Annotated in this window: 41 protein-coding genes; 27 read left to right on the top strand and 14 right to left on the bottom strand. The window is 66.0% G+C overall.

Going from position 1 to position 42,992, the window contains the following annotated elements; genetic code table 11:
• Together LZ005_RS20945 and LZ005_RS20940 are read left to right on the top strand one after the other, a co-directional pair.
• The coding region (locus LZ005_RS20945; RefSeq protein WP_237810459.1) for a DUF3274 domain-containing protein at nt 1-566 on the top strand (566 nt) is incomplete at its 5' end.
• A gap of 58 nt (nt 567-624) precedes the next feature.
• Nucleotides 625-1,137, top strand: a complete 513-nt coding sequence (locus LZ005_RS20940; RefSeq protein WP_237810458.1) for a PAAR domain-containing protein — start codon at nt 625-627, stop codon at nt 1,135-1,137.
• Between the two features lie 116 nt (nt 1,138-1,253).
• On the opposite strand, the gene LZ005_RS20935 is transcribed toward LZ005_RS20940, so the two are convergent.
• Entirely contained in the window at nt 1,254-1,637 is a 384-nt protein-coding gene (locus LZ005_RS20935) for a hypothetical protein (RefSeq protein ID WP_237810457.1), read from the bottom strand.
• A 14-nt stretch (nt 1,638-1,651) separates the two neighbouring features.
• On the opposite strand from LZ005_RS20935, the gene LZ005_RS20930 reads away from it, so the two are divergent.
• Complete coding sequence (locus LZ005_RS20930; RefSeq protein ID WP_237810456.1) at nt 1,652-1,915, top strand: hypothetical protein; 264 nt, start codon at nt 1,652-1,654, stop codon at nt 1,913-1,915.
• Nucleotides 1,916-1,927: 12 nt separating this feature from the next.
• Nucleotides 1,928-2,398: a hypothetical protein gene (locus LZ005_RS20925; RefSeq protein ID WP_237810455.1), complete on the top strand. Its 471-nt coding sequence runs from the start codon at nt 1,928-1,930 to the stop codon at nt 2,396-2,398.
• A gap of 28 nt (nt 2,399-2,426) precedes the next feature.
• On the opposite strand, the gene LZ005_RS20920 is transcribed toward LZ005_RS20925, so the two are convergent.
• On the bottom strand, nt 2,427-2,909 hold the full coding sequence (locus LZ005_RS20920) for a DUF3291 domain-containing protein (RefSeq protein WP_237810454.1): 483 nt from the start codon (nt 2,907-2,909) through the stop codon (nt 2,427-2,429).
• A 99-nt stretch (nt 2,910-3,008) separates the two neighbouring features.
• On the opposite strand from LZ005_RS20920, the gene LZ005_RS20915 reads away from it, so the two are divergent.
• From LZ005_RS20915 to LZ005_RS20905, 3 genes are all read left to right on the top strand, one after another.
• A complete protein-coding gene (locus tag LZ005_RS20915) occupies nt 3,009-3,986 on the top strand; it encodes an alpha/beta hydrolase (protein WP_237810453.1) in 978 nt (325 codons plus the stop codon).
• Nucleotides 3,987-4,052: 66 nt separating this feature from the next.
• On the top strand, nt 4,053-5,408 hold the full coding sequence (locus tag LZ005_RS20910; RefSeq protein ID WP_237810452.1) for a serine hydrolase: 1,356 nt from the start codon (nt 4,053-4,055) through the stop codon (nt 5,406-5,408).
• Between the two features lie 203 nt (nt 5,409-5,611).
• A complete protein-coding gene (locus LZ005_RS20905; protein ID WP_237810451.1) occupies nt 5,612-6,574 on the top strand; it encodes a hypothetical protein in 963 nt (320 codons plus the stop codon).
• 1 nt (nt 6,575) lies between these two features.
• Here LZ005_RS20905 and LZ005_RS20900 read toward each other — a convergent pair whose 3' ends face one another.
• Nucleotides 6,576-6,971 (bottom strand): VOC family protein, encoded by a 396-nt coding sequence (locus LZ005_RS20900; RefSeq protein WP_237810450.1) that lies wholly within the window; start codon nt 6,969-6,971, stop codon nt 6,576-6,578.
• 135 nt (nt 6,972-7,106) lie between these two features.
• Between LZ005_RS20900 and LZ005_RS20895 the strand changes: the two genes are divergently transcribed.
• The 3 genes from LZ005_RS20895 (at nt 7,107) to LZ005_RS20885 (ending at nt 9,923) form a co-directional block, all read left to right on the top strand.
• Entirely contained in the window at nt 7,107-7,712 is a 606-nt protein-coding gene (locus tag LZ005_RS20895; protein WP_237810449.1) for a hypothetical protein, read from the top strand.
• Nucleotides 7,713-7,803: 91 nt separating this feature from the next.
• On the top strand, nt 7,804-8,952 hold the full coding sequence (gene dgoD, locus LZ005_RS20890) for a galactonate dehydratase (RefSeq protein ID WP_237810448.1): 1,149 nt from the start codon (nt 7,804-7,806) through the stop codon (nt 8,950-8,952).
• 41 nt (nt 8,953-8,993) lie between these two features.
• Entirely contained in the window at nt 8,994-9,923 is a 930-nt protein-coding gene (locus LZ005_RS20885; RefSeq protein ID WP_237810447.1) for a LysR substrate-binding domain-containing protein, read from the top strand.
• 86 nt (nt 9,924-10,009) lie between these two features.
• On the opposite strand, the gene LZ005_RS20880 is transcribed toward LZ005_RS20885, so the two are convergent.
• On the bottom strand, nt 10,010-12,433 hold the full coding sequence (locus LZ005_RS20880) for a beta-galactosidase (RefSeq protein ID WP_237810446.1): 2,424 nt from the start codon (nt 12,431-12,433) through the stop codon (nt 10,010-10,012).
• Between the two features lie 167 nt (nt 12,434-12,600).
• On the opposite strand from LZ005_RS20880, the gene LZ005_RS20875 reads away from it, so the two are divergent.
• The 8 genes from LZ005_RS20875 (at nt 12,601) to pbpC (ending at nt 26,590) form a co-directional block, all read left to right on the top strand.
• The gene (locus LZ005_RS20875; RefSeq protein WP_237810445.1) at nt 12,601-13,497 is read left to right on the top strand and encodes a 2-dehydro-3-deoxygalactonokinase; all 897 of its coding nucleotides are present in this window, start codon (nt 12,601-12,603) and stop codon (nt 13,495-13,497) included.
• Nucleotides 13,487-14,104, top strand: coding sequence for a 2-dehydro-3-deoxy-6-phosphogalactonate aldolase (locus LZ005_RS20870; RefSeq protein WP_237810444.1), 618 nt, complete (start codon nt 13,487-13,489; stop codon nt 14,102-14,104). Before LZ005_RS20875 ends, LZ005_RS20870 begins: the two co-directional genes overlap by 11 nt.
• Entirely contained in the window at nt 14,098-14,961 is an 864-nt protein-coding gene (locus LZ005_RS20865) for an SMP-30/gluconolactonase/LRE family protein (protein WP_237810443.1), read from the top strand. The genes LZ005_RS20870 and LZ005_RS20865 overlap by 7 nt, the downstream gene beginning before the upstream one ends.
• An 80-nt stretch (nt 14,962-15,041) precedes the next feature.
• Complete coding sequence (locus LZ005_RS20860; protein ID WP_237810442.1) at nt 15,042-15,809, top strand: SDR family NAD(P)-dependent oxidoreductase; 768 nt, start codon at nt 15,042-15,044, stop codon at nt 15,807-15,809.
• A 66-nt stretch (nt 15,810-15,875) separates the two neighbouring features.
• Entirely contained in the window at nt 15,876-17,543 is a 1,668-nt protein-coding gene (locus LZ005_RS20855; RefSeq protein ID WP_237810441.1) for a sodium/solute symporter, read from the top strand.
• Nucleotides 17,544-17,625: 82 nt separating this feature from the next.
• Nucleotides 17,626-18,216 carry a hypothetical protein gene (locus LZ005_RS20850; RefSeq protein ID WP_237810440.1) on the top strand — a complete coding sequence of 197 codons (591 nt, stop codon included), beginning with the start codon at nt 17,626-17,628 and terminating at the stop codon, nt 18,214-18,216.
• Nucleotides 18,217-18,311: 95 nt separating this feature from the next.
• Nucleotides 18,312-24,296: an alpha-2-macroglobulin gene (locus LZ005_RS21720; protein ID WP_269106906.1), complete on the top strand. Its 5,985-nt coding sequence runs from the start codon at nt 18,312-18,314 to the stop codon at nt 24,294-24,296.
• Nucleotides 24,293-26,590 (top strand): penicillin-binding protein 1C, encoded by a 2,298-nt coding sequence (gene pbpC / locus LZ005_RS20835; protein WP_237810439.1) that lies wholly within the window; start codon nt 24,293-24,295, stop codon nt 26,588-26,590. The genes LZ005_RS21720 and pbpC overlap by 4 nt, the downstream gene beginning before the upstream one ends.
• Nucleotides 26,591-26,593: 3 nt before the next feature.
• On the opposite strand, the gene LZ005_RS21715 is transcribed toward pbpC, so the two are convergent.
• Nucleotides 26,594-26,728, bottom strand: a complete 135-nt coding sequence (locus LZ005_RS21715; protein ID WP_269106905.1) for a hypothetical protein — start codon at nt 26,726-26,728, stop codon at nt 26,594-26,596.
• A 31-nt stretch (nt 26,729-26,759) separates the two neighbouring features.
• Entirely contained in the window at nt 26,760-27,872 is a 1,113-nt protein-coding gene (locus LZ005_RS20830) for an HAF repeat-containing protein (RefSeq protein WP_237810438.1), read from the bottom strand.
• Between the two features lie 223 nt (nt 27,873-28,095).
• Here LZ005_RS20830 and LZ005_RS20825 point away from each other — a divergent pair, with 223 nt between their 5' ends.
• From LZ005_RS20825 to LZ005_RS20815, 3 genes are read left to right on the top strand one after another with little or no spacing between them, the layout of a single operon-like run.
• Nucleotides 28,096-29,778, top strand: coding sequence for an OmpA family protein (locus tag LZ005_RS20825; protein WP_237810437.1), 1,683 nt, complete (start codon nt 28,096-28,098; stop codon nt 29,776-29,778).
• 15 nt (nt 29,779-29,793) lie between these two features.
• On the top strand, nt 29,794-31,233 hold the full coding sequence (locus LZ005_RS20820; protein ID WP_237810436.1) for a hypothetical protein: 1,440 nt from the start codon (nt 29,794-29,796) through the stop codon (nt 31,231-31,233).
• Nucleotides 31,230-32,087, top strand: coding sequence for a hypothetical protein (locus LZ005_RS20815; RefSeq protein WP_237810435.1), 858 nt, complete (start codon nt 31,230-31,232; stop codon nt 32,085-32,087). The genes LZ005_RS20820 and LZ005_RS20815 overlap by 4 nt, the downstream gene beginning before the upstream one ends.
• Here the strand turns inward: LZ005_RS20815 and LZ005_RS20810 are convergent.
• Complete coding sequence (locus LZ005_RS20810; protein WP_237810434.1) at nt 32,084-32,671, bottom strand: ACP phosphodiesterase; 588 nt, start codon at nt 32,669-32,671, stop codon at nt 32,084-32,086. The two genes, LZ005_RS20815 and LZ005_RS20810, sit on opposite strands and share 4 nt — an antisense overlap.
• Nucleotides 32,668-32,967 carry a YciI-like protein gene (locus tag LZ005_RS20805; protein ID WP_237810433.1) on the bottom strand — a complete coding sequence of 100 codons (300 nt, stop codon included), beginning with the start codon at nt 32,965-32,967 and terminating at the stop codon, nt 32,668-32,670. The genes LZ005_RS20810 and LZ005_RS20805 overlap by 4 nt, the downstream gene beginning before the upstream one ends.
• A 122-nt stretch (nt 32,968-33,089) precedes the next feature.
• Between LZ005_RS20805 and LZ005_RS20800 the strand changes: the two genes are divergently transcribed.
• Genes LZ005_RS20800 through LZ005_RS20790 form a run of 3 tightly spaced genes read left to right on the top strand, consistent with a single transcriptional unit; the run spans nt 33,090 to nt 35,831 of the window.
• On the top strand, nt 33,090-33,857 hold the full coding sequence (locus tag LZ005_RS20800; RefSeq protein ID WP_237810432.1) for an OBAP family protein: 768 nt from the start codon (nt 33,090-33,092) through the stop codon (nt 33,855-33,857).
• Nucleotides 33,858-33,882: 25 nt separating this feature from the next.
• Nucleotides 33,883-35,055 (top strand): hypothetical protein, encoded by a 1,173-nt coding sequence (locus LZ005_RS20795; protein WP_237810431.1) that lies wholly within the window; start codon nt 33,883-33,885, stop codon nt 35,053-35,055.
• 8 nt (nt 35,056-35,063) lie between these two features.
• A complete protein-coding gene (locus LZ005_RS20790) occupies nt 35,064-35,831 on the top strand; it encodes a ferritin-like domain-containing protein (protein WP_237810430.1) in 768 nt (255 codons plus the stop codon).
• 181 nt (nt 35,832-36,012) lie between these two features.
• Here the strand turns inward: LZ005_RS20790 and LZ005_RS20785 are convergent, their stop codons facing one another.
• Both LZ005_RS20785 and LZ005_RS20780 read right to left on the bottom strand, forming a co-directional pair.
• Entirely contained in the window at nt 36,013-36,537 is a 525-nt protein-coding gene (locus LZ005_RS20785; RefSeq protein WP_237810429.1) for a GNAT family N-acetyltransferase, read from the bottom strand.
• On the bottom strand, nt 36,534-37,121 hold the full coding sequence (locus tag LZ005_RS20780) for a helix-turn-helix domain-containing protein (protein ID WP_237810428.1): 588 nt from the start codon (nt 37,119-37,121) through the stop codon (nt 36,534-36,536). The genes LZ005_RS20785 and LZ005_RS20780 overlap by 4 nt, the downstream gene beginning before the upstream one ends.
• Before the next feature lie 92 nt (nt 37,122-37,213).
• Between LZ005_RS20780 and LZ005_RS20775 the strand changes: the two genes are divergently transcribed.
• Together LZ005_RS20775 and LZ005_RS20770 are read left to right on the top strand one after the other, a co-directional pair.
• Nucleotides 37,214-37,660 carry an OsmC family protein gene (locus LZ005_RS20775; RefSeq protein ID WP_237810427.1) on the top strand — a complete coding sequence of 149 codons (447 nt, stop codon included), beginning with the start codon at nt 37,214-37,216 and terminating at the stop codon, nt 37,658-37,660.
• A 27-nt stretch (nt 37,661-37,687) separates the two neighbouring features.
• The gene (locus LZ005_RS20770; RefSeq protein WP_269106902.1) at nt 37,688-38,044 is read left to right on the top strand and encodes a CZB domain-containing protein; all 357 of its coding nucleotides are present in this window, start codon (nt 37,688-37,690) and stop codon (nt 38,042-38,044) included.
• A 6-nt stretch (nt 38,045-38,050) separates the two neighbouring features.
• Here LZ005_RS20770 and LZ005_RS20765 read toward each other — a convergent pair whose 3' ends face one another.
• The 4 genes from LZ005_RS20765 to LZ005_RS20750 are packed head-to-tail and all read right to left on the bottom strand — an operon-like array spanning nt 38,051 to nt 42,139.
• A complete protein-coding gene (locus LZ005_RS20765) occupies nt 38,051-38,911 on the bottom strand; it encodes a proteasome-type protease (RefSeq protein WP_237810425.1) in 861 nt (286 codons plus the stop codon).
• A 31-nt stretch (nt 38,912-38,942) separates the two neighbouring features.
• Complete coding sequence (locus tag LZ005_RS20760; RefSeq protein ID WP_237810424.1) at nt 38,943-39,746, bottom strand: transglutaminase family protein; 804 nt, start codon at nt 39,744-39,746, stop codon at nt 38,943-38,945.
• A 7-nt stretch (nt 39,747-39,753) separates the two neighbouring features.
• Entirely contained in the window at nt 39,754-40,698 is a 945-nt protein-coding gene (locus tag LZ005_RS20755) for an alpha-E domain-containing protein (protein WP_237810423.1), read from the bottom strand.
• 10 nt (nt 40,699-40,708) lie between these two features.
• A complete protein-coding gene (locus LZ005_RS20750; protein WP_237810422.1) occupies nt 40,709-42,139 on the bottom strand; it encodes a circularly permuted type 2 ATP-grasp protein in 1,431 nt (476 codons plus the stop codon).
• A gap of 192 nt (nt 42,140-42,331) precedes the next feature.
• Between LZ005_RS20750 and LZ005_RS20745 the strand changes: the two genes are divergently transcribed.
• The gene (locus tag LZ005_RS20745; RefSeq protein WP_237810421.1) at nt 42,332-42,940 is read left to right on the top strand and encodes an OmpW family protein; all 609 of its coding nucleotides are present in this window, start codon (nt 42,332-42,334) and stop codon (nt 42,938-42,940) included.
• The last annotated feature ends 52 nt before the right edge of the window (nt 42,941-42,992 follow it).

Below are 42,992 nucleotides of genomic sequence, written 5' to 3'. Positions count from 1 at the left end.
AGGTAATCCCGGACAAGGTACTCGGATTATTCGGTGTCCAGAGCACACCGAAGGAGTCCGAGGCGGTGTGGATTAATGCGCCTCTCGTCCCGGTTCCTGCACTGATCAGCGAAGACTTCGAGAAGGGTACGGCCGTGTTTGACGGCAGCGATGGAGACGCTGAACAGCAAGACGAATTCGAAACCTACCTAAAGCATAGTGCCATTCGGAAGCGGGTCGCAAACGGTGGCGTGGGAATGGACATGGGGGGAGGCGGAAACGCTGACGAACGGTCCACCGAAATCCGGAAAATTGGCAAACGCCAGGTACCAAGTACGAACCATGGGCAAATCCTGACGTTTGGGTCGCTTGGTAAGCAAGCGCATCTCGTCGAAACGGTTCTCGCGTATGACCTCACTGTCGGTCAAGGCTACGCGTTCGGTGATGCCAGGTATTGGGACTACCTTCTGAAACTCGCCGATTGGACTGTGAGCGACCCGTATTACCTGACCGGAAAAATGTCAGATCCCGGACCTTGCCCGCCTGGCCTCGACACCTCGACGGTTTGGCCGTCGGTCGGTCCCTAATCCTTTGCAAGGTTTATCCCACGGCAGTTTCCCGCTGAAGTTCAATTTGGAGGGAGAAATGCGCAGGCACACCATCACTCTTGGAGCCAAAACGACAGCGGGCGGCAAGGTCATCGTCGCCTCAAGCAAGATTTCCATCAACGGAGTCGGAGTTGCGCTCGAAGGCGACGACGTATTTTGCCCGGCTTGCAAGGCGACGGGGAAGATTCGGGCGGACGGCCCTCGCCTCCCTGAAACTTTCAATGGCGCCACCGTTGCCCTTGAAGGGGACCTCTGCATGTGCGGTTGTCTGAAGCCGCCCCGTCTTATTGCGATCCAGGCCAAGCGGTCGCAAGACCTCGACACGGAGGAAGCCGTTGGATGGGATGGCGCCGCGACGATCAGAGCGGCCGACAAGGTTCGCGAGGATGCCTCTGGCGAAAAGGGAGACCCGGATAAAAGCCTTACTTTGCAGGCGGTCTTTGTGAGCGAGAAGACAGAACGTCCGCTTGAAGGGGCTCGATACGCTTCCGCAAACGCCGTCAAGGAAAGGACGGGCACTGCGGACTCACAGGGCCGCGGCGAGGTCTAGCCGAGGCCGGCGCAGGCCAACCGCGCTATTGGCGAAGTCGATGAAGGCCCAGATCTCAAAGCAGCGGTATCGCGGGCTGGGCTTTCATCACTTCGATCAATACTTCGCTTGCAAAGTCAGCAGGTCGCCCCAGCGATGCTTTTTCCGGTTCTGAGGTCCATGCCAAAGTGGCACGTGTAGGGTTTTCGTTTGTCCGGCAGGTATCGTGTGCAGCTCAGATCGCCTTTCTCGCGAATCCGCAGGTCCGCCGATGCACCGCATGCGTCCTTCGGATCGGGCCCGATGGAGTCAAACAGGCTTTCGGCGAGCGAGCCTTGGACCATGAACGATACTCGCTTGTCTATTTTCGTCGGAGGCGCCTTTTCATCGAGCGAATTCGAATAGATGAGGTGACTGCCGTCGAATTGCGAGTACGTTCCGTCCCAAGCCTTGTGCGCGGCAAGGGCGACACCAAACAGAAAAAGTCCGATAAGTGCGAAGGCTCCGACGTCACCCGGCACCAAATAACTTTCGGGTGCTGCCGCTGGTTGTCTTCGAGCAAGGTATTCGGCCTTATTCTGGCTTGGCCCAAGAAGAGGAAAAATTCGCCTGGCTTGTCATCAACGGTCTTATTGATCCAAATCCGGATGGATGGATCGCTCCGGGGATGGTGCGGTGTATTCTTGATCTCAGCTACGGCAAGACTTATGAGTTCACTGGAAGGGGCCCAGATGCCAACCGCAAAGACGAACTTGTGGATATAAGCTCTGACTATATACCCTGCCACAGCCATCCTTAGAAAAGTCTTGTGATGAAACTTACCCACCTGTCTTTGCTTCTAATCTGGCTATTTTCCTTGCCGGCGCCGCTCGTGCATGCGCAGCAAACCATCGACATCGAGGTCAAAGAGTCTGGCTTCGATCCCAAAGCGCGTATGCGTTCCTACAGCGCTGCTTGCAAGGAAACCATTTACGAGGTGCAGGTTTCCAAGGACGATAGGAGCGTTCGTCTGATCGTGCACGGCGCCACGACAACGCAGATCGATTTGCTATCAGCGCCGCTTGGTCGAGCGCTGCTCAACGAGGCCGTGCTAGGAGAAGTGAATTTTGGGTGTGGCCCCAATTGGGTAAATATTTATATCGTGGGAGTCGAATTGCAGAAACAGGCGCCGCCCGTTGGTTTCACGTCTTTGGTACGTTACGACAAAGGCAAGGGTATCCGCTGGCAGGAAGATTCGAAAAGCGATCTGGAACGTATAAACCGTCAGCTCCTGGATTATTAGGCATGAGGCCGCGTGCCTGCACGCTGAATTAGGCGTCGAGGCTCTGAGCGGCCGCGGGCGCGGGCGCGTCCGGCGGCGGGAAGGCGCTGCGGAAGGTGAAGGCCTGCGGCGATGGTCCTTGGGCCTGCAGCAGCGCCAGGCGCTCGGCGGCTTCGGCTGCGGTGGGGTGATGGCCAGCGGGCACCCACCAGAGAACGGCGTAGGCTTCGCCCATGCGCTCGAACCACTCGCGGCGGCGACGCATGATCTCCACGTGCGCGGAACGGAAGGCGAATTCGCTCAGCGATGCCACATCGCGCCAGACGGACATGTTGATCAGCACCTCGTCGCCGAAGGGGCGGATGGCGGTGGCGTCGCCGGCTTCGTCCTTCAAGCGCCAGACGAAGCCGGGCGACTGCTCGGCCAGCGCGTTGATGCGGTCGAGGTTGCCGACAAAATCGGCCATGGTGGGCGAGTCCAGCGGCGCCTTCATGGTGGCGATGTTGAGCTGGGCGAGCTGGAAGGCGGACACGTTGGCTCCTGGGTGGAATCGGCTGGACGCATCACCTTAGCACGTGCGCGCCGTTCCGGTGGCATACTCGTCGCTCCTTCGTTTCTGCTGGCCGCCTGCATGCGCATCGCTTCTCTCTTTGCTCTGATCCTGCTGTCCCACGCCTGCGCCCGGGCGGCGGAGTGTGTGGCCCCCGCGCCCGATCCCGCCAACACCTACGACGCGGCGCACACCTACGAGAAGCTGGTGCGCCAATATCCGTTCATCCGCACCGCCAGCGACGCGCTGCCGGACAGCGTGCGCGTAGTGGCCAATCAAACCTATGCGCAGCAGGGCACGCGCTGCCTGCAGCTGGACCTTTACCTGCCCAAGGCGCAAACGCCGCGCGCGCTCGTGGTCTTCGTGCATGGCGGCGGCTGGCGCTCGGGCTTTCGTGCGGAGTTTGTGCCGATGGCGCTGCGTCTGGCGGAGCGCGGCTATGCGGCGGCGACGCTGAGCTACCGGCTCGCGGGCGAGGCGCCCTATCCGGCGGCGGTGCAGGATGTGCGCGCCGCCGTGCGCTGGCTGCGCGCGCACGCTGCGCAGTTCGCACTCGACCCGCAACGCTTTGTGCTGGCCGGTGGTTCGGCCGGGGGGCAGATCGCCAGCCTGGCCGGGGTCAGCGGCGCGTCGGCGCGCTTCGATCCGGATGCTGCGCATAGTCCGGTGTCGAGCCAGGTCCAGGCGATCATCAACATCGACGGTCTGTCCGACTTTACCGATCCGGCCGCGCTGCAGTACGAGGACGATCCGAAGAAGACGCCGTCGGCCGCTGGCGCCTGGTTTGGCGGGCGCTATGCGGAGAAGGCGGCGCTGTGGGCGGAGGCCTCGCCGATCCGCTATGTCCATGCGGGCATGCCGCCGATCCTGTTCATCACCAGCGGCCAGCCGCGCTTTTCGGTCGGGATGGCGGGGATGCGCACGCAGATGCAGGCCGTCGGTGTCGAGAGCGAGGTGCTGGCCCTGGCCGATGCGCCGCATTCGTTCTGGCTGTTCGAGCCTTGGATCACGCCGGCCACCCAGGCCATGCTGGACTTCCTGCAGAAGCGCTGGCCCTGAACGTTTATACCGACATTACAAAATTCAGACATCGGCGCGCGGGCCTGCATGCTAGGCTCGCGATCTATGAAAATCCTCCTTTCCCTCATGCTGGCGGGCCTGAGCCTGGTGGCACGCGCCGACGTGGTCGACGACTACCTGCAGGCGCAAATGGCGCGCAACCATATCCCGGGCATGGCCGTGGCGGTGGTGCGCGCGGGCCGCATTGAAAAGCTGCAGACCTATGGCATGGCCAATCTGGAGTGGCAGCAGGCGGTTACGCCCGATACGGCCTTTCAGCTCGCGTCCACCACCAAGCCGCTGACCGGTTTGCTGGTAATGCGCCTGGTCCAGGCGGGCAAGCTCGATCTGCAGGCCAGCGTGCGGCGCTACCTGCCGCAGCTGCCGGAAGCCTGGCAGGCCGTCACCATCCGCCACCTGGCCGATCATTCCTCGGGCGTGCCTGACCATCTGCAGGCGGCGAGCGTGCAGGCCTACACCGAAGCGGCGGTGAAGAAGGGGCTGGACCACGCGCCGGGCGCGCGCGCCGATTACGGCATCGGCGGTTACATGGTGCTGCGCCAGATTATCGAGCAGGTGACGGGCAAGGACTTCGCCGTGGCCCTGCGCGAATGGGTGCTTGCTCCGCTCGACATGCAGGACAGCGCCTTCGATGGCGCGCTGGTGGAAGATGGCATGCTGCGCTCGCGCCAGGTGCGCCGGCGCGCCACCGTGTATGAGTGGGACGGCGCGGACCAGGCGAATTTCGTCTTCCCCTTCGGCCGCACGGGCATCGCCGCTGGTGGTCTGTTCTCCAGCATTCGCGATCTGAGCAAAATGGCGCAGGCCCTGGATGGCGATGCCTTCCTGCCGGCCGCGCTGAAGCAGGCGATGTGGACGCCCGCGCAGCTGGGCGACGGCCGCAACAACAGCTTCGCCGTCGGCTGGGCGCTGGCGCGGCTCGATGGCCGGCCCACGGTCGGCCACTCGGGCGGCCCGGCGCTGTCGGACTTTTTGCATCTGCCGCAGGAGCGCCTGAGCGTCATCGTGCTGACCAATGCGCAGAAGATGTACCCGTATCTGGCCCAGGGTGTGGCACGCCGCCTGCTGCCGCCGGCCACGGTGGAGCGCAAGGCGCTGCCCGATACGCGGCCCGAAGTGACGGCGCGCGTGCGTCAGATCATCGAGAAGGGCATGCGCGGCGAAGTGCAGGAGGACGCCTTTGCGGCGGACGCGCGCAAGAACTTCGTGCCGCCGATGCGCAACTTCCTGTTCCCGCTGCTGCAAGCGCTCGATCCGATCGAGGAATTCATGCTCATCGAGGAGCGGCCCAACGGCCCCAATCTCACGCGCCTGTATGCGGCCCGCCACGGCAAGGACTGGATCACCTGGGACTTCGGCATCGATCCGGACGGGCATGTGCTCGGCTTCGGCCCGCGCTGAGCGTCTCTGCTCAAGTAAAACTGCGCGGGGGTTTTGCAAAAGAATCGAGGCCCGGCGAGACACAAAATTGCCTGATGGCACATTTTGTGACAAGATGATCAACGACGCCGTCAGCGGGATCTGCATGCCCGCCGGCGTTGGTGGCGCGGACCGGATCGGCACTCGGTCTGCGCCGGATGATCATCCCATCTGGAAGGAAGCTCATGTCCTCGACTCTGTGCCGAGCCGCCTTTGCCGCGGCCTGTCTCGTCTCCACTTTGCCGGCCCATGCGCAAGCCTGGTCCATCAAGTTCACCGACTCTCCCGCAGTCTGCATCAGCCAGTCGCTTGCGTGGCGCACCGATAGCGCGCGCCCGGGCAAGCTGCAGCAGGAATACCTGGCCGCGCCGCAGGCGTTCGCGCCCTACTGGAAAAAGCGAACCGGGGTGTTCAGCGACTACGAGGCGATTCCGTTCGCCGACATCAAGGCGATCGGCGCGGCCGGAGTCGATCAGGTCAACCGCGGTGTGCGCCTGTACACGGCCACGCTGGCCGATGGCGCCAAGGTGGCGGGCGACGATAATTTCCAGAGCCTCTTTCTGTGCAAAGCGGGCAGCGAGAAATTTCTGAACCGTTGCATACCGGTGCACTACGTCAAGCTCGCCTGTATCGATGAGAAAGAGGGCACGGAGGAGACGGTCTACCTGAACTTCGACCACAACGGTAATGGCGTGCGTCCGCGTGACGGGCAGGTCCGCTATCCGGCCGAGATCGCCCTCCTGAGTGCCGAACAGGCGGCGCCCGCCCTGGCCCGCTTCGAGCAGGCCAAGGCCAGCCTGCCCATGCGGCGGGTGGCGCAGGAGGCTTTGCGCAAGGAGGCCGAACGGCGCGAGGCATTGCAGCGGCAAGCAGCCCAGCAGGAGGCAAATCGCGAGCGCAAGCAGGTGATCGAGCGCTCACCGCCAGGCACGCAGATGCTGTGCGAGTCCAGTCCCGACTGGCTGGTGGCGCCAGGGCAGTCCCTCAGCACGGTGCTGTTCCGCTGCGACCTGATGCGCGAGCCCGCCACGCTGCGCGAGCTGCTCGATCACGCTTGGGAGGTCAGCGGCGAATCGCGCCAGCCGGTGCAGACCATGACAGGCGCCACCGCCTATCAGGTCTCGCTGCGCCTGAAGAAGCAGCGCTAGCTCACGGCACGGCCATGTAGACCAGCTCCCACACGTGGCCGTCCAGGTCTTCGAAGGCGTGGCCGTACATGAAGCCGTGATCCTGCGGCGGACGCGGAATGCGGCCGCCGGCGGCGACGGCCTTGGCCACCAGCGTGTCGACTTCTTCCCGGCTGTCGCAGCTGAAGCAGACCAGCACCTCGGTGCTCTGGCGCGCATCGACGATGGTCTTGCTGGTGAAGGTCTGGAAGAAGGCCTCGGTCAGCAGCATCACGTGGATGCTGCCTTCCTGGACCACCATGCAGGCCCCGTGCTCATTGGTGAACTGGGGATTGAACTGGTAGCCCAGGGCCTGGAAGAAGGCCTTGGATTTGTCCAAGTCCTTGACCGCCAGATTGATGAAGATTTGCTTGTTCATGCGGGGGCCTTTCCGGAAGGGGAGGGCGCCCATTATGCCCCGAAGCGGACCGGACACAATTGAAAAAATTGGCAGGCTCATCCTGTGAGCCTGCGGGCTGGTGAAATGCTCCCATCGACACCAAGGAGAACCGCCATGACCCAGATCGTCCCGCCGACCCCGTTCCACGCCATCGCCCGCCGCGCCGCATCCTACGAATTTTGCGCCGGTCCGGCGCGCCGCGCGGCCGTCAACATCCTGCTCGATACGGCGCGCCAGCGCGGCGTGCATATGGTGCGCATCCAGTTCCGCAGCGGCTTGCTGTGCTGCGTGCGCGTGCTCGGTCCGGCCCTGCTGTCGCGCGAAGCCGTCGCCGTCATGGCCAGTGCGCTGCAGCCCAAATACGGCTCGCCCGAGTCGACCCTCAGCTACGCCCACGTGGAGCAGGCCGCCGCGCGCGCCCTGCATAGCCTGACCGGTTTTCGCTTCACGGTCAGCATCCTGCATAACGCGCTGCTGGACGCCAGCACCGATCTGCCGTCCCAGCATATCAGCCGCTTTCTGCGTGCCGCCCCGCGCGCCGGCATCGCGCGCAGCTGCCTGGCGCCGGAGGTGATGGCCTATCTCGATACGCTGCCCCGGCGCGAGCGCCATATCGCCCACTACAACCGGCTGCTGGCCGGCACGCCGCAGGCCAGCAAGAACCGTCTGAGCCTGTTGCGGGTGCTGCCTTTTCTGCAGAAGGCCCTGAGCGCACACTGAGAATTGGCATACGAGCGGCGCAAATTCGTATATTTCGGCCGCGGGTGGGGCGGCTAGACTGGCGCCATTCGCTGTTTGTCCCCTGCCTGCCATGAAAATCACCAAAATCAGCACCTACCGCGTGCCGCCGCGCTGGATGTTCCTCAAAATCGAGACCGACGAGGGCATCGTCGGCTGGGGCGAGCCGGTGATCGAAGGGCGCGCGCGCACGGTGGAGGCGGCCGTGCACGAACTGGCCGACTACATCATCGGCCAGGATCCGCGCCGCATCAACGATCTGTGGCAGACCATGTACCGCGGTGGCTTCTACCGCGGCGGCGCCGTCTTCATGAGCGCCATCGCCGGGATCGACCAGGCCCTGTGGGACATCAAGGGCAAGGCGCTGGGCGTGCCCGTGTATGAGCTGCTCGGCGGCCTGGTGCGCGACCGCATGAAGATCTACAGCTGGGTGGGCGGCGACCGCCCGGCCGATGTCATCGCCGGCATGCACACGCTGCGCGAGATCGGCATCCACACCTTCAAGATGAACGGCACCGAGGAACTAGGCATGCTCGACACGGCTGCCAAGATCGATGCGGCGGTGGCGCGCGTGGCCGAGATTCGCGAGGCCTTTGGCACGAGAGTGGAATTCGGGATCGACTTCCACGGGCGGGTGGCGGCGCCGATGGCCAAGCCGCTGCTGCGCGCACTGGAGCCGTATCGGCCGCTGTTCGTGGAGGAGCCGGTGCTGGCCGAGCAGGCCGAGTACTACCGCCGCCTGGCCGACATGACCTCGATTCCGCTGGCCGCCGGTGAGCGCATGTACTCGCGCTTCGAATTCAAGCGCGTGTTCGAGGAGGGCGGCCTGAATATCGTCCAGCCCGACCTGTCGCATGCGGGCGGCATCACCGAATGCGTGAAGATCGCGGCCATGGCCGAGGCCTATGACATCGGCCTGGCGCCCCATTGTCCGCTCGGACCGGTGGCGCTGGCGGCCTGCCTGCAGGTGGACTTCGTCGCCTACAACGCCGTGCTGCAGGAGCAGAGCATGGGCATCCACTACAACCAGGGCGCCGAGCTGCTCGACTACCTGCACAACCGCGAAGACTTCCGCATCGTCGACGGCCATATCGCGGCCCTGCCCAAGCCGGGCCTTGGGGTCGAGGTCAACGAGGAAGCCGTGATCGCCGCCAGCGCGCGTGCCACCGACTGGCGCAATCCGGTCTGGCGCCACGCCGATGGCAGCGTGGCGGAGTGGTAGCGCGTCTTGGTTTATGATCTGGAATCTTTCCGGATTCCAAGATGACCGATCCCGCCACCAAGCGTTTCATCCGTTCCCACCTCAAGGTCAGGCACCTGAGCCTGCTGGTGGAACTCGGCCGGCACGGCTCGATCGCCCATGCGGCCGAGGCGGCCGGGCTGACCCAGCCGGCGGCGTCCAAGCTGCTCGGCGAGCTCGAATACGTGCTCGAGGTGCCGCTGTTCCAGCGCCTGCCGCGCGGGGTCGAGCCGACCGAGTACGGGCGCATCATGATCCGCCGCGCCGGCGCCGCTCTGGCCGAGATGGAGGCGGCGCACGAGGAGATCCTGCAGGGCATGGCCGGCATTGGCGGACGCGTGCGCGTGGGCGCCGTGCTCACGCCCTCGGCGCGGCTGCTGCCGGCGGCGGTGCAGCTGCTCAAGCAGCGCAATGCGCGGATTCAGGTGACGGCCACGGTGGACACCAGCAAGGCCCTGGTCGAGCAGCTGCGGGCGGGCGAGCTCGACATCGTGATCGGGCGCATTCTCGACCCCGAAGTGGCGCCCGAGCTGCAATTCGAACCGATCACCGACGAGCCGCACAGCCTGATCGTGCGGGGCGGCCATCCCTGGCTGCAGCGGCCCGAGCTCAGCGTGGCCGAGCTGGCGCGCGCCAGCTGGATATTGCCGCCGCCGGGCCTGTTGCGCGAACGCCTGCTGGCGCTGTTCCTCAGCCACGGGGTCGAGCCGCCGAGCGATGTCTTCGAGACCATGGCGCTGTCGATGATCCCCGGCTTGCTGATGAGCAGCGAGCGCGTGGTGGCCTTGCCGCCCGATCTCGTGCGCCCCTACCTGGACAGCGGCAGCCTGGCCGAGCTCCCGGTTGAGCTTGGCATCAAGACCGACGTCTACGGCATCATCACACGCCGCCAGCACCGCCTCGCCCCGGCCGGCCAGGCCATGCTGCAAGCCCTGCGCGACACCAAATCTTGAACGGGGTCAGGTCCGGCAATCGGACATGGGGGAACTTTCGCCATCGGCGAAAGTTCCCCCATGTCCGATTGCCGGACCTGACCCCGTTAGGGGATGCGCAGTTGGTAGCGCGGGAGCAGGCGGACGCTGCGCAGCTGGGCGGTCTGGCTCTGGCCGGCGAAGTCGGGACGGGCGCGGTCGGGCAGGTAGATGGGGGCGTCGGCGCGCAGTGGTAGCACGCTGAGCTCGTAGCTGCGCGCGCGGCCGCTGGCGATCGCGATCTGCCAGCGCTGGCCGTTGTAGTACCAGTCGTCGCGCAGGTGCTTGTCTTCGTACAGGCGTGCCATGTCGCCTTCGAAATCGATCTCGAGCAGGGCTTCGCCTGCGGTCGCGCCGTGCTCGATGCGCCAAGCGGCGGCGCGGCTCCAGGTCTCGGGCGTGGGCTGCAGCGCGGCTTTGGCGGGGCCGCCGATGGCGATCGGGGGCACGCTTTGCGCGCTCTGCAGCGCGCTGGTGTGGACCGGTAGGCTGCGCTCGGGCGCGCTGGCGCTGATGCGCTCGAAGATGCCGTCCGCACTGCGCGTCAGCGGCAGGCTGGCCTTGGCGCCAGCCGCCAGGGCGGGGTAGATGGCGGCGCTGAGCTGGGGCTGGCCGTGGGTTTCGAGCAGCAGCGCGCCGTGCTCGAACCAGGCGGCGGCTTCGCTCAGCACTAGGCGGCGTTGGCCCCGCAGCGTGCCGATCGTGAGCTGGCGCGCCTGCGCGGCGCTCAGCAAGAGGATGCGCACCGGGCGTTGGCCGGGACAGGTGACGGTGAGCGCGATCTCGAGGCTGGGCTGCAGGCCGTGCACGAGGGCCTGGGTGCTGTCGCTTTGCTGCTGGCCGTGCGCTGTGTGGATGCAGGCGCTGTACTCGGGCGCGAAGGCGAATTCGGGGGCGATCCCGTCCTGGCTGCTGAACACGTACAGGCTGCCGCGCTGGCCTTCGTTGAGGCGGGCGATCGGCTGGACGCTGGCGTAGCGCAGGCGCACGCCGTCGAGCTGCATCTGCACGGGCCAGATGAAGTAGCTGCCGCCGGGGATGTCGACCGGTGCGCTGGGCAGGCTCACGCTGCCCTCGGCCAGATCGACCTGGAAGCGCACGCCCTGCAGCGCGGGCAGCGGATGCTGGCGCACATGGCTGTTGAAGAACAGGTAGGCGCTGTGGCCGTCGCTGCGGGCGGCGTAGCGTGGGGTGCTCAGGTCGCGGTGGTCGCTCGGGGTCTGCGCGGGCCGGGCCACGCTCAATGGTGCGAGCCGGTCGCCGAAGTCGTTCAGAAAATAATGGAGGGGCCGCAGGTGGCCGAGCACGGGGCGCTGCTGGCCGTCGGGGCCGAGCGGGGCCTGGAAGTCGTAGTTGATGGCGGGGGTGTCGTTGTAGCCGCCGCTGCGGGTGCTCTCTTCCATGCTGGTGAGGCCGTGCATGGGATTGCGCCCGCCATGGAACATGTAGTAGCCAAGCAGGTTGAGGCCGGAGCCGAGCTGCACGGGCAGCATGGCGGCCACGTCTTCGGGCGCCAGCAGGGTGCGGCGGCGGTACATGGCGGGCAGGCCGGCGCCATACTCGGCGCCGAGGAAGGGCGTGCGCGCGCTGTCGGTTTCGGCCGTGCCCTGGCGGCCGCCCTTGGTCTGGGCGCCGAGGTCGCCGCTGACGCGGGTGCCGAAGCGGAAGGCGTAGCTCTCCTTGGGGCCGAGGGCCTTGCTGCTGGCGGCCCAGGGTTCGTCGGGATAGCTGCCGAAGACGGGTGTCACTTCGCCGCTCGGGTAGAGGGTCTGGTCCCAGCCGGTCACGGTGTAGTAGGGCACGTCGAGGCCGGCGGCGCGCACCAGGCTTTTCAGCGTACGGATGTGGCCCGCACCCTGGCCGGCGCCGCCGAGGTTGTATTCGTTTTCGAGCTGGACGCCGATCACGGGGCCGCCGTCCTTCCAGAGCAGGCCGCGCACTTGCTGGCCGATCGCGTTGAAGAAGTGCGCGACTTCGGCCAGGTAGCGCGGATCGTCGCGCCGTGTCGGCAGGCGCTCGACAATCCAGTCGGGCAGGCCGCCGTAGCGCACTTCGGCGTGGACCCAGGGGCCGACGCGCAGGAAGACCTGCAGTCCGGCCGCGTGGGCCAGCCGGACGAAGCGGCGCAGGTCGTTCTGGCCGTCCCAGTGCAGGGGCCCGGGCTGGGGCGCGTGGTGGTTCCAGATGATGTAGGTGGCCACGATGTCGACGCCAGCGGCCTTCATCTTGTGCAGTTCGGCCGCCCAGCGCGCCGGCGCCACGCGCGAGTAGTGCAGCTCGCCCATCACGGGCAGCCAGGGCTGGCCGTCGCGGCGCAGGTAGCGGCTGTTGATGCCGAGACTGTGGCCGCCGGGCGCCTGGCTGCTGCCAGTGGCGATGCCGCCTTCGAGCGGCGCGGGTGCGGGCTGGCTGGCGTCCACGCGCAGCAGGGTTTCGGCCTGCACGGCCAGGGGCAGGGCGCACAGGCCCAGCATCAGGGAACGGAGCTTCATGCGGCGAGTATAGGCAGGGCGCTGCGGCGCGCGCCAATGCCGTTTTTCGCTTTCGCTATGCGCGTGCGGCATGTGGACGCAATTTGGCATGGCGCGCGCCAAATCCGATATACCTCGCGCGCGCAGCGGCGGCGTAGGATGGCAGTCTGGATTTCCTCTTTCTTGCTATGTCTGACGTTTATCTTGGTATCGATTGGGGCACGACCAACCGGCGTGCCTATCTGATGTCCGCCAGCGGCACCTGTCTGCGCGTGCTCGAAGACGGCGGCGGCATGCAGGCCGAGCGCGGGCGCTTTGCGCAGTCGCTGGCCGAACTGCTGCAACGGCTCGATCTGGACCCGGCCACGCCGGTCATCATGTCGGGCATGGTGGGCAGCGCCCAGGGCTGGCAGGAGGTCGCCTACCTCGATCCGGGCCAGCCGCTGACGGCGCTGGCGCGCCAGCTGGTGCCGATCCAGGGCGAGGCGCGGCGCTGGATCGTGCCTGGCTTTTGTCAGCGCGCCGGCAGCATCGACGTGATGCGCGGCGAGGAGACCCAGCTACTGGGCCTGCAGCTGCGCGAGGCCTGCGACGGCTGGGTGATTTTGCCGGGCACGCACAGCAAGTGGGTGTATCTGGAAGGCGGCTATCTGGGCCGCTGGTCAACATTCATGACGGGCGAGTGGTTCTCGCTGTTCGGCCAGTACGGCACCCTGGCCGCGCTGATGGCGGCGGGCGCCGACGATGCGGCCAGCTTTGCCGATGGTCTGGCCATGGCGCGCAAGCGTGAGCCTTTGAGCCATGCGCTGTTCACCGTGCGTGCGGCGGTCGTCAGCCAGAGCCTGCCGGCGGCCAGCGCGCGTGACCTGATCAGCGGCCTGCTGATCGGCGCGGAATTCTGCGCGATGGAAGACAGCGATCTGCCGCCGGGCACCCTGCGCCTGCTTGGTTCTCCGGCCCTGACTGCGCGTTATGCCGAGGCGGCCCAAGCCTTCGGTCTGCAGGTGGCCAGTGCCGATGCCCAGGCCTGCTACCTGGCGGCCCTGCATCAGCTGTATCTGGAAGGAGTGCGTTATGCCGTTTGATCTGCCTGCGCTGCCCTTGGTGGCCATTCTGCGTGGCCTCGCACCCGAACGGGCGGCCGCGGTTGGCGCGGTGCTGTTCGAGGCTGGCTTTCGTCTGCTGGAAGTGCCGCTCAACCGCCCCGGTGCGCTGGAGGCCATCGCCACGCTGGTGCGCCTGGCCCCGCCGGACGCCATCATCGGCGGCGGCACCATGCTGTGCGAGGCCGATGTCGATGCCGTCGCCGCCGCCGGCGGGCGCCTGTTCGTGGCGCCGAATATGCAGCCGGGCGTCATCGCGCATGCGGCGCGGGCGGGCATGTTCTGCGCGCCCGGTGTGGCCACGCCCACCGAGGCCTTTGCGGCCCTGGCCGCGGGCGCGCATGCGCTCAAGCTCTTCCCCGGCGAGATGATCGGCCCGGCCGGGCTGAAGGCGATGAAGGCGGTGTTGCCGCCGTCCACGCTGCTGTGGCCCGTGGGCGGAGTGGAGCCCGCCAATATGGGCGCCTGGCGCAAGGCTGGCGCCACCGGTTTTGGCCTGGGCAGTGCGCTGTTCACGCCCGAAACCGCGCTGGACGAGCTGCGCACCCGCGCTGCCGCCTGTGTGGCGGCCTGGGAGGCTGCATGCTGAGCCTGCAGGCGCAGTGCGTGCTGCCGCTCGGCGCGACGCTCGGCGAGGGGCCGCTGTGGCAGCCGGAGTTGCAGCGCCTGCTGTTCGTCGATATCAAGGGCCAGCGCCTGCATGCCTACACGCCGGCCGATGGCGCCCACCAGACCTGGGACTTCCCCGACTATGTGTGCTGGGTCGCGCCGCGCAGTGATGGCGATGGTCTGATGCTGGGCCTGCGCCGCGCCGTGGCGCGCCTGTGGCTGGAAGCGGTGCCGCGCTGGCAGCTGCTCGATCTGCCGCTCGCGCTCGCGCCCGATGTGCGCCTGAACGACGCCAAGGTGCATCCTGACGGCAGCCTGTGGTTCGGCTCGATGAACAACCGCGATGTGCAGCGTGCCGATGGCCGTCTGTTCCAGCTGCGCGCGGGCCAGCTGCACGAACATGCGCGCGACATCCATATCTGCAATGGCCCGGCCTTCAGTCCCGATGGGCGGGTGATGTTCCATAACGATAGCCTGCGCGGCCGCACCGACCGGTTTGTGCTGCCCGACGGCGCGCCTCAGCTGTGGCGCCAGTGCGGGCCGGACGATGGCTCGCCCGACGGGATGACGGTCGACAGCGCGGGCCAGCTGTGGGTGGCCTACTGGGGCGCGGGCTGCGTGCTCTGCCATGGGCCGGATGGGGCGGTGCGGGCGCGCGTGGACTTGCCGGTGTCGCAGCCCAGCTCGGTGGCCTTTGGCGGACCGGACCTGCGTACCTTATTCATCACCTCGGCGACCGAGGGACTGGCCACGCCGGAACCGCTGGCCGGCGGCCTGTTCGCCGTGCGCGTCGAGGTGCCGGGCCTGCCGGCGGCGACGTATCACGATTTCGCATAGCGCTGCCGGGAATTGCTATCGTTCTGGAAATTGCATGCCGCGTAGAATGTTGATCAGTTAATCGATCAAGGAAGCGCCGCATGTCCACCCCTGTTGCCATCTATCCTGGCCTGGCCGGCAAGGTCGCCTTTGTCAGCGGAGGCGCGACCGGCATTGGCGCGGCCATCGTGGAAAAGCTGCACGCCCAGGGCTGCCGCGTGGCCTTCGTCGACATCGATGCGCGCAGCGCCGAACAGCTGTGCGCGCGCCTGGCCGCGCAGGGTCCGGCGCCGCTGTTCATCGCCTGCGACCTGTGCGACCTGGAGGCGCTGCAGGCGGCGATCGCCACGGTGGCGGCGCGTTGGGGCGCCATCGATGTGCTGGTGAATAACGCGGCCCACGACGAGCGTCATGCGATCGAGGCGGTGACGCCAGCCTACTTCCAGAGCCGCATCGACGTGAATCTGCGCCACTACTTCTTCGCGGCCCAGGCCGTGCTGCCCGGCATGCAGCAGAAGAGAGCCGGGTCGATCATCAACTTCAGCTCGATCAGTTACAAGATCAAGGCCGGCAACTACCCGCTTTATGCGATGTGCAAGGCCGCCGCCCATGGGCTGACGCGCAGCATGGCGCGCGATATCGGCCAGCACGGCGTGCGCGTCAACACGGTGACGCCGGGCTGGGTGATGACCGAACGTCAGCTGGCTCTGCATGTGGACGCCGCAGGCGAGGCCGAGATCGCCCGCAACCAATGCCTGCCGGGCCAACTGCTGCCCGGCGATCTGGCCGACATGGTGCTGTTCCTGGCGTCCGATGCCAGCCGCATGTGCACGGCCCAGGAATTCGTCGTCGACGCTGGCTGGACCTGATCAGCGCGCTGATTATTTCCGAGCGCCGGTGGAGACCCGGCGCCTTCCTTGATAAAAATAGAAACCATGCACACCTTTACCGCGCTCGACGCCTTCGTCTTCCTTTTCTATTTTGTGATCGTGGCCAGCTACGGCTGGTACGTGTACAAGCGCAAGCGCGGCCACGGCAGTTCCGCCTCGCATGACTATTTCCTGGCGGAGGGCTCGCTGACCTGGTGGGCGATTGGCGCCTCGGTCATCGCCTCGAATATCTCGGCCGAGCAGTTCATCGGCATGAGCGGGTCCGGCTTTACGATGGGCATGGCGGTGGCCAGCTATGAGTGGCTGGGCGCGGCCTCGCTGCTGCTGGTGGCGGTGTTCTTCATGCCGGTCTATCTGCGCAACAAGATCTACACAATGCCGCAGTTTCTGCACGAGCGCTACAACGGCACCGTGGCGATGATCATGGCCGTGTTCTGGCTGCTGCTGTATGTGGTGGTGAACCTGACCTCGATCCTGTACCTGGGCGCGCTGGCCATCAGCAGTATCGGCGGCTTTCCGATTCTGGCCTGCATGCTGGTGCTGGCGGTGTCGGCCGTGTTCATCACCCTCGGCGGGATGAAGGTGATCGGCTATACCGATGTGATCCAGGTGGCCTGTCTGGTGCTGGGCGGCCTGGTGACGACCTGGCTGGCGCTCGACATGGTGGCCGGCCTCGACGGCGGCAGCGGCGTGCTGCACGGCCTGAAGGTGCTGGGCCAGCAGGCGCCCGAGCATTTCAACATGATCTTCAAGCAGAGCGACGCCTTCTACATGGATCTGCCGGGCCTGTCCGTGCTGCTCGGTGGCATGTGGATCGTCAATCTCAATTACTGGGGCTGCAACCAGTACATCACCCAGCGCGCGCTCGGCGCGGACCTGCCGACGGCGCGCGCCGGCCTGCTGTGCGCAGCCTTCCTGAAGATGCTGATGCCGGTGATCGTGGTGCTGCCGGGCATCGCCGCGTATGTGCTGCATCAGCATGGGGCGTTTGGCGGCGCGCTGCTGCAGGGCGGCGAGCTGAATCCGGACCGCGCCTATCCGACCCTGCTGAATCTGCTGCCGGCCGGCCTCAAGGGCGTGGCCTTTGCGGCCCTGTCGGCGGCCGTGGTCGCTTCGCTGGCGGGCAAGGCCAACAGCATTGCCACCATCTTCACGCTCGACGTCTATCAGAAGGCGATCCGGCGCGATGCCAGCGAGGCGCGCCTGGTCTGGATCGGGCGCGTGTCGGTGGTGGTCGCCATGGCCCTGGCCGTGCTGATCGCGCCGATGATGGGCATCGACAAGAAAGGTGGCTTCCAGTACATCCAGGAATACACGGGCTTTGTGTCGCCTGGCATCTTTGCGATGTTTATCCTCGGCTTCTTCTGGAAGCGTACGACGGCGGGCGCCGCCCTGTTCGCCACGATTGGCGGCTTCCTGATGTCGATTCTGCTGAAGTTCCTGCCGGCCATGGTGAACCTGGCCTTCCTCGCGCCGCTCGGTTTTGCCAAGGCGAACGCGGCTGGCGTGTATGAGATGCCCTTCATCGACCGCATGGGCTTTGTGTTCCTGTTCTGCGTGGCGGGCATGGTGGCGCTCAGCCTGGCCGCACCGGCGCGCGCCGGCCGTGCCATGGTGGTGGAGGCGCAGATGTTCCGCGTGTCCGCGCGTTTCCTTGCGGGCAGCCTGATCATTGTGGGCATGCTGGTCGCCCTCTACGCCGCCTGGTGGTAAGGCGCGGCTGCGCCACCGCAAATCCTGCCGGGCCCGTCTGCGCTTCAATCCCCGCTGGTAGTCCAGCCGGGCGGGGGTAAGCATGGAGACGGAAACGAGCGAGCTCAGTGGTGAGGCCTGGGTGGCGCGCTGGCCGGGCAGCAGCGCGCTCGATGACCTGGCACCCGGCTTTCGCGCAGCAGCGCGCGCCTTTCTGGCGGCGCTGCAGGCGGCCGGCGTGCAGGTGCTGGTCAGCGCCACCTACCGCCCGCCCGAGCGGGCCTGGCTGATGCACTGGTCGTATGCGATCGTGCGCCTGCGCCAGGACCCGCGCACCGTGCCGGCCCGCGCCGGCGTGCCGATCGACTGGGTCCACCATGACGAGGCCGGCGCCTATTCGTGGGCGCGCTCGTTCATGGCGGCGCGCGCCATGGTGCGCGGCTACGACATCGTCGATCTCGATACCGCCCCCGCCATCGACAGCCGCCATACGGCCGGCTGCGCCATCGACATGAGCCTGGCCTGGCACGGCGATCTGCTGCTGCGCGATGCAGGCGGGCGTGCGGTGCGCGTGGTCGGCGCCCCGCGCGACGGCATGCATCCGCGCCTGGCCGAGGTGGGGCGCAGCTACGGCCTGATCAAGTTCAGCGGCGGCGCGGCCGACCGGCCGCACTGGTCGGACAATGGCCGCTGAGCGATTCGTCACCAAATTGCCACAGAGCTACTATTGCCATTGTTTTAAAAAGCGGCAATCATCGTGTGTCGCCAATCTCTTCTGTGGAAACCCACATGCCGCGTCTTTTTTCCGCTGTCCGGGCCGCCCTCGCTGCGTTTGTCATTCGTCTGTGGGCCGGCCTCGGCTGGCTGGGGCGACAGGTGTTCGGCCAGCTCGACTGGCAGGCGCCGGCCTGGGCCAGTTGGCTGGCGCGCGCGCTGAGCCGCACGGCGGCCCTGGCGCGCAGCTATCCGCGCCAGGCGCTGGGACTGGTGCTGGCGGCCGTGCTGGCGCTGAGCGGCGCCTGGTATGGCTGGCAGTGGTGGCAGTCGCTGCCGCGCCCGCGCGAGGTGCATGCGACAGCCAAGCCGCTTGCGCGCACCGAGATCGAGGCCGAGGACGCCGAGCAGCGCAAGCCCAAGCCGCTGGTGATCGTGTTCGACCACCCGGTGGCGCCGCTGGCGCGGGTGGGCAAGGACGTCAGCGAAGGCATCGCGCTGCGCCCGGCCCTGGCCGGCCGCTGGCACTGGGACAATGACCGCAGCCTGAGTTTCACCCCGGCCGAGGACTGGCCGATCGGCGCGACCTACAGCGTGGGCTTCGAACGCAAGAAGGCGCTGGTGCCGGAAGTGCGGCTGGCCGAAGACGAGATCCAGTTCAGCACCCCGGCCTTTGTCGGCCGTCTGGCCAACGCCCAGTTCTATCAGGACCCGCAGAATCCGACCGTGAAGAAGGCCATGTTCGAGCTGGCCTTCAGCCATCCGGTCAATCCGGCCGAACTGGAAAAGCGCATCGAACTGCGCCTGGCCGGGCAGGCCGATGGCATCCTTGGCATGGGGCGTGAAAGCACGCGCTTTACCGTCAGTTACGACCGGCTGAAGCTGCGCGCCACGGTGCTGTCCGAGAATCTGCCGATCCCCAAGGACGATACGACGCTCGACTTCGTGCTGGCCAAGGGCGTGAGCGCGGCGCGCGGCGGCAAGCCGTTTGAGGAAGAGCTGCGCAAGAACGTGGCGGTGCCGGGCCTGTACAGTCTGCGCGTGCCGGAGCTGGCGCCGCAGGTGGTCACCAATGACAAGGGCGAGCCGGAGCAGGTGCTGGTGCTGCAAACCTCGGCCAGCGTCAACGAGCGCGATATGCAGAAGGCCCTGAGCGTGTGGGTGCTGCCGCGTTTTGCCCCGGGCGTGAAGGAAGACGAGCCGCATGTCTGGCAGCCCGACGAAGTGACCGACGCGGTGCTCAAAGCCAGCCGCCGCCTGACGCCGGAACTGGTGCCGGCCGAACGCGAGGTGACCGAGACGCACAGCTTCCGCTATCAGGCCGACGTCGGCGCCTATCTGTATGCCCAGGTGGCGCCGGGGCTGAAGTCCTTTGGCGGTTACGTGCTGGGCAAGGGCGCCGCGCGGCTGATGCGCGTGCCGCCGTTCCCGTCCGAGCTGAAGATCATGAGCCAGGGCGCGCTGCTGGCCCTGAGCGGGGAGAAGAAGCTGGCCCTGCTGGTGCGCGATCTGCCGGGCGTGAAGGTGGAAATCGGGCGCGTGCTGCCGGCCCAGCTTCAGCATCTGGTGTCCCAGTCTTCGGGCAATTTCGCCAATCCTGAGTTCTACGGCCAGTTCGGGCCGGACAATCTGACCGAGCGCTTCGAGCGCAAGCTGGCCTTGCCCAAGCTGGCGCGCGGGCGCGCCCACTATCAGCCGCTCGATCTGGGCGAATATCTGAAGGGCGATGGCGCCGAGCGGCGCGGCGTGTTTCTGCTGACGGTGAGCGGCTACGATCCGAAGCAGGATGAACGCGCGGCGCGCCAGCTGGCGGCGCAGGCACGCCAACCGGGCGAAGCGCCGGCCGAGGCGCCCGAAGAAGGCGAGGGCGAAGGCGAGGGCGCTCAGGGCATGGACCGGACCGCACCGCGCGAGCGTGTCGACAAGCGCCTGGTGCTGGTGACGGACCTGGGCATCATGCTGAAAAAGTCGGCCGACGGCACGCAGGACGTGTTTGTCCAGTCGATCTACAGCGGCAAGCCGGTCGATGGGGCGACGGTGGAAGTCATCGCGCGCAATGGCGTGGTGCTGTTCTCCCAGCCGACCGACGCCAGCGGCCACGCGCGCTTTGCCCGCATCGAGGGGCTGGCGCGCGAACGGGCGCCGCTGATGATCCAGGTGCGCAAAGGCGCGGACCTGAGCTTCCTGCCGCTGAACCGCTATGACCGCAGTCTCGATATGTCGCGCTTCGATGTGGGCGGCGTGCGCAATGCGCTGGTGGCGGACCAGCTGACGGCCTATCTGTTCAGCGACCGTGGCATCTACCGGCCGGGCGACACCTTCCATATCGGGATGATCGTCAAACCGGCCACCTGGTCGACCAATCTGGCCGGGCTGCCGCTGGAGCTGGAGGTGCTCGACGCGCGCGGCCTGACCGTCAAGCGCGAGAAGGTGAAGCTGACGCCGGGCGGTTTCCTCGAGACGGAATACACCACGCAGGAGAGCGCGCCCACGGGCAGCTACAGCATCAATCTGTATCTGGTGAAGGATGGCCATGCCGGCGCGCAGATCGGCAGCACCAGCGTCAAGGTACAGGAATTCCAGCCGGACCGCATCAAGGTGGCGGCGCGCCTGTCGCAGGAGGCGGGCGAGGGCTGGGTCCATCCGAAAGAGCTGAAGGCCCTGGTCAGCGCGCAGAACCTGTTCGGCACCCCGGCCGAAGGGCGGCGCGTGTCGGCCGAGCTGAATCTGAGCCCGGCCTTCCCGGCCTTCCGGCGCTACCCGGACTTCAAGTTCTATGATCCGCAGCGCGCCAAGGAAGGCTATACCGACAAGCTGGGCGACCAGACCACCAACGAGAAGGGCGAGGCCGAGTTCACGCTGGGGCTGGAAAAATATGCGAAGGCGACTTACCGCCTGCACTTGGTGGCGCGCGTGTTCGAGGCCGGTGGCGGGCGTTCGGTGGCGGGCGAAGCGGCGGCGCTGGTGTCGGAGCTGCCGTATCTGGTGGGCTTCCATGCCGATGGCGCGCTCGATTATGTGAGCCGCGGCGCGCAGCGCAATGTGAGCCTCATCGCCATCAATCCGCGCGCTGAAAAAATGGCGCTGGCGGGTATGAATCTGGTGCTGGTCGAGCGCAAATATGTCTCGGTCCTCACGCGCCAGTACAACGGAACCTACAAGTACGAATCGCGCAAGAAGGAAGTGACGCTGAAAGAAGCGCCGCTGGCGATTGCGGCCGGCGGCAGCACGCTGCGTCTGGCCACGGAGACGCCGGGGAACTTCTCGTATGTGATCCGCGATGCGCAGGGCGTGGAGTTCAACCGCATCGACTACACGGTGGCCGGGGCGGCGAATCTGTCGCGCAGCCTGGAACGCGACGCCGAACTGCAGCTCACGCTGAACAAGAAGGACTACCAGCCGGGCGAGGAGATCGAGATCAGCATCCGCGCGCCCTACACCGGGGCGGGCCTGATCACGATCGAGCGTGACAAGGTGTTCACCCACCAGTGGTTCAAGGCCGACACCCTGGCCTCGGTGCAGCGCATCCGCCTGCCCAAGGATTTCGAGGGCAATGGCTATGTGAGCGTGCACTTCATCCGCGACCCGGGGTCGGACGAGATTTTCATGAGCCCCTTGAGCTATGGCGCGGTGCCGTTTGCCACCAGCCTGTCGGCGCGCACCAACAAGCTCAGTCTGAGCACGCCGGACCTGGTGAAGCCGGGCCAGGTGCTGAAGATGAGACTGAGCGCGGCCCAGCCGACGCGCGCCGTGCTGTTTGCGGTCGACGAGGGGATTTTGCAGGTGGCGCGCTACAAGCTGCCCGATCCGCTGAGCCTGTTCTTCCAGAAGCGCATGCTGGAGGTGCGCAGCTCGCAGATCCTCGACACGATCCTGCCCGAGTTTAAGAAGCTGATGGCGGCTGCGGCGCCGGGCGGCGATGGCGAAGGCGCGCTGGGCAAGCACCTGAATCCGTTCAAGCGCAAGCGCGACAAACCGGCGGTTTACTGGTCCGGCATCGTCGATGTGAAAGGCGAGAAGGAATTCAGCTACCAGGTGCCGGATACCTTCAATGGCAATCTGCGTGTGATGGCGGTGGCCGTGAACGAGGCCAGCATCGGCACGGTGCAGGGCGCAACCACGGTGCGCGGCGACTTTGTGCTGTCGCCGAATGTGCCGCTGGCCGTGGCCCCGGGCGATGAATTCGATGTGACGGTCGGCGTGGCCAATAATGTGGCGCGCTCGGGCAAGGATGCGCAGGTGAACGTCAGCCTCGCCACCAGCGCCCATCTGCAGGTGCTGGGCAAGGCCAGCCAGGTGCTGACGATCGGCGAGATGCGCGAGTCGGTGGCGCGCTTCCGCGTGAAGGCGGTCGATGGGGCGCGCACCCAGCTGGGCTCGGGTAGCCTGCAGTTTGCCGCCACCCTGGGCGCGCGCGCGGCACGCCTGACGACCGATGTGTCGGTGCGCCCGCCGGTGCCGCGCTATGCCCAGGTGAGCATGGGCAGCTTCAGCGGCAGTACCGAGGTGGCGCTGGAGCGCAAGCTGTATCCCGAATACCGTCAGCTCGAGGTGGCGCTGGGCGCGACGCCGCTGGCGCTGGCCGAGGGTCTGTCGGTGTATCTGGCCGACTTCCGCCATCTGTGCACCGAGCAGGTGCTGAGCCAGATGGCGCCTGCGGTGGTGCTGGGCCACCGGCCCGAGTTCGCGCGTGCCGATGCGCGCGTGCCGGCCGCGCGCAGCTTCGACGAGGGCCTGCGCCTGCTGCGCACGCGCCAGAACGCCGAGGGTGGCTTCGGCATGTGGAATGCGAGCGTGCAGGCGGAGGAATTCGTCTCCGTGTATGCGCTGCACATGCTGCTGGAAGCGCGCGAGCGCGGCGAGGCAGTCCCGCAGGACATGCTGCAAAAGAGCCTGGACTACGCCCAGCGTCTGGCGGCCAGCCCCTCGGGCGAGTTGACCGGCCTGCGCGTGCGCGCCTATGCGGCCTATCTGCTGACGCGCCAGATGGTGGTGACCACGCCGCTCCTGAGCAGCATCCGCGAGAGCCTGGAGGCGCGCTATCCGAAGCAGTGGCAGAGCGATCTGGCGGGCGGCTACCTGGCGGCGGCCTATCAGCTGCTGAAGCAGGAACGTCTGGCCGGGCCGCTGATCGATAAGCAGGTCGAGCGGCTGGTCAAGCGCAAGACTGCCGTCGATGCCGTGGGCGACTACAGCTATGACCCGCTGGTGCACGAAACCCAGGCCCTGTATCTGCTGGCGCGCCACTTTGTGCCGCGTGTGAAGGCGCTGCCGCCCGAGGTGCTGGCGGGGCTGGCGCAGCCTGTCGCTCAGGGCAATTACAACACCCTGTCCGGCGCCTATCTGGTGCTGGCGCTGGACGCCTATGCCAGCGCGCTGGGGCCTGAGGTGGCGGGCAAGCTGGGTGTGAGCGAGGTCGATGCGGCCGGCAAGCGCAAGGCGCTGGCGGTGCCGGCCGGCCTGCTGGCGCGCCTGTCCTTCGGGCCGGACGCGGCCAAGCTGCGGCTGGAGAACAGCGCCGCCGTGCCGGCCTACTACGCGGTGACCCAGGCTGGCTTCGAGCGCAGCGTGCCGACGGCCGAACTGCGTTCCGGCCTGGAGCTGGTGCGCGAATTCGTCGACCGCAACGGCAAGCCGGTCAGCACTGTCAAGGTGGGCGATGAACTGACCGTGGTGCTGAAGTTCCGTGCCGTGGGCCGCAATGTCGTGCCGAATGTGGCCCTGGTCGATCTGCTGCCCGGCGGTTTTGAACCGGTGCTCGATACGCCCAACGCGACGCCGGAAGCAGCGCCCGCGGCCACTAGCGTGCCGCTGGCCGGATTGGCTGGCGCCAGCAGCAACCGCTGGAACCTGACCCATGCCGATGCGCGCGAAGACCGCGTGCTGTTCTACGGCGCCGTGAGCCAGGAGCTGGGCGAGATCCGCTACCGCATCAAGGCGACCAATAGCGGCAGCTTTGTGGTGCCGCCTGCGTATGCCGAGTCGATGTACGAACGGAAGGTGCAGGCGCGCACGGCGGCCGGCCAGCGCCTGACGGTGGAGGCAGCAGACAAGCCGTGAAGCCGCTGCTGCGCCGTAGTCTGATGGGCGCCGCCGGTGTGGCGGCGCTGCTGCTGGCCGTGCGTCTGTGGCCGCACGCGCCACTGCGCGGGGCGCAACCGCAGTCCACCGCCGTGTATGCGCGCGACGGCAGCCTGCTGCGCCTGGCCCTGGCCAGCGACGGCCAGTACCGGCTGTGGGTGCCGCTCGATCAGATCGACCCGCGCCTGGCGCAGGCCGTGCAGCTGTATGAGGACCGCTGGTTCTTCTGGCATCCGGGCGTGAACCCGGTGGCGCTGGCCCGCGCCGCCTTCGCCACGGCCAGCGGTGGCGCGCGCCAGGGCGCGTCCACGCTGAGCATGCAGCTGGCGCGCCGCCTGTACCGGATTCCCAGCCAGAGCGTGGGCGGCAAGCTGCGCCAGATCGGCGCGGCCCTATGGCTGGAGGCGCGCTACAGCAAGCGCGCGATTCTGGAGGCCTACCTGAATCTGGCGCCGTATGGCGGGAATATCGAGGGCGTGGGCGCGGCCAGCCTCGTCTACTTCCACAAGCGCCCCAGCCAGTTGACGCTGACCGAGAGCCTGAGCCTGGCCGTGATGCCGCAGAACCCACGCAAGCGCGGCGGCCTGCGCACGCCGGGCAGCAGTTCGCCGGAGGTGCTGGCCGCACGCGCGCGCCTGTGGCAGCGCTGGCTGGAACGCCACCCGGACGCAGCGCGCTATCGGCACGAGGTGTTGGCGCCGTCGCCGATGTTCACACGCGCCCAGTTGCCGTCCGGCGCTGCGCACTTCAGCGAGCGGGTGCTGCGCGAGGCGGCGCCGGGCGAGGTCTGGTCCACGCTCGACCCGCGCCTGCAGGCGACGCTGGAGCGCAGCCTGGCGCAGTACCTGGAACGTGGCCGGGCGCAGGGCATCCGCAACGCGGCCCTGCTGCTGCTGGACCGCGAGCAGGGCGAGGTGCGCGCCCTGGTTGGCTCGGCCGACCATGATGACGCCAGCATCGACGGACAGGTCAATGGCGTGGAGGCCAAGCGCTCGCCCGGCTCCACGCTGAAGCCCTTTATCTACGGGCTGGCGCTCGATCAGGGCCTGATTCACCCGCTGTCGGTGCTGAAGGATGCGCCGACCGCCTTTGGCCCCTTCAGTCCCGAGAATTTCGATGGCCGTTTTGTCGGTCCGATCAGCGCACAGGAGGCGCTGGTGCGCAGCCGGAATGTGCCGGCCGTGGGGCTGGCTTCGCGCCTGACGCGCCCCAGCCTGTACCAGTTTTTACAGCAGGCCGGTGTGAGCCGGCTGGCGTCGGAACAGCACTACGGTCTGGCGCTGGCGCTCGGCGGCGGCGAGCTGACGATGGAGGAATTGGGCCGCCTGTATCTGATGCTGGGCCACGGTGGCCAATCACTGTCGCTGCGCTATGTGCGCGGCCCGGCGCCGGCGCCGGGTGCGCGCTGGTTGTCGCCCGAGGCGGCGTTCATCACCCTGCAGATGTTGAAGACCAATCCGCGCCCGGACACGGGCGAGCCGGCCGCGCCCGCGGTGGCCTGGAAAACCGGCACCTCCTGGGGTTTTCGCGATGCCTGGACGGCCGGCGTGTTCGGTCCCTATGTGCTGCTGGTCTGGATCGGCAATTTCGATGGCAGCGGCAATCCGGCCTTTGTCGGCATCCAGACGGCGGCCCCGCTGTTCTTCCAGATTGTCGATAGCCTGCGCGCCCAGCATCTCGATCCGGGCGAAGGCGAGCGCGCCGTGCCGGCCGGTGTGAGCCGGGTGGAGGTGTGCGCCGCCAGCGGCGAGCTGCCGAACGCCTGGTGCCGCGAACGGGCCGAGACCTGGTTCATTCCCGGCACCTCGCCGATTACCGTCAGCCAGCTGCACCGGCCGGTGCGGATCGACACGCGCAGCGGCAAGCCGACCTGCGCCGACGGTCCGTTTGTGCGCACCGAGGTTTACGAATTCTGGCCGAGCGATCTGCAGCGCCTGTTCCGCGAGGCCGGCATGCCGCGCCGCGAGGCGCCGCCGCTGCCCGATTGCGCCGCCACCGCGGGCGAAGGCGAAGGTCCGCACATCACGGCGCCGAACACCGGTCAGGTCTACACAGAGCGCCTGGCCAAGCCGGTGCCGCTGGCGCTGCGCGCGAGCGCCGCCAACAGCAGCGCGCCGCTGTTCTGGTTTGCGAATGGGGGTTTGCTCGGCAAGGCCAGTGCGGGCAGCAGCCTCAGTTGGCTGCCGCCGCGGCCCGGGCGCTACCAACTGCGTGTAATCGACGATCAGGGACGCAGCGACGTGCGCGAGATCGAGGTGGAATTCGCGCGCTGAGGTTCACAGCAGATGGCCGAGCAGCAGGGCGGCGCCGGCCAGGTTGATCAGGGCGCCGAGGCCAAGACGGATGCGGGTGGACATGGTGATCTCCTTGAACTGAAGCCCATTGTGCCGGTCGCGCGCGCGCCGGTCCAATGGGCTTTTCCGATCAGCGCGATTGGCGCGCTCAATCCTGCCATTGGCGGCGTGGACGCCACCAGTCGAGCAGGCGGCGCTGCAGCAGCCAGGCGCCCATCAGCAGGGCCATGGCCAGGGCCAGCCACTGGGCCACGCCCAGCTGCATGTGCACGGGCGGCACGGTGAGCGCGCGCAGCACTACCGCGCGCACCTTGGACAGCGACAGGAAGCCGCCGACGATGTCGCCCTGGTCGTTGATGCTGCGCGGCTGGTAGAGCGAGTTGTCGCCGCTCAGGTAGCGCACGTCGCGCGGATTATCGTAGACGAAGGCGCGGCGGTAGCCGTCGCGGTGGATGCCGAGCACCTGGTTCAGATTATTGATGGCCAGGGCGGCGCTGCTGCCGTTATCGAGCGCGGCGCCGAGATCGTGCATCTTGCCGTCCTTGTAGACGAAGGCGTGCAGTTCGCGGTCCGCCGTTTCGGCCACGCCGACGATCACGCCCTGCTCATTGATGCCGTAGGCCGCGCTCTGGCGGCCGCCGAGCGTGCCCAGGTCCTGCAGGCCGCGTTCGGGCGTATAGAGAAAAGCGTGGCGGCGGCCCTCGGCCGTTTCGGCCAGACCGACCACCTGGCCCGCCAGGTTCAGGCCCATGGCGGCGCTGTAGTGGCCACCGAGGGTGCCGATGTCGCGCATGCGCGTGCCGTCGTGGAAGTAGGCGTGCCACTGCTGGTCCGGGGTGTCGGCGTAACCGGCGCTCTGGCCCCGGTTGTTGACGGCCATGGCCGTGCTGTTATGGCCGCCGAGGGTGCCAAGGTCGCGCAGCGTGCCATCGAGCCCGCGCACATAGGCGTGCCAGTAGCCGTTGTCGATCTGGGCCGAGCCGGCGATGTCGCCGCGCGGGCTCAGGCCATTGGCCTCGCTTTGCAGGCCACCCAGGGTGCCGATGGCGCGCACCGTGTTCTGCTCGAAGATGACGGCGTGGCGTGCACCGTCGCTGTCCTGCACGGTGCCGACGATGCGGCCGAGATTATTGATGGCGTTGGCGATGCTGACGGTTTCGTCGCCGAGCTGGAGTTTTCGGGTCTGCCAGCCGAGCGGCAGTGCTTGGGCGAGGGCGGGCAGGGCGAGGCTCGCAATCACGAGCGTACGGGCTAGGCGCATCGGCAACTCCTGTCAGGTGGAAGGAGTGCCGAGCATAACCCGTTCTACTCGGGTTGATGAAAATATCAATGTTGCGTTGCGACAGCTACTCTGTTTAATAAAAAATAAAACGTGACTTTGTGTGAACATTGGCACTTCATCAAAAGCTACCATCGTAATTGCCTCGAGTCATCTTTTCGGGGCGATAAACCTAGATCCGATAGCGGACTGTGATGGGAGAGCTATGCAAAAGCAGGTATTTCGGCGCAGCGTGCTGACGCTTGTGCTGGGCAGTATTTTTGCCCACGCAAGCTCCGGCACCGCATATGCGGCAGATAGAAGCGGCGGAGGAGACGACCCTTGCGCTCAAAAGACCGGCCAGGTCGCTGGCGCGGTGATTGGAGCCTTGCTTGGCGGATTGCTTGGCAGTCAGGTCGGCAAGGGCAATGGCAACAAGCTGGCCGTGGCTGTTGGGGCTCTGGGTGGCTTGGCCCTAGGCAATTATCTTGGTTCTGAAATCGACAAGCGCAAGTGCGAACTCCATAAAATCGCGCAGCGCAATCAGTTGCAGATGCAGATGGCTGAGGTGCGTGCGGCTGCGCTGCAGCTGGAGGACGAGCCGCCAGTCGCCAAGGATCAGACGCTGGGCTTGTTGGTTTCGGTCGCGGATGGCAGTAGCCGGGAATTGACCGATAGCGTCGGTGGTGAAGGCGAGGGTAATGCCGCCTTGAGCAGTCAGTTCGACACCGGGGCGAACCGCCTGAATCCACAGGCCGAGCGTGCCTTCCGCGACATCGCGAATTCCTACGCAACGCCGTATCGCGCTGACGCGCTGCCATCGGGAGCCACCCAGGAGCAGGCCAATGCTGTGGCCGGTCTGCGCCAAAAGCGTGTATTGGTTGTTGGGCATACTGACGATACCGGTAATTCACGGCTGAATGCCGACCTGTCGGAGCAGCGCGCACAGGCTGTCGCCAAACTATTCATCGAAGCAGGCTTTCCTGCGGAGCAGGTGTTTTATCAGGGAAGTGGTGAGACGCAGCCGATTGCTGACAACCGCAGCGCTGAAGGGCGTGCACGTAATCGTCGGGTTGATATCGTCGACTTGAGCGATGAGGCGAGCTTCCAGCGCTACTTGGCTAGCCGCCGCCCGAATCAACAGTTTTATCGGGCTCAGGTCAAGGATTCGCCGCACGAGTCGGCTGCTATGTCGACCATCCCGGCAGCAGCACCTGTTGTGCTGGCGGGACCGGAACCGGCTCCGAAAACGCGCACGTCGAAGGCCGCCAGTCCCAAGCCGCGCGTCGCGCCCGCGCCGGCGGCGCCAGCGGCCCCGGTGGTCGTCGCAGGGCCCGGCTTTGATTTTGGTGGCCGCCCTGTCACCGCCGGCGCCGCGATCATAAACATTGGCAAGCCAGTGGTCAGCCGGGGCTGGCAGCTCATCTCGAGTGCAATGGCGGATGATCTGCCGATGGCGCGCAGCTGCCAGGAGGACCACGCCCGTGTGGCCCACCCGGTGCGCAGCGCCGCCACCGGGCGGCCTTACCCAACGGCAGAGTTCATGCCAAACCTGTACGACACTTCTTGGACGGATAAGGTGAACGGCCACCTTGTGGCGCTTACCCATGTGGCTGTGCTGCGCGACGGCGCGGCGCCAGCGCATCGCCCGACCCTGCTGGTGTTTCGCAATGCCGACAACCTGAACGCACAGTCGCGCCCCGACTACATGGTCGAGCCGGAGGTGAATACCTATCAGGGCGAGCAGGGCCTGTTGTATCGCGTGTTCGTGAATGGACCGGTTGGCTGCATGGATATCGTGATTCCGCGTCGTGATCCCAGCCAGGCGATTGGTTCCAGCCTCTATTACAGCGCGAATGGCAAGCGCATGGTTGCGGATTTCAATCCGCGTATCGTCAAAAAATCCTGAGCGAGTAACTAAGCTATGAGCGAACTCTTTTCCAATCATCTCGCGCTGCTGCAGTCTCTGGTGGCCCTAGTGGTCCTGCTGGCGATCTATGTCACGTTTAAATTCCGCATCGACTTCTGGTGGTTGAATTTTTGGTACGGCTTGCCCTTGATCGGCAAGCTGGCGCGTCTGGCGCGCGACTCCTCGCGCTACGCGAAGGACAATTCCTGGACGAACTCCGAGCGCACCTTGTGCACGGACTATCGCCAGTTCGTCAATCTGACCAGCGAGGCTGAATTCAATCGCCGGATCGACTATATGGCCAAGGCTGGGGATACCGGACGTAGTCCGACTCCGGGTTGGTTGTTCCTGGTGCTGGGTCTTTTGATCATCGCGGAAGGCATGGGCTTCTCTTATTTGCTCGGTAGTTGGATGGCAATGGAGGGATCCGAAAACACGCGTCTGCTGCTGATGGCCGGTATCGTGTTTGTTTTGTGTGTGGTGCTTGGCTTCTTGACTCACCAGGCTGGCCATCAGATGTATCGGACCAATCTGGTGCGCCGCTGCCAGAAGGAATGGCGTGATGAGGGTCAGAAGGGCAAGTTCCGTACCGAGAACATCACGCTGAAAGATGATCAGCACGGCGACGATGTTTATCCACATTACACGCAATGCGTGAATCGCGTCGGCAGCGAAGGCTCCTACACCTTGATGGGGATTGCCGTGGCGGTGATCGTGACGATCGCCGTGGCTTCAACAGTGATGCGGGTAAAGCACTTGGCAAGTGTTCAGGCGCGCGAGACTATTCAAGCCAGTACAGCGAGCGCGCCGGCTTCCGGCAATCCGTTCGGGAATGGCGGGACCTTGCCGGATGCGGTGACCGCGCCGCAGCAGGCGGCCGACGCCAAGGCGCAGGAGGACGTGCGCGATTCGGACCGCATGGAGGGTATGTCGGCGTTTGTGATGTTGGCTTTCATCTTCGTGGTCACGCAGGCTGTCGGCATCATTGCCGGCTATAAGTGGGGCTTCGCTGGAAAGAATAGTATCGATGCCTACCGTGGCACGCTTGGGTTCTCGACCTACGACGACTATCTGCGTTATTTCAGCCCGATTCTGGCGAAGGCAGAAGCCAAGTTGACAACGCTACAGCAGCGCTTGGCGGAACAACACGCGAATATCGGTCTGGGTCTGAAGAACACCTTTGAGAATTTCCTGCTTGAGCGGCCGGGCCGGCCCGGCGAGGCTGTGGCCCAGGCGAATGCCACGTCGGCGCGCCTGACACCGGAGGACGTGGTTGCCCGGATCGACGGCTTTGGCAGCGACCGCGAGGGCGCCAAACGCTATCTGATGGCCTTGGATCCGGCCTTGCGCGCCGAAGTGGCGCCGCTGCTGAAGGCGCGCAAGGAGGCGCGTGCAGCCGAGGAAAAGGTGGCGCACGAACAAGCACTCGCCAAGGAAGTTGAGGATCTGCTGTGAAACAGACTTTGCTGAAGATGCTGCTGCTGTCGGTCTGTCTGGCTAGTCAGCCCGTACTGGCCGCAAGTCTGCACAATCAGATACCCAGCTGCTACGCGGCCGGAAAGCTCGAGGTGCCGGCGCCTGCTAGCGTGCAGGCGTTGTTCATCGTCCTTGATGAGACCGTGGTCCTGGACGACAGTCTGCAGCGCGCGCTGTGGGATGCGGTTCGGCCGCAGCTGCAGCCGGGTACACAGGTCGCTGTGTACCGCTTTTCGGCCTTCTCGCAGGGGCGTTATCTGGACGGCGTTGCGGGCGGCACTTTGGAGGCCCCGATCGATGCGCGTTTGCGTGACAGTATCAGCGTGCCCAAATTGCGTCAGTTTGATTCCTGCCTGAAGGGGCAAGCGGAATTCGGTCAGCGTCTGGTGCGTGAGGCGATTGGCAAGGTGCTGGCAGCAAGTACCAGTACCTTGGCGCGCTCCGATATTCTATCCAGTTTGTCGGCACTGTCGCAGCAGGTGGCGGCTGCACAGGCGGGCCGGCGCAAAGTACTGCTGGTGTCGGACATGCTGGAGAATTCCTCAATTTCCAGTTTCTACCAAAATGGTGGTGTGCGCCGCATTGATCCAAATGTTGAGCTGAAAAAGCTGGAACAGGAAAAGCTGACAGCCGATTTTGGTGGTGCCGAGATTTATGTGATGGGGGCCGGTTTGATCGGCGGTGATACGAAGTCGAGCAACAAGGGGCCGCAGTCCTACCGTGACCCGAAGACGATGGCGGCACTGAAGAGTTTCTGGGACACCTACTTCCGTCGTTCGCATGCCGACTTGATCGAATTCGGTGCGCCTGCGCTGCTGGCGCCGCTTCGCTAAACCATCGCAGCGCGCGTGGTCACCACGTACTGTTGCAGCTCGGGGAAGAAGCGTTCGAAGCCGGCGCTGAACTCGGCGTAGTGGGTTTCGAGGTCGAGCACGCTGTCGCGCAGCAGCTCGCCATTGCGCGATAGGCGCTGGGCCATGCGCTCCAGGCTGATGCGCACGCCGTCCCAGTCGGCATAGGCGCTCAGCCAGTCGTGCGCGATCAGGCGCGGGGCGAGGGCGGCCAGACGCGGCGGCAGCAGGGCGGCGTGGCTGTCGAGGGCGCGGTAGAAGTCGGCGATCAGGGCGGCCCGGTCCTGGTCGCTGTGCCGGTCCCACTGGCGGCTCAGCGCATGGTCGTAGAACACGTCGAGCGCGATGCCGGCAAAGCGGCGCCGGCCCGGGGCGAAGCGGGCGCGCGCAGCGGCCACTTCGGGATGGCGGTCGGTGTAGCTGTCGATCAGGCGGTGCAGGGTGATTTCGCGCGCCATCTCGGGCGGCCAGGCGCTGACGTCGGCCTTGACGAAGTCGCCCAGCATGGCGCCGACCATGGCCGGCGCGCTATGGCTGGCAAGCAGTACGTGGGCCAGATAATTCACGGACGGATGGGCGTGCTGGCCTCGGGGCCGACCACGGTGGTCCAGGGACGGATGCGCCAGGCGGTGACGACGCCATGCAGCACATACGGGTCGGCGGCGACGAAGCGTTCGATCGGGGCCGGGCTGTCGCAGCGGAAGATCAGCAGGCCGGTGTCGGTCGGCTCGCCGAGCGCGCCGCCGAGCTGCAGTTCGCCGCGCTCGACCGATTCCCAGGCCAGGGCGAGGTGGGCGGCGCGGTACAGTTCGCGGCGGCTCATATAGTCGGGTGCGTAGGTGTAGAACAGGGCGTAGTGCATGGCGTTCGGGGAGAGTGAAAATTCCAGTATGCCATGGCGGCGCGCGGCGCGTTTGCCGACCCGTATCGTGTGGCGGCGGCGCGCAGGCGCGGCGTAGAGTGGGCCATGAAACGGAGGTTGTCATGGTCTGGCATCGTGTTGCTGCTGTGCTTGCGCTTGTGTCGCTCTGCCTGCTCACCCTGGTCATGGCGCAGGAGAAGGTCGCGCCGCCCATCGTGCCGCCTGGCGCGCCCACCTCGGCCCGCACGGGCCTGCTGGAGCGCGGCGCCGACCTGCTGCAAAGCGCGCGCCCGGTGCAGGGCTTCGACATCTATCTGTCGGGCTTTCACCCGCTAAAGGCTGCGCCGCAGCGCCAGATGGAGGCACACCATTACTGTCATCAGGTGAATGAGGATTTCGCCCAGTGCGTGCTGTTCGATGCGAACACGGCGGCGGCCAATCTCACCGGTGTGGAGTTCATCATTTCCGACAAATTGTTCGCCGGCCTGCCCGCGGCCGAGCGCGCCTTCTGGCATCCGCACAATGGCGAAATTCTCAGCGGGCAGCTGCAGGCGCCCGGCATACCGCGCCTGGCCGAACATGCGCTGATGCGCCAGAAGCTCAATAGCTACGGCAAAACCTGGCATTTCTGGCACAGCGGCGTGTTTGGCGAAGGGGCCGACCCGCTGCCCTTTGGCGAGCCGGTGCTGGCCTGGTCGTTCAACCGCGATGGCGAGGCCGCGCCCGGTCTGGTCGAGGGGCGCGACAAGCGCCTGGGCCTGAGCACGGCCGTCGCGCGCCAGAACCGGCAGGACCTGCAGGCTCTGGCTTTGCCGCAGCAGGGCGCGGACGCCCTGCGCGATTCCTTCGGCCGGCCCACGCTGGCCATACCGGGCGTGCGCCCGCCCTGAGCGGCGCATCCAGACAGGAGGGCTTATGGCACTTTCGCTTTTGCATACCCCGGGCTATCCGCTCGATCAGCAGCGTTTCAGCTGGCGCGAGCTGGTGCAGCCAAGCATCAGCAAGCTCGATGACGACGCCTTCACGCGGGTGCGCGTCATTCTCATGAACGGGATCGAGACGGAGGCGATCCGCTTCTCGCATATGGCCGCGCGCCAGAACGCGGCGCTGCGCCTGCCGCTGGCCCAGATCCGGCGCGTCGAGCAGCATCAGGCCACGATGGTCAACTGGCTGCTGGGGGCCGACCATTCGCCGCTGGAGACGACCATCGGCTATGAGCAGGTGGCGATCGAGCTGACGGCGTCGATGGCGCTGCGCGAGCCCGATCCCTATCTGGCCCAGACCTTCCGCTTCGGCCTGCTGGAGGACTTCGACCATCTGTACCGGTACGCGGCCCTGCTCGACCGGCTGGAGGGCAAGGATGCGAACAATATCCTGCAAAGCTATACCGACATCCTGCCCGGCCGCCCGACCTGCGTCGAGCACCGCGCGCCCGAGGACGATCTGCGCCGCCCCTACGACACGGCGCAGAGCCAGTTTCTGAGCAAGCTGCATGTGCTGACCCTGGCCGGCTCCGAATACCAGACGCACGACTACTACATGCATGTGGGGCCGCTGTTCAGCGATCCGCTGGCGCGCCAGCTGTATGCCGAGATCGCCTCGATCGAGGAGCAGCATGTCACCCAGTACGAGTCGCTCCTGGACCCGCAGCAGAGCTGGCTGGCGCAGTGGCTGCTGCACGAGGCGACCGAGGTCTACAACTACTACAGCTGCGTCGAGCAGGAGACCAATCCGGCCATCAAGGCGATCTGGGAGCGCTTTCTCGACTACGAGCTCGGCCACTTCCACGCAGTCGCCGCGCTGTTCCAGCAGCACGAGGGGCGCGATCCGGCCGAGCTGGTCACGGCCGATCTGCCGCCGCCGATGGAACACAAGAGCCAGCGCCGCTTTATCCGCCAGACGCTGGAGCAGGAACTGGGCCTGCGCGCGCGCGGCGCCGATTTTGTCGGCCTGGACGAGGAAAGCCAGGCCAGCCTGGCCTACCGCACGCATATCAATAGCGAGGGCATGCCGTCGGAACGCGTGGCCTCGGGTTACGTCTGGCGCCCGGGCACGGAACTGAGCCGCAGCGCCGGCCTCATCCACTAGGAGGGCGTATGGAAACCGAACACCTGGGCCTGAACCGCACCGGCATTCAGATGTCGCCATTCGACAGCAAGGCCATGCAGGAACTGGAGCCGCAGACGGCCGTCACCGACGGCCGTCAGGCCGGCTACGACGCCCGCGCGCCGTATTACACCGAGGGCGATGCGCTCGGTTCGGTGCCGGTGCCGGGCACGATCAAGGGCATGATGACCACCGGCATGACGGTACTGAAGGGCGAGAACCCGCAACTGCTGCTCGATAAGCTCGGCGAACGCCTGGCCGTGGAGCGCAGCGGCACGCGCCTGTACGACGCCCTGATCGCCAAGTGCCGCGCCAAGCTGCAGGGCAGCGACATCAGCATGACGCTGGCCGAGCTTGAGCATATCCGCGACGAGGAGCACCACCACATGCAGCTGGTAGCGGACGCCATCGAGTCGCTGGGCGGCGATCCGACCACGCAGACCCCCTGCGCCGACGTGGCCGGGGTCGAGACCTTGGGCCTGATGCAGGTGATCAGCGATCCGCGCACGACGGTGGCCCAGTCCCTGCATGCGGTCCTCGTCGGCGAGCTGACCGACAATGCCGGCTGGGAGCAATTGGTGGCCCTGTGCGACGCCCAGGGTCTCGATGAGCTTGTTGATCAGTTCGCCGCCGCCCTCGAGACCGAGCGCGAGCATCTGGCCATGGTGAAGACCTGGCTCGATGAATGTGTGGGACTCAGCTATGGCGATGTCGAGCTCGACGCCGAGGAGAATCGGGGGGCGGCGCCGCTGGCCTGAACACAAAGGCGGGCAAACTCGCGACACTTTTGCGACAGTTTGCGCAGGGGGCCTGGCTTACACTGCGTGCGCTGCTTTGCCCGCGTGCGCTCCGACGTGCACGGGCAGGGCGCCGGAAGCGGCAGGGACTCGCCCACTCACGCGAATCCTGTTTCCTTGGTCCCTGCCGCCGCCGCCTTCTTCAGCCGAGCTGTTTGTAGAACACCGTCGTCCCGCAGGGACGGCCGTCCGGAAACAAGGCATAGCCGGGAATCTCGCCCACGCGCTGCCAGCCCAGGCGCGCATACAGACGCTCACCATCTCCACCCGTCACCGTATCGAGCACGAGCAGGCTGCGTCCGGCTGCGCGCGCGGCGGCCTCGGCCGCCCGCATCAGGGCCGCGCCCAGACCGCTGCGGCGCGCACGCCGGTGCACGAGCATCTTGGCCAGGTCGGCCCGGTGCGGCTGGTTCTCGGGCAGATCGAGGATCAGCTGCACGGTGCCGACGACGACGCCGTGCTCATCCTCGGCCACCAGCAGCAGGCGCTGGCCGGCGGCAACGCCAGCCAGCACGGCTTGCCAGAAGGCGGTCGCGCGTTCCGCACTCAGCGGCGCCATGAAGCTGACCGAGGCGCCGCCAGCCACGCAATCGAGCAAGACATCGCGCAGTTGGGGCAGCAATGCCGGCTCGGCGCCGGCCTGACGGATGCGGTAGGCTTGGTTCATGCGGCTGTCCTCGTCAGTTCGCGGCTCACGGCGACCAGGTAGCGCGCCGCCGTGCTGCCGGGGTTGCGAAACACGATCGGCTGGTCGAGCGCCATGGCCAGGCAGTCGCCGGCGGCCAAGCTGTAGTCGGTGGCGCCGATGCTCAACTGCATCTCGCCTTCCATCAGCCAGATCTGCTGGGTATGCTGGGCGCTCAGGCCGGCATTATCGAAGGCGACGCTGGCCCCGGGCGGAAACATCACTTCGACCAGGCGCAGCGCGGTCGGCCATTGGGGCGGCGTCAGATTGCAGCGGATATAGCCGCTGACCGGGTCGGTCCAGCGCGGCTGTTCGGCGCGCCGCGCCAGCGGTTGGGGCGGGGCGCTGTCGGGGGTATCGAACAGGCGTGCCAGCGGCACGTCGAGGCCGGCGGCCAGACGTTCGAGCACGCTGGCCGTGGGACTGGCGGCGGCGCGCTCGATCAGGGAAATCGTTGAACGGCTGACGCCGCTCCGGGCGGCCAGGGCCTCGAGCGAGAGCCCGAGCGCGGCGCGCAGCTGCCTGACCTGGGCGGCAATGCGGGCGTTGACGGAAGTGGTATCCATAATATTAGATTGTACTTCTAGTTTTATGGAGGTCAACCATTCAAAGCGGTTTGTTAAAATAGTGATCAAAAGGCTGATAAAGGAAGCAAGAAATGATCGACAAAGTGATCAGTGTGGTGATGGAGCAGCAGCAGGATTATCAAATCCGCATCAATTTCGGCGCAGACGTGCCGTCTTTGCTGGCCGATGAGCCGGCGCCCCTCGGCCAGGGGAGCGGCCCTTCGCCCATGCATCTGTTGTGTTCGGCGGTCGGGACCTGCCTGACCGACTCGCTGCTATTTGCCCTGCGCAAGTTCAAGCAGCAGCCGGAACCCCTGGGCTGCACGGTCGAGGCCGATGTCGGCCGCAACGAGGCGGGCCGTCTGCGCGTGCTGGCCATGCGGGCCCATCTGCGCCTGGGCGTGCCGGCCGAGCAGCTGGCCCATCTCGATCGCGTGCTGGAACAGTTTGAGCAGTTTTGTACGGTGACCCAGAGTGTTGGGCAGGGCATTCCGGTGACGGTGTCCGTGTCCGATGCAATGGGTAAGTTGTTGAAGTAAAAATAACTATAGAAGGAAAGGGTTGGTATGGATCTCGGTTCTGCGCTTCAAAAACATTCTGAATGGAAGGTGAAATTCCGCTCGGCCATGGCCAAGCATGAGCAGCTCGATGCGATCTCGATCGGCAAGGACAATTGCTGCGAGCTCGGCAAATGGCTGCACGGCGAAGGCAAGGTGCGTTGCGGCAGTCTGCCCAGCTTTACGACGGTCGTGCAGAAGCACGCCGAGTTCCACCGTGAAGCAGGCAAGGTGGCCCAGGCCATCAATGCCAAGAAGTACGACGAAGCCGAGCGCATGCTCGGCGTGACGACGCCCTATGGCGCCGTGTCGAACGACCTCGGCGGCGCCATCATGCGTCTGCGTAAGGAGTGCCCGAACAACTGATCGGGCTCAGGGGATCTGCGCCAGGGTCTGCACGTGGCTGGCCGGCACGGCCGCCGCGTCCACATGGCCGGGCAGGCTGGCGCGCACCGGTCCCCCTTGTTGACCGCTCGCATGCAGGACATTCGCGTCCTGCTCGGGCGGCGCGTTCCAGACCGGATCGGCAATCCCGTCGAACACGCTTTTCAGCTGGCGACCCCAGCTTGAGCGAATCATCTGGAAATACTGGTTCTTCTCGTCGATCGTCACAAAGCGGGTGACGGCCAGGCTGTCGGCCTCGTAGACGAGCAGGTCGAGCGGCAGACCGACCGAAATATTCGAACGCAGCGTCGAATCCATGGAAATGAGCGCGCATTTGGCCGCCTCGTCGAGGCCGCTGGCGGGCGTGACCACACGGTCGATGATGGGCTTGCCATACTTGGCCTCGCCGATCTGGAAATAGGTGTTCTCGTTGTGCGACTCGATGAAGTTGCCGGCCGCATAGATCTGGAACAGGCGGCAGCGCTCGCCCTTGATCTGGCCGCCGAACATGATCGACACATTGAAGTCGATGCCGAAATCGGACAGGGCCTTGGCGTCGCGTTCGTGCACCCTGCGCACGGCATCGCCGAGGATGCGCGCCGCTTCGAACATATTCGGCGCATTCCACAGGCTGCGCCCTTCGCTGTCGACGTGCTCGGTCACGAGCTCGCGCACCGACTGCGAGATCGACAGATTCCCCGCCGTCATCATCACCATCACCCGGTCGCCCGGGTTCTCGAACACCGTCATCTTGCGGAAGGTGCCGACCTGGTCGACGCCGGCATTGGTGCGCGAGTCGGACAGGAAGACCAGGCCCGCATCGAGGCGCATGCCAACACAGTAAGTCATTGCTGGATCCTGAGGAAAACCATGATTGTACCTATTGCTGGGTGACGAGGACGTCGACCGACAGCGATTCCGTGCCGCCGCCGCGCCGCATGCCGCGGATCGGGGCGGCCGATTCGTAGTCGCGCCCGACCGCGAGGCGGCAGTAGGCGTCCGTCATCAGGCGCGCGTGCGTGACGTCGATCGAGACCCAGCCGCAGTGGGTGCGGTCCTCGACCCAGGCGTCGACCCAGGCGTGGCTGGCCGCGTAGTCGTCCGTTTCGGGGTCGACATAACCGGATACATAGCGCGCCGGAATGCCCTGGGCCTGGCAGCAGGCGATAAACAGATGGGCATGGTCCTGGCAGACGCCCTGGCCCAGGGTGATGGCCTCGCTGGCCGTGGTGGCCACCCCGGTTGCACCATGCTGGTACCGGACTGCACCAAAAATGTGCTCGGCCAGGCGCAGCATATCGCGCGTCTGGGCGCGTCCCTCGGGCAGGCAGGCGGCGGCCAGTTCCAGAATCGCCCCGTTGGGCGCGGTCAGGCGCGTCGGCACCGTGTAGACCAGGGGCGAGAGCGGGCTGTCCTCCTGCAGGCGGCCGGCCTCGGGCGCGCTGGTCTCGACTTCGCCGCTGGCGACAATGCTCAGCGCCTGATGGGGGGCGTTGACGGTCAGCGTGTGCGAGGCATTGCCGAAGGCGTCGGTGAAGGCGGCCAGCTTGCCCGGCGCGTGGATGCTCCAGGCCAGCACCTGCTGCTGGCTTTCGCGGCGCGGCGTCAGGTGCAGCTGCTGGATCGTGTAGGCGAGCGGCGCCGTGTAATCGTAGCTGGTGCGGTGGCGGATGTGCAGGCGCATGGCAGTCTCAGGCGGCAAGGGGCACGAGGAAATCGCGGCTGATGCGGTTGCCGAGCCCATAGATGTTTTCGAGGAAGCGGGTCAGGTAGCTGTGCAGACCCTCGGCCAGAATATCCTCGATGCGCGCAAACTGGAGCTCCGCATGCAGGCGGCCGGCGCAGCGCTCGGTGTCGCCCGACAGTTCATTGCGCACGGCGCGCAGATTGCTCAGCACTTCGCTCATGCAGCACAGCAGCGAGCGCGGCATGTCGGGGCGCAGCATCAGCAGGTCGGCCACGCGCTCGGGCGTGATCACATCGCGGTAGACCTTGCGGTAGGTTTCGAAGCCCGACACCGAGCGCAGCAGCGCGGCCCAGTAGTAGAAGTCGCGCTCGGCATTGGCCTCCTGGCCGTGCTCCTTGCCATGGAATTTCACGTCGAGAATGCGCGCCGTGTTGTCGGCCCGTTCGAGGAAGGTGCCGAGGCGGATGAAATGCATGGCGTCGTCGCGCAGCATGGTGCCGAGCGTGACCCCGCGCGACAGATGGGAGCGGAACTTGACCCAGTCGAAAAAAGCGCCCGGATCGCTGAGGTGGCGGCCCTCGGCCAGGCGCGTGTGCAGGTCGAGCCAGGTCTGGTTCTTGATTTCCCAGACTTCGGTGGTGAGGGCGCCGCGCACGGCGCGCGCATTCTCGCGCGCGGCCGTCAGGCAGGCCACGATCGAGGACGGATTGTCGGGGTCGCGCACCATGAAGTCGATGATTTCGCGCGCGCCCAGTTGCGGGTATTTGCGGTCGAAGGCGCCCTGCAGTTCCGAGATGCCGAGCAGGGCGCGCCAGCTGGCGTCGGCGTCGTGGTCGGTCTGGGGCAGCATGGCGGTCTGCACGTGCACGTCGAGCATGCGGGCCGTGTTTTCGGCGCGCTCGGTGTAGCGCGCCATCCAGAACAGGTGGTCGGCGGTGCGGCTGAGCATGGTGTTCTCCTTAGGCTTCGAGTATCCAGGTGTCCTTGGTGCCGCCGCCCTGGGAGGAATTGACGACCAGCGAACCTGCCTTCAGGGCCACGCGCGTCAGGCCGCCGGGCACCATGCTGATGGTCTTGCCCGACAGGACGAAGGGCCGCAGATCGATGTGGCGCGGGGCGATGCCGCTGTCGACAAAGGTCGGGCAGGCCGACAGGGCCAGCGTGGGCTGGGCGATATAGCCGTCCGGGCGGGCGATCAGGCGCGCGCGGAAGTCGGCGATTTCCTGCTGGGTGGCGGCGGGGCCGACCAGCATGCCGTAGCCGCCGGCCCCATGCACTTCCTTCACGACCAGCTCGGGCAGGTGGGCCAGCGTGTAGTCGAGGTCGGCCGGCTTGCGGCACTGCCAGGTCGGCACATTGTTGAGAATCGGCTCCTCGCTCAGGTAGAAGCGGATCATGTCCGGCACATACGGGTAGATCGATTTATCGTCGGCCACGCCGGTGCCGATCGCATTGGTCAGGGTCACGTGGCCGGCGCGGTAGACCGACAGCAGGCCCGGCACGCCAAGCGAGGAATCGGGGCGGAAGGCGAGCGGGTCGAGGAAGTCGTCGTCGAGGCGGCGGTAGATGACGTCGACGCGCTTCGGGCCCTGGGTCGTGCGCATCCAAACGAAGTTGTCGTCGACGAAAAGATCCTTGCCCTCGACCAGCTCGACCCCCATCTGCTGGGCGAGGAAGGCGTGCTCGAAATAGGCCGAGTTGTACATGCCCGGCGTCATCACCACGATCGTCGGTTCGGCCACGCCGGCCGGGGCCACCGAGCGCAGATTGTCGAGCAGCAGATCGGGATAGTGGTCGACCGGGGCGATGCGGTTGCGCGCGAACAGCTCGGGGAACAGGCGCATCATCATCTTGCGGTCCTCGAGCATGTAGGACACGCCCGAGGGCACGCGCAGATTGTCCTCCAGCACGTAGAACTCGCCGGCGCCGGCGCGCACGATGTCGATGCCGGCGATGTGGGCGTAGATATTGCTGGCCACTTCGATGCCCTGCATCTCGGGCCGGTACTGGGCGTTGCGGAAAATCTGCTCGCCCGGAATCACGCCGGCCTTGACGATGTGCTGGGCGTGGTAGATGTCGTGAATGAACATATTGAGCGCCTGCACGCGCTGGCTGAGGCCGCGCTTGAGCTGGGCCCATTCGGCCGCCGGAATGATCCGCGGAATCAGGTCAAACGGGATCAGGCGCTCGGTGCCGGCGTCGTCGCCATACACGGCAAAGGTGATGCCGACGCGGCGGAAGGACAGGTCGGCCTCGGCCCGCTTGCGCGCCAGGGTCTCGGGACTCTGCTGGCCCAGCCATTTGCAAAATTCCAGGTAGTGCTCGCGGACGGCCTGGCTGGCGCCGGGGGCCAGTCCGTCTGCCGTCATTTCATTGTAGAAGCTGGCCATAGGGGATGAACATTCCGTTAATCACACTGTCCGTGAATCAAGAACCGTGCCATGTTGCATGCCCCAAAGCGGTGCAGCGCCTGCCCTGTTGCGGTTTGGCGAGAAGTTTGGCGTTTTTGATATGGGTCAATTTTTTTTCTGCGCTGCATCAATAGACTGGCGTCATTACCAACAAGTAAGAAAGACCTGATCATGAAACGTCTCGCTCTCGCTGCCGCAGTCCTCGCTCTGTTCGCTCAATCCGCCGCCGCTGCTGACGCAACGCCCTTCCAGGTGCGTCTGCGCGCTGTGCATCTGGATCCGGCCGACAAATCGGACCCGGTCGGTGGCACCGGCAAGGCCGACCGTATTTCGGTCAGCTCGAAGACGATCCCGGACATCGACTTCTCGTACTACTTCACGCCGAACATCGCTGCGGAACTGGTGCTGACCGTGCCGCAGAAACACGACGTGGCCCTGGACGGTGGCAAAATCGGTAGCTTCAAGCACCTGCCGCCGACCCTGACCCTGCAATACCACTTCGCCCCGAACACCGGCTTTGACCCCTATGTCGGCGCCGGCCTCAACTACACCCTGATCCACGGCGTGGATCTGCTCGGTGGCAAGGGCGGTCTGGAGCACAACTCGGTCGGTCTGGCCCTGCAAGCTGGCGCCGATTTCAACATCGACAGCAAATGGTCGATCAACGTCGACATCAAGAAAATCCAGATCCGCTCGGACGTGTTCCTGTCGGGCGCCAAGATCAGCAACGTGAAAGTTGACCCGCTGCTGGTGGGCGTGGGCGTCGGCTACCGCTTCTAATCGTCTCCTGTTTTTCCCCCTGTGTGCCTGGCGTCTCGCGATGCCAGGCATT

The organism is Massilia sp. TS11, from assembly GCF_022012445.1.
Taxonomy (GTDB): Bacteria; Pseudomonadota; Gammaproteobacteria; order Burkholderiales; family Burkholderiaceae_D; genus Telluria.
Note: the sequence above shows the minus strand (reverse complement) of the source record. Positions and strands in the feature narration are given on the sequence as shown.

Coding starts and splice junctions, on each gene's coding strand:
- LZ005_RS20940 (WP_237810458.1), top strand. CDS start 625: ATGCGCAGGCACACCATCACTCTTGGAGCCAAAACGACAGCGGGCGGC.
- LZ005_RS20925 (WP_237810455.1), top strand. CDS start 1,928: ATGAAACTTACCCACCTGTCTTTGCTTCTAATCTGGCTATTTTCCTTG.
- LZ005_RS20915 (WP_237810453.1), top strand. CDS start 3,009: ATGCGCATCGCTTCTCTCTTTGCTCTGATCCTGCTGTCCCACGCCTGC.
- LZ005_RS20910 (WP_237810452.1), top strand. CDS start 4,053: ATGAAAATCCTCCTTTCCCTCATGCTGGCGGGCCTGAGCCTGGTGGCA.
- LZ005_RS20905 (WP_237810451.1), top strand. CDS start 5,612: ATGTCCTCGACTCTGTGCCGAGCCGCCTTTGCCGCGGCCTGTCTCGTC.
- LZ005_RS20900 (WP_237810450.1), bottom strand. CDS start 6,971: ATGAACAAGCAAATCTTCATCAATCTGGCGGTCAAGGACTTGGACAAA.
- LZ005_RS20895 (WP_237810449.1), top strand. CDS start 7,107: ATGACCCAGATCGTCCCGCCGACCCCGTTCCACGCCATCGCCCGCCGC.
- dgoD (WP_237810448.1), top strand. CDS start 7,804: ATGAAAATCACCAAAATCAGCACCTACCGCGTGCCGCCGCGCTGGATG.
- LZ005_RS20885 (WP_237810447.1), top strand. CDS start 8,994: ATGACCGATCCCGCCACCAAGCGTTTCATCCGTTCCCACCTCAAGGTC.
- LZ005_RS20880 (WP_237810446.1), bottom strand. CDS start 12,433: ATGAAGCTCCGTTCCCTGATGCTGGGCCTGTGCGCCCTGCCCCTGGCC.
- LZ005_RS20875 (WP_237810445.1), top strand. CDS start 12,601: ATGTCTGACGTTTATCTTGGTATCGATTGGGGCACGACCAACCGGCGT.
- LZ005_RS20870 (WP_237810444.1), top strand. CDS start 13,487: ATGCCGTTTGATCTGCCTGCGCTGCCCTTGGTGGCCATTCTGCGTGGC.
- LZ005_RS20865 (WP_237810443.1), top strand. CDS start 14,098: ATGCTGAGCCTGCAGGCGCAGTGCGTGCTGCCGCTCGGCGCGACGCTC.
- LZ005_RS20860 (WP_237810442.1), top strand. CDS start 15,042: ATGTCCACCCCTGTTGCCATCTATCCTGGCCTGGCCGGCAAGGTCGCC.
- LZ005_RS20855 (WP_237810441.1), top strand. CDS start 15,876: ATGCACACCTTTACCGCGCTCGACGCCTTCGTCTTCCTTTTCTATTTT.
- LZ005_RS20850 (WP_237810440.1), top strand. CDS start 17,626: ATGGAGACGGAAACGAGCGAGCTCAGTGGTGAGGCCTGGGTGGCGCGC.
- LZ005_RS21720 (WP_269106906.1), top strand. CDS start 18,312: ATGCCGCGTCTTTTTTCCGCTGTCCGGGCCGCCCTCGCTGCGTTTGTC.
- LZ005_RS20830 (WP_237810438.1), bottom strand. CDS start 27,872: ATGCGCCTAGCCCGTACGCTCGTGATTGCGAGCCTCGCCCTGCCCGCC.
- LZ005_RS20825 (WP_237810437.1), top strand. CDS start 28,096: ATGCAAAAGCAGGTATTTCGGCGCAGCGTGCTGACGCTTGTGCTGGGC.
- LZ005_RS20820 (WP_237810436.1), top strand. CDS start 29,794: ATGAGCGAACTCTTTTCCAATCATCTCGCGCTGCTGCAGTCTCTGGTG.
- LZ005_RS20805 (WP_237810433.1), bottom strand. CDS start 32,967: ATGCACTACGCCCTGTTCTACACCTACGCACCCGACTATATGAGCCGC.
- LZ005_RS20800 (WP_237810432.1), top strand. CDS start 33,090: ATGGTCTGGCATCGTGTTGCTGCTGTGCTTGCGCTTGTGTCGCTCTGC.
- LZ005_RS20795 (WP_237810431.1), top strand. CDS start 33,883: ATGGCACTTTCGCTTTTGCATACCCCGGGCTATCCGCTCGATCAGCAG.
- LZ005_RS20790 (WP_237810430.1), top strand. CDS start 35,064: ATGGAAACCGAACACCTGGGCCTGAACCGCACCGGCATTCAGATGTCG.
- LZ005_RS20785 (WP_237810429.1), bottom strand. CDS start 36,537: ATGAACCAAGCCTACCGCATCCGTCAGGCCGGCGCCGAGCCGGCATTG.
- LZ005_RS20780 (WP_237810428.1), bottom strand. CDS start 37,121: ATGGATACCACTTCCGTCAACGCCCGCATTGCCGCCCAGGTCAGGCAG.
- LZ005_RS20775 (WP_237810427.1), top strand. CDS start 37,214: ATGATCGACAAAGTGATCAGTGTGGTGATGGAGCAGCAGCAGGATTAT.
- LZ005_RS20770 (WP_269106902.1), top strand. CDS start 37,688: ATGGATCTCGGTTCTGCGCTTCAAAAACATTCTGAATGGAAGGTGAAA.
- LZ005_RS20765 (WP_237810425.1), bottom strand. CDS start 38,911: ATGACTTACTGTGTTGGCATGCGCCTCGATGCGGGCCTGGTCTTCCTG.
- LZ005_RS20760 (WP_237810424.1), bottom strand. CDS start 39,746: ATGCGCCTGCACATCCGCCACCGCACCAGCTACGATTACACGGCGCCG.
- LZ005_RS20755 (WP_237810423.1), bottom strand. CDS start 40,698: ATGCTCAGCCGCACCGCCGACCACCTGTTCTGGATGGCGCGCTACACC.
- LZ005_RS20750 (WP_237810422.1), bottom strand. CDS start 42,139: ATGGCCAGCTTCTACAATGAAATGACGGCAGACGGACTGGCCCCCGGC.
- LZ005_RS20745 (WP_237810421.1), top strand. CDS start 42,332: ATGAAACGTCTCGCTCTCGCTGCCGCAGTCCTCGCTCTGTTCGCTCAA.